Raw genomic sequence first — 57,671 nt, 5'->3', positions numbered from 1 at the left:
TATGGCATCTGGATTGTGACTCAACGTAATCCCCTCTCTGCTTTTACTGTTATTGTTTCAGATTATGTACTAACTTATCAAATGCTGGTACGTAGAAATAAAGAGTTTAGGGAATGGAAGAAAATTTTGCAACTAGCTGTAAGCGAGTTGATTAGGTTACGCTAAAGCTAATCCAGGCTCAAGTTTCAGAATAGTTCCTTTATAAGGAAAATGCTTATGACTGCTGTATCCCCCGTTGTTAAACCTGTTAGCCAAATGCGGTTAGCGCCTGGTAGTACAGTCAGTATCCAGGATATGAGTTGGGAGGAATTTGAGTCTATTTTGCAAGAACTGGGCGAAAAGCGATCGCTACGAGTTGCTTACAGCAAGTCTACGTTAGAAATTATGGTTCCTCTACCCGAACACGAAAAATCAAAGGACTTAATTTCGGATATTGTCAAAATCTTGCTGAAGATCGCCGGGAAAAGTTATGAACCCTTCGGTTCAACCACCTTCAAGCGGGAAAATATAGCCGGGGTAGAACCAGATGCTTGTTTCTACATCCAAAATTATCAAAGAATGATCGGTCGTCGCAAACTGGAACCGAACGATCCGCCTCCTGATTTGGCAATTGAAACAAATGTAACATCAAAAACAACTCTTGATGCTTACGTTGCGATCGCAGTTCCAGAACTATGGATTTACGATAGTAAAAAGCTAAGGATTTATTTACTCAGCGATGAACATTACATCGAATCTGATAACAGTCCTAACTTTCCAAATATCCCTGTAACTCAAATCATTGCCGCTACAGTTGAACGAGCTTGGCAAGTAGGAACCGTACAAGCTTTGAAAGAGTTTGAAGGGGCATTAGATAAAAGTCGTTTTTGATAGAGAGTACGTAAGCGTAGACCGCCGCAGGTATAGCTTTTGCTAATTGATCCTTGTATGGCAATAAATGGCATAAACTGCCATAAAATAATATTATGAAGGAAAAATTAGGGAAGTTGTGCCAGTGAAAAGTATAAATATATCTCTTCCTGATGCGATGCGGACTTATATAGAAGAGAAAGTGGCGACTGGTGGCTATAGTAGTGTCAGTGAATATTTCCGCGAGTTAGTACGCCAAGACCAAAAGCGCCAAGCTGCTGAACATTTGGAAGCGATGCTTTTAGAAGGTCTAAATTCTGGGAATACAACTGAGATGACTCCTGACGATTGGGAAGATATACGCCAAGCTGTGCGGGAAAGAATCACCAAGCATAAAGGGTCAAACGAAGGTTAATGAGCGACGTAAGCAAACGGCCGCAAGTCATCCGCGACTTGATAGAATTAGCGACTTATATTGCAGAAGATAACTTGGAAGCTTCAGATAGGTTTCTTGCAGCAGCAGAAACAACTTTCAAACAACTGGGTAAAATGCCAGAAATGGGAAAATCTTGTCAATTCTCTCATCCCAATTTAGCTGGTGTTCGACAGCAAGCAATAAAAGGATTTAAAAAGTATCTTGTTTTTTATCTTCCTTCGGATTCTGGTGTAGAGATTCTTAGAGTCATTTATGGCGGACGAGATATTGAAACAATCTTGGATGAAGATTTAGGAGAGAATGACTTGGTATAATAATTACGAGTATTTTACTATGTCAGTTTTAGGATAAGCGATCGCAGTTCCAGAACTATGGATTTACGATAGTAAAAAGCTAAGGATTTATTTACTCAGGGATGGACATTGCATCGAATCCGATAACAGTCCTAACTTTCCAAATATCCCTGTAACTCAAATTATTGCCGCTACAGTTGAACGAGCTTGGCAAGTAGGAACGGTACAGGCTATGTTTGGAGGAGTTTGAAGAGGAAATTAACAAAAGTATTTCTTGATTAATTTCTAATATTGCATCAAGTATGTTTGACCCGATAGAGTACGCTGATGAACGAATGGACTCAAAACAGGAAAATGAGCTACTGAAGTGGCTTCGTCAACTTGATGACGAGCAGAAATTTACCTTTGTTTGGCGCGTGCTAAGTGCAAATGCTTGGAAAGGATGCGAATTAGCCAAGCGATCGCAACTCAAGCCCATTTTTTTAGAAGTGATTCTCGAAAAAGGACTTGTTTACGGTGATGCAAGTTCAGTGGAGTGGTGGATTAAAGCAGTTTTACCCGGTTTAGGTCAGAGACGAGTACTTGAGATTATCAAAGCTCATATAGACATTGCTCCATTGTCTGTATATAAAACGCTGTATTGGCTACCTTGGTTATACCATAACCAATCGAAACAAATTAAAAATGAGATCCTGGTGCTTCAAATAGAATTCAGTAAAAAATATCCAAACTATCGACCCCTTAGAAGTATAGGTACTCATGTTTAACAGTTGATTGTACAATTGCTAGCTGCGTGCGATCGCTTGTTAAAATTCGTTGCTGCAATTTGATACTGATATGTCAATAAATGGCAATTTTTGCCATGATATGCTCTAGTAAAAATTAGAAAAGTAATACTAGTGAAAAGCATCAATATAATATCTATACCTGACGCTATGTGAGCTTATATAAAGAAAAAGTTTGCAAATGCAGGCAGAAGTTCGCGGATTACAAACAGAAAATCATCGCATTTTGGATATCTTGCAAAATCCCAATACCGAAGATGATTCTTCGACATAATTAAAGAGACATTGCATTGCAACGTCTCTATATCAGCGATTAATTGTTAACTAAATTGTTCAATAATTCCGCCACCTAACACTTTTTCTCCGTCGTACCACACCGCCGCTTGTCCGGGGGTGATGCTGATTTGGGGTTCATCAAACACCAAACGCACACGGGAGTTTTCCAACGGAATCACCGTCACTGGTGTAGCCGTTGAACGATAGCGAATTTGCACTTCGGCATGAATTGGGGTGGATGGTTCAGCAATGGAAACCCAATTTACCCGATTTACTGTGCATTCTGGTTGAGTTACCTTAGTGCGATCGCCTACTACTACTTTATTATTTTCCGCATCTAGTTCAATCACATACAATGGTTCGGCAGCAGCAATTCCCAAGCCTTTGCGTTGGCCAATAGTATAGTGATGGACACCATCATGCTGTCCCAAAACTTTGCCTGTAACATCGACAATATCGCCTGTTTTGGGAGCTAAATATTTATCCAAAAATGCCCGCATGGAACCGTTACTTTCCACTAAGCATAAGTCTTGACTTTCTGGTTTATCAGCAGTCTTGAGTCCGTATTCAGTCGCAATCCGGCGCGTCTCAGTTTTTTCTAGTTCACCCAGAGGAAATATGGTTGCTGCAAGTAAATCTTGAGACAAATCATAGAGGAAGTATGACTGGTCTTTGTTGCGGTCAATAGCTCTTAATAATTGGTAACGTCCAGTTGCTTCGTCATAGCTAATTCGGGCATAATGACCAGTGGCGATGCGATCGCATCCCAATTCTTCACGAGCATACTGCACCATTGGCCCAAACTTCACTGTTTTATTGCACTGGGAGCAAGGCAAAGGTGTAATCCCAGCACTGTAACCAGTCACTAGGTAATCGACAATATGCGTCTGAAACAGATCCCGAATATCTACAACCTGATGGGGAACGCCCAGTTGTTCACAGAGATCGGCCGCGTCGATCATACCTTCAGAGCAACATTGACCTTTGCCTTTCATTAGCCAAAGAGTCAAACCAATCACTTCATAGCCCTGATGGTGCAGGATAGCTGCGGCGGTGGAACTGTCAACGCCACCAGAAAGACCAACGACGACTTTTTTCATACAAAGCACGACACGATAGCTGCGTGGTTGTCCAATTGTAGCACATACTCTTCAAAGCCTTGCTACTAAAGCGCTTCAGTTATAAAGTCTCGGGATTAGCGTTGGCGTAGCCCATCCTAGACATCGCCATTCACTCTTTCATCTAAGATTAATTACAGATGTATTTTTTGCCACGCAGATGAGCTAACTTTACGTTAACGCTATATAGTTGCTACAACGGTGAACTAATAAGTTCCTGATGGAAATTACCTAAAAATACTGTGACTACTTTCTAACTATTATGTCGAGAGGAATATCAAGTCAATTTATCCCATTTCAGATGCTGCGCCGAAGTTCTAAGGGTTGGAAGCCTACTATGAGACTTCTCTTTTTGTTAGTGGGAGGATGGTTAGTACTGATTCCCGACTCTACCCCAGCAAAAGCACAAATTTCCAACAGCAACGTATTACTAGCTCAACAAACTGCTGAGATTTTACCGCCAACGCCAATTCCCTTTGGTCAACAGCCATCACCACAGTTACAACCAATTCAAGCAGAGGACTTCAATCAACCGGAAGTGAACTTTCAGCCCACCCAACCAGTACAAGACACTCAATTGGAGCAGAATTTTCAGCCTTCCCAACCATTACCGAACACTCAATTGGAGCAGAACTTTCAGCCTCCTCAACCATTACAGAACAATCAATTTGAGCAAAATTTTCAGCCCTCTCAACCTTCACAGTTTAGTCAATATAACCAGAACTTTGAGCGCTATTTAGTTTACGTTGATGGCAGTGATTTTCAGACATTACAAGCCATACGTCAGATTGAACCCAGTGCTTACATCCGCCAGTTCCAAGGCCGGACTGTAATTCAGTCAGGAGTTTTTAACAGAGTCGCCAACGCGCAACAACGGGTGAATGAGCTACAGTCACGAGGCATATATAACGCCCGAATTATCAGCTTTGGTAACGGACAGGAAATAAATGCAGACAATGGCAACTATAACTATAGAGACGATCGCAATAATATAAATGCTAATAGGCAAGCCTCTAGATATTATGTCGCCATTCCCACCACTTCTGAACAGTTACCTGCGATCGCAGCACAAGTTAGGCAGAATCTAGGCGGATTAACACAAGATTTAGGACGATCTGGCGGAGTCCTCGAAAGGACGCAACCACGAGGACCACACGTAGCGGTAGGGCCTTTCCCCAATCGATTCCAAGCTGAGGAATGGAACAGGTATATGCGAAAGCTCGGATACGGTAATGCCAGAGTTTACTACGGAAAGTGAATAAGTGAGGAGTTAGGAGTTAGATAGGAAGTACACCAACGGCAAGCGCTTCAATGTAAGTATCATAGAATTTTAGGCAAATCAGTTGTAAATCATGCTACAGCTATAAGCCAAAATTTTTATAGAGACTCACACAAGTACAGTCAAAATGGATATAAAGAATGGCTTCGTTGGCGCTGTTGGCAATACCCCTTTAATTCGTTTAAACAGTTTTAGCGAAGAAACAGGGTGTGAAATCCTTGCGAAAGCAGAATTTCTCAATCCTGGGGGTTCTGTCAAAGACCGCGCCGCACTTTACATCATCGAAGATGCGGAAAAGAAAGGTCTGCTTAAACCTGGTGGCACGGTTGTAGAAGGAACCGCTGGTAATACTGGCATTGGACTAGCACATATTTGCAACGCCAAAGGCTACAAATGTCTAATTATTATTCCCGATACCCAGTCACAAGAAAAGATAGATGCACTGATAGCACTAGGAGCAGAAGTTCGTCCCATCCCCGCCGTACCCTACAAAGACCCGAACAACTACGTCAAGCTATCTGGTAGAGTAGCTGCTGAGTTGGAAAATGCCATTTGGGCAAATCAGTTTGATAATTTAGCCAACCGCCTCGCCCACTACGAAACCACAGGGCCGGAAATTTGGACGCAGACAGATGGTAAAATAGATGTATGGACAACTGCAACTGGTACTGGTGGTACTTATGCTGGTGTAGCATTGTACTTAAAAGAGCAAAATCCAGCAATTAAATGTGTTGTAGCCGATCCGCTGGGTAGTGGACTTTATAGTTATGTCAAAACTGGCGAAATCAAGATAGAAGGAAATTCCATCACTGAAGGCATTGGTAACGCTCGTGTCACAGCCAATATGGAAGGCGCACCTGCTGATGATGCCATCCAAATCGATGACCAGGAAGCTTTGCAAGTAGTTTACCAACTGCTGCGGAAAGATGGTTTGTTAATGGGCGGCTCAACGGGTATTAATGTTGGGGCAGCTGTTGCTTTGGCGAAGCAATTGGGGCCAGGACATACCATTGTTACCATCTTGTGTGATAGTGGTTCCCGGTATCAGTCGCGGATATTCAACCCGGAATGGCTAGCCTCAAAAGGACTTTCAATAGATTAGTCATTAGTCATTGGTCATTGGTCATTGGTCATTGGTCACTTGTACTGAGTTTCGACTGCGCTCAACTACCGCTTGTCGTTGGTGTGGTCCCTGAGCGTAGTCGTACCCCTCCGGGGAAGCAAGCTACGCGCAGCGTCTCGTAGAGAAGTGCAGCCTCTCCAAGAGTTGTATTGGTCATTAGCTTCCGACTTTTGACAAATGACAAATGACAAATGAGAAAGGACAAATGACCAACACCACTCAACCATCAGACTTCCCAAAAATAGATCGAGATTCTGCTCCTAAATGTGTGCGAGTTTGTCAAAATCGTACTTGTAAAAAGCAAGGTTCAGCAAAGGTTTTAGCAGCTTTTACAGCTTTGCCAATCCCTGGTGTAACTGTAACGGCTAGCAGCTGTTTAGGACAATGTGGCAATGGGCCGATGGTGCTGATATTACCCGATATGGTTTGGTATAGCAGCGTTCACCCTGAGGAAGTATCTCTACTGATAGAAAATCATTTGCTAGCTGGTCAAAGAGTCAAGCAGATGCTCTATTATCGGTTTCATCCCCAGAAATCAAGCTAATTAAAAATATCAAGGTCTGCAATCTTGTTGACTGAAGTGAGGCATCCAATGAATATCCAGCAGCTGCGTCAATCCTTAAAACAAAAGTGGCTTATTTACTACAAGCAAAATACTTCCTGGCTGGTCAAAATGCGAATTTGGGCCACTTACGATGGTCTACGCCGTCCTTTGTCCGGTTTTATTTTGGCAACACTGTCTGTTTTAGAACCCCAGTTTGATGAAATACTTGCTTTTATGATGGATCTGAATAACGATCCAGATAAAATAGTCGCCGCTTTAGGTCTTAACTTCAATCCTGATGAAGAGTTACGTTTAATCAAATCAGAGCATTCTATGGCTATAAGCCAAGCTGAAAGCGAGTCGCCAGATGAGAAGCATTTTGAGGATAAACATTTATCATCGGCTGTAACTGCTAGCAAGATTGCCTCTCATTCTCTTGCCAATACTCTAGATTCCAACTTGCCACGCGCCGATCGAGTTGTCCGATCATTTACAGCTACTACTGAGGTAAGTCGCACACGCGAACCTGAGTTGGTAGTAGCAGCAACTAAAATTGCTCCAGATACTCCGGTAAAAACGCCATCCTCCGGTTTGCTAAGGGAATATCAACTAGTACGCTGGCACTCTGGTCAGTTACCTTCAGGAGCATCGGCGACAATGACCAGTGAGGTCAACAGCAAAGCCAAAACTATGCCATCTGTGGCGTTAGCTACCGAAGTTAAGAGCAACGCGCCATCTAGCCGAATCCCTGTGGATGCATCGTTGGCAATTACCACTGAGATTTATAGTAACGGCAAACCAGTGCGATCGCTAGCACTTACTACTGAGGTTAATAGCAACGGCAAAGATCCGAATATTCAACCACAAGAGGTTAAGAGCAAAGTGGATTTACCAACCACAAATGCCCGTAGTATAGCTTCTTGGGTAGATGAATTTTGTTACGGCGCTAGGAATAAAGAAGACATTTTGACTTGAATTACTTATGGGTACTCGTGAGAAACAAACGGAATTTCTATGACTTCACCCTCAGTTTCTCCCACTTGGACTTTTAAGCCGACGCCACCAGCTTTGGTGCGAATGTAACCTAGTCCAAAGTAACCATCAGCCGTTTCTGTGTAACTAGTCAGTTTACCGACCTTTTCATCTCCAACTGCGATCGCACTTCCAACTTCCACAGGGGCACTGAAACGAATTCCTAAGAGGTGTTGTTTTACACCTTTATATGTATTTAACCGAGCAATAGTTTCTTGCCCAATATAGCAACCTTTAGTAAAAGAAATTGTTTGCCACAAGCCAACTTCCAGAGGATTGTAATCATCTGTGAGTTCCGCATCTGGGGCGGGGCGGCCTTGTAAGATTCGCAAGGCATCCCAGGCGCGATCGCTCATTTCTACCGCCCCAGCCTCTAACAGTTTGTTCCACACCGTTGCTTTGTCAGTATAGGGCAAAGTAAAGGTGTATCCAGGCGCAGCTAACCCGCTACCCACAGCAATTCGCACGCCCTCAGCCGGAGCGATCGTGTATACTTGGTGATTACCGTAAGGTTGTCCAATGAGTTCGCCAATACCCAACTTTTGTAAAACAGCATCGCTTCCTGGACCAATGAGGCTGAAGGTGTTGGTATATCGGGTAATATCAGATAATTCCACCTTATCTGCATAGAAAATATATTTATCCAGCCATTCCATCAGATATTGACGGCGGTTGGGTGAAACTAGCAGGATTACCGCATCTTCTCTAACGTATGCGGTTACTAAATCAATTGTTCTGGCTGTAGAAGTGACAAAAACCGTATCACAACCTTGTCCTGGCTTGAGTATTTGGAAATTGTTAGTACTTTGGTTGTGTAAGAAATTGAGGCGATCGTCGCCAGCTACTTTGATGCGTCCCCAGGCGGTGCGATCGCATATTGCAACCCCAACTCTGGCAGCTTCGATAGCTGCTGCGTCTTTATCGTCAAGTGTAGATGTTGGCATGGTGATGAGAAGTTGCCCTGTTTCAATGTTGTCGCACTGGAAATCTTAGCAAATAAGCCTTTGCCGCTTCAATGCACCTCCTGTTTTTTTCTAGCGTATAATCAAATCAACAGAAAGTGCCGAACAACAAAAACTTATGAAACGAACTTTTACTGCAAGTGTATGGCAGGAAGGTAACTGGTTTGTGGCACAGTGCTTGGAGATTGATATTGCGAGCCAGGGTCAGACTGAAACTGAGACATTGGCTAATCTTGAGGAAGCTTTGTCACTGCATTTTGAACCACCAGTAGCTACTATTATTCCTCAAATTAAGACACTTCAGGTAGAAATAGGTGCCGCTTAAACCATTACCTTATCGTGAGGTTAAGCGTAGATTAGAGGCAGCAGGCTTTGAGGAAGTTAGCCAAAAGGGTAGTCACGTAAAGTTTGCCAAATCTACCGAAGAAGGAACCCGTACTGCGATCGCGCCTCGTCATCGAGAAATTACTATTGGTACGCTGGGGAGTATTTTACGACAAGCTGGGATAAGTGTAGAAGAGTTTGAGGTTTTGTAAGGGCGGCGTAGTGGTGAAAGGGGCGAGGCGATGCCTAGGTTGGGCTGCGCCTACTTCTTTTTCAAGATTCCATTGAAATTAGCGATTGCCATAATGGTATCGCGCCTGAATAAACTCAACTCGGTCATCACTTACTACGTAAACAATCCGGTCAGTTTGAGTGATTCGGCGCGACCATATATTTGCATCATAGTATCTCAATCTTTCAGGGTTGCCTCTTCCTTCAAAGGGATTCCGCCTAATCTCTTCAACTAAAGATAAGACGGAATAAATATGCTGTCTCCATGATGCCATTAAGTTCCGAAGTAGGTATGACAGATACACTTTCTGCACCTTCACGATTAACAACTACAGGTTCACGAGTGTTAATTGCCTCTTCGTAAATTTTTTAAAAATTATTGCAAGCTTCGTGTAGTTTGTTTTATTAGACATTTTTGTTCCTTAATTTATCTATTACTCTTTGCTGGCAGGTAACTAAAGAGTTGCTTCAGCTTGAATTTCTTGAATGATAGTTAAAATTTCCTCTTTTGATTCGATGTGCCTTGCTAGAACTTCAGCGGTTGATTCCAGTACTCGCTCAGAAAAGAATTTAGCTAAATCTTGCCGCAAACTCTGCCCAATGTAAAACTTGAGTAATGCTTCAAGTGTCATATCTCGATTAGCTGCAACTTTTTTGAGCTTGAGAAATAGAGCCTTTAACTTGTCTCTTAAAGCATGATCGCCTGGAAATTCGCTTTTAATACCAAAATCCTTATATACATTTGAGATTTGCTTGCGTACAGTTCCTTCCGCACGTCCTCTAGACTGAGCAATCTCATCATTAGTGTATCCAGCCAGCAACAATTTCAACACCTCTACCTTACAAGGTGCTTTCTTGAGCATTTCTAGAGCTTCATTAAACTGTGGACTATTCATACTTTTCAGAATACCGCATTTTCTTTAATCTGCGTACTTTGCGTATTGCGCGTATTCAGATTTGCTTTATGGGTGTCCATTGCTTTGCGTATCTGCGTAATGAGCATGATATACACAGAAGCGTTTGAGTGAACGTATGAAAAATGATTCTAGATTTGTTCAATTAGAAATACCAGGAATGGAGCAATTTCTTATCCAAAATAAAACTGTCTTAGAAACAACCAAGATGACTCTACAAACTATTACAGATATTTCGACTAAGAATCCAGATACAGCACTTCCGGCAGCTATGAGGTACGTCCTAAAAGCTGAAAGCGATGATAGGAGAGGGGCGAGAATAAAACTATATTGCATAATAGCCGGAAGCGCTGTAATCAAATCACATTCGATCAATTAGAAATACCAGGGATGGAAGAATTTATCGCCAAATTGAAAACACAGTCAGAATCTAACAACTCAATTGACTACAACCGTATGAGTGAAGATTTTGCAGCTTGAGGAAAGAGCGATCGCCTTACTCAATAAGCCCACGCAAGTGGGCTTTGTTCGTGTATTCTATTTTCAGGGCTTCAACTCTCTGGCAATTTAGCAAACGCCTGCTCAACTAACTCTTTTGACTTAGCATCTAAACGCAGCCAATCCACTTCACCGAATTCATCGATTAAACTAGTATCAATATCAGCAACTTCCTTCTGTGGTGTGTATTCAAAAAAACACACTTCATAACACAGTTCCCACAAATCGATACTCGCTTCTTGCTGTTGACGCTGCAAACGTAGATGATATCCTGGATGGGGCATCGGCAGACGAGCCAGAGTTCCTCTGATTTCATCTGCTTCTTGGGGTGTTGCAGTTTCCATTGCTTGCAACAGTTCAGTCACTAATGCTTTGATTTCATCAGTGGTGCTAGGCGGCCAAATCAGGACATCATGGTAAGTTCCTGTCCAGGAAGATTCATCAAGCTGCTTGCGGATATTATCGATAACGCGAATGAAAGCAGGTTGCATGAGGATTTCAGCCTGCTGCCATGCAACTGGATTTGTTATTTTAGGTGGCATTGGTAATAAACAGGGGCACTAAAAGAAAAATAAATAGTCTGCGTTTATTAAAAAGCTGCGTTTTTAATCTAAATCTTTTCTCAAGATAGCGGATTTCATTGAAGAAAATTTGGAGATATTTATTACCAGCTGGAAAATTAGGTAATAACTCTGGGGAGGGAATATGATAGGCAAGCTACTAGACCATCGTTACCAAGTAATTCGAGTCCTCGCGATGGGAGGATTTGGTCAAACCTACATTGCCCAAGATACAAGGCGGCCCGGCAATCCCATCTGCGTTGTCAAGCACCTTAAGCCCGGAACTGACCCCAGAGTTTTTGATACTGCTAAACGTCTGTTCAGCAGCGAAGCCGAAACTTTAGAAAAATTGGGCAACCATGACCAAATACCCAGGTTGCTAGCGTATTTTGACGAAAACCAAGAATTTTATTTAGTACAAGAATATATTGAAGGACATACCTTAGCTGAGGAACTTATACCTGGTAAGCGCTGGAGTGAAAGCCAAGTAGTTCAACTGTTGCAGGAAGTTCTGGAGATTCTGGAATTTGTCCATCGCCAAGGCGTGATTCACCGCGATATCAAACCGGATAATATCATCCGTCGCGCCTCAGATAATAAGTTAGTTTTAGTTGATTTTGGGGCAGTGAAACAACTGCGTACACAACTGGTAACAGTGGGCGGACAAGCCTCTGCCACAGTGGTTATTGGCACTCCTGGCTATATGCCCACAGAACAAGGGCAAGGTAAACCTCGTCCCAACAGCGATATCTATTCCCTTGGCATTATTGCCATTCAAGCATTAACAGGATTACAGCCAACAGAATTGCAAGAAGACCCAGAAACGGGGGAAATTATCTGGCGGCATTCAGTAACCGTGAACCATCGACTGGCGGCAGTGTTGTCCAAGATGGTGCGTTATCACTTCAAAGACCGCTACCAAAACGCTACGGAAGCACTACAAGCATGTAAAGACGCGATTAATCCAGTACCTGCACTTTCCGCACCTCAAGAAGTCGCCAACAATTCCAGTTACCAAGCAGCCAAATCCCAGCCTCAAGTATCTCGGCTGCAAACTATTGCAGTTGCACCAGCAAATCCTGTCCCTGCCAAACCTGTGCGTAAAGACTCTAGTAAATCCGACCCCTGGCCGATATTAATTGGCATATTACTGGCGGGTGGTGCAGCTGCCTTGGTAGCAAATGTATATCCAAATGTGAAAAATTTAGCTTTAAATGTTACAGGTAAGGATACCGCCTTAGCAAATAAATGCTCGGCTGTTGTTGTCGGAAATTCTAATATCCGTTCTGAACCTAGTTCGATAAATTCTAATAATATTTTGCAAACTGTTGCAAATAACACTAATTTCGAAGTGACTGGCAAACAGACAAAAGCCGGTTGGATAGAAGTTAAGCTTAAATCAGGTCGTTTGGCTTGGGCACACCCGGCTGTGATAGACAATAAAGATGAATGGGCTTCTTGCCTACGTGACAAAGGTATTGCAACTAGGATTGTAGATGATAGTAGCTTGATTGCAACTCGAACAATTCCCAAGGCAAAACCAAAATCTAAGGATGTAGTAAGTCCACTACCAGAAAAGGCGAAGGGGTCAACTGACGATGCTGGGAAATCAGAGCGATCGCAACCTAATGATAACAGTGCCAATATTGTAGAACAAGCGAAAAAGAAGTATGATTCAGGGGATATAATTGGAGCGATCGCACTTTTAAGATCGGTTCCAGCAAATGCTGCTTCTGGTATCCAAGAAACAGGCAAAATGATTGCCCAATGGCAGGAAGATTGGGCAAAGGCGGAGGCGTTATCTAATGAGATTAATAAAGCAATAGATGATGGAAAATGGGATCAAGTTTTAGATTATAGAAACCATCCAGAAAAATTGCCTAATACTAAATACTGGCGAAATAGAATAGAACCATTATTTAAACAAGCAGCCGAAAATCTGGCAAAACAGGCACTAACTCAGCTAGAAAATCAAGGTAATCAGAAAAATACCCAACAGAAACTTCCCGATACTAAGCAACCTGAAACCACAGAGAGTCCCAATACTACACAAACTCCTAAAACTGACCTTTAACAGTTATCAGTAAACACAGTTCTCCTCGTTTCCAGCTTCTTCTGACTGGGAATGACTAAAGGAGGGCTGCCACCGCCCGGATTCGCAGTATTGTCCCAATAAATCTCGTTCCCAAATTATACCTGGAAACGAGATTTTAAATAGGTATTTATCTGTGGTTTTATTTTCCCTATCCGTGCATTTCGTCGTATTCTTGGGCTTCAACTCGTCTTGCTTCCATCCGCGAAGCAGGTAGAAACTCAGCACGACGGACTGGAACCAAGGGCGGCGTATTGCCTTGGTAAGGGTGAATGACTTGTACAGTACGGGCTGGACGCTGCCGTGGTGAGAACAAAGCCAATACCCCAGCTACAACAACACCACCACCAATAGTGAGAGTTGCGCCTCCCACAGCCCAAAGAACGGGTGAAGACCACCAAGCATTTTGCGGCTGGAATGTTGCTGCTGTTTTTGGTTGGTTATTCTGCTGGGCTAATTGCCACTGCTGCTGAGTATTGAAATTTTGGACTTGACCCTGGAGTTGTTGATTTTGCAACTTTAGCTGTTCATTGTCGTTTTTTAAACGCTCCATCTGCATCTGCGTGTTCAACTTCTCCATCTCTAGGCGCTGGTCAGTACTGGTACCAGTCGGTGGCTGAACCTGATTGGGATACATTGGTTGACCATAAGGCCCGTAAGGATACATTTGTGGCTGCATTCCTGGGGGCGCTACTACACCTGGCATTTGCGGAGCAACAGCAAAGTTAGGTTGTAGAGGGGTATTCGTTCCTTTGAGCAAGACGAGAGCCGCCAGCCCAGCTACGGCAACCCCACCAATAAACGCCATACTCTCACTCATCGCCTTTGCTCCTCGATTGCGACGTAACTATAATCATTTGTGACTGACTCACTCTCACACTCATAAATTATGCCTACTTAATTTCACATAATACTCAAACTATAAGCGACTCTATCAGCTAGTTTTTTTACACGATCATATCTGATGTTAATATTCAAGACCATAATGGTCAAATTGTCTACCAAGGAAGGATAGAAAAACTACACTGTTATAGTTTTTTAATCTACTTTCTCCATCTAATCAAGAAAAGTATTTGTGCTGGTGTTGGTCATCTTGATGGCTGCCTTGAGACTTTGGCAAAATTGGGCGATCGCCGAAAGTCCCTGCTCTGGTGTGCCTTCTGCTAACCGTTTGACAACAGCGCTACCCACGATCGCACCATCTGCACCCCATTCCATTACCTGACGGGCTTGTTCAGCTTCAGATATGCCAAAGCCGACTGCGATGGGTTTATCAGTAACACTACGAATTTGTTTGAGTAAATCCGACACCCGGTTTTCCAGTTGCGATCGCACCCCTGTAACCCCAGTGACGCTGACTAAATAAATAAATCCAAGGGATGAACGAGCGATCGCTTCGATCCGTTCAGCAGAACTGGTGGGAGCAACCAACAAGATTACGTCAATTCCCATCTCACTAGCTGCTTGGAGCAATCCTGCTGCTTCCTCTAAGGGCAAATCAGGTATTACCAATCCTGCGACCCCAGCCGCGGCAATTTGCTGAAGAAATTTTTCAATTCCCCGGTGCAAAATTGAGTTGTAATAGATTAACAGAATAATCGGCGATCGCAATTTGGGAGTAATACCTTGCAGCATTTCTAGCACCTGCTCCAACTTCGTACCCTTTTGCAAGGCGCGAGTAGCAGCAGCTTGAATAACTGGCCCATCAGCCAGAGGATCGGAGTAGGGTATACCCACTTCTATAATGTCGGCTCCACTACGATCTAGAACCTGCAAGGCTTTTGCTGTGGTTTCTAAATCTGGATCGCCAGCAGTGATAAACGGAATCAGAGCGCACTCACGATTGTGCCCAAGGGTTTTAAAGCAATCAGAAATCGCACTCATTTAGTCAAGTGTCAATAGTCAGTGGTCATTGGTCAGTGGTCATTACCTTTAGGCAAGTTACAAAGGACAAATGAGACAACTGACCAATGATAACTCTACACCTGAGATTGCTCTTCTTGCTCTATTTCGGCTTGAATTCGTGCTAGTTCTTCGGGAGTAAGCTCGTCTAGCCGCTTTTGCAGAAAGTCTTGCTCATACTGTTCCCGCTGTTGGTGGTAGGTCATTTTTTGTCCCACCGCACGGAAAAAATAGGTGGACAGCCAGCCAAGTAAGGCACTGACTAGCAAGACTTGGCTCCATATACCAGCTTTCTGATTATCCAAACCAACTAGCTGCAATCCTAAGTATGCCAAGCCGCCGGCAATAAAAACACCCAAGCCAATTCCAATCGCGTCAATCCGTCGCATGAGAGTTATGACCTACCAATGTCGTTAAACTTGAACTTGTCGCCGTTGGGGTCGGAAATTTACAAACGGCGATAGAACCAACAGACCCGGAAAGAAGAAAAACACCAAAAAGTACATAAAGACACGCTCAATGGAGCTACATACATACCAACGCTGCTTCAGGTACAGCAAAACAGCAATGGGGATTACTAGAAGGTAAGCTCCAGCCAAAACCAGATATAGCAGGGCGACAATCATAACTTTCAAGTCTTAAGCATCTGTTTTCCATCATAGGCTGAAGAGACAGACAAGAGAGAAGTATAGTCATAATGCTTTTAACATAACTGCGCCAAAATTCCTCTAAACCGCTAATAGGGAGGCGAAATCGCAGCTTTGGCTGGCTGGAGTACTTTTACAATGGGCGATTCAACGGATTTTATGACAAAAGCTAATATCATGCTATTATGTGAATCCACTAGCAAACAAATGCTCTAGTCAGACAAGATCGAAAACTCATCCAGATTATTACGAGAAAACTAAGAAGACTTCCAAATCTATGAAGCGATCGCAAAATCTGGAAAAAATATTTTCAATCTAGTTGGACAAAAGACACAATTAATGGTGGAATAGATAAGGAGGTATTTGCTACCTCTAAAAAATAACTAGTTATACTAGTTGCTAAACACCTGCGGGGGTGTGGCGGAATGGTAGACGCTACGGACTTAAATAATTGAGCCTTGAAGGAGAAATCCCTCAAGTGGAAGCTCTCAAACTCAGGGAAACCTAAATCTGGTGACAGACATGGCAATCCTGAGCCAAGCCCAGAAATTTTAGATTTGTGATTTTAGATTTACGATTAGTCTTTAATCCAAGATTCAAAATCTAAAATCCAAAATTGAGGGAAGGTGCAGAGACCCGACGGGAGCTACCCTAACGTTAAGTCGAGGGTAAAGGGAGAGTCCAATTCTCAAAATCCGAGTTGGCTATTGTCATCAGGTAGCAGTGAAAACTGCGGGAGAATGAAAATCCGTTGACCGTAAAAGGTCGTGTGGGTTCAAGTCCCTCCACCCCCACTAAAAATTTAATACCGAAAGGCTTCGATAGAAGTTATGGGCGGGTTAAATCTAAATTATAGATTAACTCGCCCATATAGTTGTTTATTTATGGTCTTTTCTGGTTATAAGTAAGTAATTTCACTGAACTATTTGATGAAGTATTAAACAATTTGTCTTTAATACTTTATTTATAGTCTTAGTTCATCAAATTTGTGTAAAAAGATTACTGAATCTCTGACGAATGGATTGATGCTACTGTTCACCAAGGTTAAGCTGGTAATAATATGAACAGGAAGCCTTTTTGTCCTGATAACTGAAATGACCCCTAATCGTTTATCAATTACTCAGGAAAATCCCCATTGTGCTACGTCTAACTCTAGTCAACTAGATGTGCAAACTGCCCAAGAGGAGGTTTATAGCTTCTTTGTGGAAATTGTCAAGAAATTGCCACCAGAGGATGTTTTACGTGAATTCAAAGGTTTATTTATAGACGGTCTTGATTCCGAATATTCTGATTATATACCTGGAATATATAGTGTTTTTCTATATGAGCATGAACAGGAACTATATAATACACTGAAGCGGTGCTGTTACATCATAGTTAATAATTGGAAAAGTAATCGAAAAGACAAATATATCCAAGATTTAGTTAATTTATTTGTTAAGGAAAATCTGAAAATTAAGGACGATAATCCTCCAGTAGTAAAAACTTGTAAAATTTGGTTAGAGAATTTTGTCAAGAGTAAAGATTACAAGGAACTGAAATTATTTGCTACTAAATATGAAGAATCATCTAAAGGTCATTGGGCTAATCGCTACACTTCCTATTTATTGATCGATCAATCTGTTAATAATAAGAACCCTAAAGAACAACAAGAGGCTGCTAGGAGGCTTTCTAAACAGATAAAAGAGAAATTTAAGTTTGAACTTGCAATGTATATTGCTCGTTCTCAATCTGCCGTCTCAAGCACAACACGCTATAAAAATCCTAGTATTTTAGGAGACCAAGCTCTGCGCTTAATAAAAGCAATTGTCTTAAAAAGAGGCGTATTTAGTCATGATAATATTGCCCATATATTTATTAAGCAAACTGAAAATCAAACTCTGAAAGAATTTAAAATAAACATAGAAAAATATCTATTTTTTTCTGTAGAAAACCAAACATCAGTCGAGACTTGGCGGCAGCAGTTTGCACATAGTTTATCCTTATGGAAGACGGATTATAATCAAGAAATTATCACTAAAGAATTTTTCTTGAGAACCTGTAATCGGGTGATTGATTACTTTACAACAGAAAATGCTAAAGAGCCTTCAGACTTATTTCTATTATTAATTAACCAAGGTCATGCTCTAACCTTGGTAATTATCTTATTAAAGATTATTTTGATTTCGAGAAATTCCCGGAGACACTTAGAAACTCGGATTGCTCATTTGATTCGTTTTTACGAAAACTATTCCGAAGAGGAATGCAAAGGGGTAATAAATTTTATCGAGATTTTTAATATCACGTTTGCCATTTATGCAGAAAATGTAGAATATAACTTGATTAAGATGGAAGAAGAGGAACAAAGCAGTAATCAGCAATTAAATCTGGATGGTTATCGTGTGTTTTCACAGATGAAGGTAGATAGACAAAAATGAGTTTTATTTGATTCATGATTTCGCAAGACGTTCGTCTAACCAAGCCAGAGCAGCACCCGCAGTTTCAGCTAAAATACTAATGAGGCGATATAGAGCGATCGCACTAAATACTAAGGCAGCTGGAAAGTGGTGTCGTAAAAGCTCATACGCAGTCGCTTCAAACACACCTAATCCCCCAGGGGCACCCGGTATAACGAATCCCAACAACCAAGCGCAACTAAAAGCCCCTAACAACAAAGGAATTTGATTCGCATTCAACGAACCCAAGGCGAACATAGTTAATATAAACCCAGTGGCGCGTAGTCCCATAAAGCCCACTTCTCCTAACAAAGGGCGTAAAGGGTAGCTTTTAAGACTGAAGGAAACAGTTGGTTGAGTAGTAGCAGCAGACTTTTTTGCTTTTAATTTGTATAAAAAGCGAATAACTGGGTTCAAAAACCAGGGATGAATCGTACCAAGGACTACAGCTAAACTCAGGAATTGTAGTATTTGTATAACAAGGGTGGTATTCGCTGCTGCAAACTGGCTACTGCATAGGACAATGATGATTAAAGCAGCCGCTAGCATGAGTAGGGGTTCTAGTAAAACGCTTAAGGTAGCTGCACCTGTAGGAATATTGGCATTTTTGGCGGCGACAATTCGTCCGTAGTGATGCCAGATATTACCTGGTAAATATTTCGCGATGTTTGTTTTTAGGTAAACCTGGATGAATTGGGGAGATGATACAGGTTGATTTAACTCTTGGAGAATCCAAGTCCAGATCCAGCCCGCCCAAGTATGAGCTAGTAAAGTTACCCCTGTAGCGATCGCCATAATTGCCCATCCTACCCCATCAATGCGGATAGCTGTCACCCCAATCCAATTATCCTTCAGAGCTTTTCCTAAAAAAAACAGCGTCCCTCCCAAAATTATCCAGCGTAAAAATTGCTTCATGAATTTAGTCATTTAATGGTAGAGCAACAAAGGCTAAATACTCAAATATTATGGAACATCAGCTATATATCCAAAGCTTTGGAAGTATCAAACAGGTTGATGTAGCTCTTTTGACAACAATCATATTATTTTAGTTTATATCTCTCTAGAGTTAGATAAAATTATTCCTTTTGTGCTAATTAAAATGTGACTTGCGCTAGAGGTAAAACTTATTTAATTATTAATATCATTAAATAAAGTTATTATTCTTTCTGAATGCTTGGGATACACAAGTAATTCCAAATGCTATCTTGGTTGAAGTTTAACTAGTCACAAAAATGCAAGGAGTGAAAACTATGAAAAAAGCAACGACTTGGCTGAAAAATATTCGTCCTTTGAAAGTTTTAACTGTTCTTTTAGCAGGGATATTCCTATTTTTGACTCAGGCTTGTGGTGCTCCAGGAGTAGCGTCACAGCCACCACAGCCCGGTTATCAAGCACCTAATGTCGAGCGATCTGATTCCACTAAAGATTATCCTCTGAATTCTCCTGCTGGTGGGATGAATAACTTCAGTGATGTAGATCCTAGAGCGATAGATGAAAAGGCAGCTAATGACAGAGCTGAGGCGTTAGTGAAAAATGCTCAAAAGAATATTGATCGGAAGGGAGTTGACAGTCGAGAGCAATATGGCCGGAATTTTCAGCAAGGGACACCTCTTGGTGAAAGAGTAAAAAACCTGGGTGAAGATATCGGCAGTTCCGCTGATGAATTGCGCGAAGGTCTTGTAAAGGGGACTCAGCGAGGAATTGAAAATATCAAGGGTAATACCCAGAATGCTACCGAAGACGTGACAAAAAATGTGAAGCGTGGGGCTGACGATGCTGGTAAAAACGTTAAGCGTACAGCTGAAGATGCAGGCGATGCAGTGAAGGGAGCAGTCAGAAACGTTGATTGAAATTAGTCTTTCAATCTTTTGCAAAAATATCAAAGCGTCCACAGACTTATAGTCTGGCGTTACCAAACAAAGCCTGTCTACGCAGGCTTTGTTTGCGTTTGAGATGGAGTTTAATTCAATACGGTTCACTTAAGGGAGCGATCGCTATTGCTCTAGTCTAAGAAAGTGCGATCGCTCTTGCATTACTAACCTTGAGTTTGCGCTAACCAAGCTTCTAAATCGGTTAAACCCGAAAAATCAAGTAAAGCCTCTGCTAAATCATCCAACTGTGTTGAGTCTAAAGCTTGAATTTTCAATAGCTGTGCAGGTGGAACAGTTCCGAGCTTACGGCGAAGTTGTCGTATAATAATCGATAAAGCTTTTTCCTGCTGGATATCCTGATAAATTACAGACTCGCGCATAGCATCACTCCGTAATAATCTTTTAATCAGTTCCTTATTTAATACTAGCGTTGAGGCTCTGACGCGAAGAGATTTTAGTAATGAGCGATCGCCCAAACTTAAAACAAAGCGATCGCTTTTGCTGTAATCTTAAGTCTACAAATACTTCTGCAACAATAACCCTAACTTTTCCTTCGTCGCTGCTGGTGCTTTATCCAATTGAGTCAAAATCGCATACTGCAACGCCGAATGCGCCTCACTGGTTGGCGGATTTTCACTCAAGCGCCGCACAGTTTCTTGAATCACCTTTTGAGCATTCACAGCATTCCGCAGCAAATTGCCAATCACCAATTCTACCGTCACACTATCATGGTCTGGATGCCAACAATCATAATCTGTCACCAGTGCTAAGGTTGCATAAGCAATTTCCGCTTCCCTTGCCAACTTCGCCTCTGGTAAATTCGTCATCCCAATGATTGTTGCACCCCAACTGCGGTAAAGATTTGATTCAGCCTTAGTGGAAAAAGCTGGCCCTTCCATGCACACATAAGTACCGCCGCGATGGAGATTAACTTCTGGTAAATTGAGAGATGCGATCGCATCTGCCAATACAGCAGCCAAGTTCTTACAAATCGGATCGCCAAAGGCAATGTGAGCAACAATTCCCTCACCGAAAAATGTTGAAATCCGATTTTTCGTTCTGTCAATAAACTGATCTGGCACTACCATATCCAGTGGTTTCGCCTCTTCCTTCAAGGAACCCACAGCACTAGCTGAAATTAAATACTTTACACCCAATTGCTTCATCGCATAGATATTAGCGCGAAACGGTAACTCAGAAGGTAACAGCGTGTGATTGCGGCCATGACGTGCCAAAAAAGCTACTCGTGTACCATCCAAAGTCCCCAGAATCAAAGCATCAGATGGTGAACCAAAAGGAGTCTCAATTCGCACCTCTTCAACATCTTTGAGGGCATCCATTTTGTAAAGACCGCTACCACCTATAATCCCAATACTAGCTTGAGCCATGATTCTGAACCTGTTCCTTGCCGATCTACTCAGTTATTTTATCGAAAAGGGGAGTAGCAGAAAACAAAGTGATATCTAGGATGAGATATGCGATCGCATTTCATGCCGCTAACACTATTGAATTATTACCCATTCATTATTTATTCAGGTATAAATATAGATAGCAGCGATCGCCCACTTATTCGAGTATTAATTAATAATTTTTAGCAATCAAATTTCTGATAATTTTTGGAGATTAAATGCTTATGATTAACTCTTAAGTCAATTGTCAGCATAGTGTATAGTCGATGCTTTATGTATACAAATGTTAACTAGACGCACTCCTACGCAGGGAAACAAAGCAAGCGTTATACTTTTGGGAAAAGGCTTATTTTAACCTTTGCTTTTAACATTTTCATAAATCAATGACTCTCAATTTTCGCTTTGCGGTAGTCAGCGACTTACACCTAGCACTTCCTCACACAATCTGGGATCATCCGAGCCGGTTTCATCTGGTAGAAGTAAGTATCTCAGCATTTAAAAGTGTCCTAGAACATTTAACACAACTCGATTTAGATTTCTTGTTGTTGCCAGGAGATTTAACTCAGCACGGCGAACCAGAGAACCACGCTTGGTTGCAACAATGTTTAGCCCAGCTACCTTTTCCCGTCTATGTTGTCCCTGGCAATCATGACGTTCCTGTGCTGTTGGCCGATCGGCAATCGATTGCTTTTGCAGATTTTCCCTACTATTACACGAAGTTTGGCTATGACGACCCCCAGCAAATGTACTACATTCGTCAGTTGCTGCCTGGAGTTAAGCTGATTGGACTGAATTCTAACTCCTTTAATGACCAGGGAGAGCAGGTAGGATCTTTGGATGCCAAACAGCTACGGTGGCTAGAAGAGGTGCTGGCGGCATCTGGTGATGAATTAGTTTTGGTGATGGTGCATCATAATGTGGTGGAGCATTTGCCCAATCAATCGAACCATCCACTAGCAAATCGTTATATGTTGTCCAATTCAGCAGAACTATTGCAGCTGCTGAGGCGCTACGGAGTCAAGCTAGTATTTACCGGGCATTTGCACGTTCAGGATATTGCTTACTCAGATGGAGTATATGATATTACCACTGGCTCTTTAGTGAGCTATCCTCACCCTTACCGAGTGCTAGAGTTTCATCGGGATAACCAAGGTAAAGAATCGTTGCAAATTTTATCCCATCGCGTAGAGTCAGTGCCTGAGTTCCCTGACTTGCAACAGTTATCACGGCAGTGGATGGGCGATCGCTCTTTCCCTTTCCTAATCAAGCTACTAACTCAGTCTCCATTAAACTTACCGTTATCACAGGCAAAAAAATTAGCTCCTGGTTTGCGCGACTTCTGGGCAACCATTGCTGATGGGGATGCAGTGTTAGATTATCCTCATTTTCCCCCAGAAGTGCGGCGCTACATTCAAACATATAGTGCATCACAGTCTAACTCAGCGATCGCCACTGCTGGAAATTTAACAATGATTGATAATAACAGCACCCTGTTGCTGAATAAGAGTTAGGAGTTAGAAGGTGATTCAATACTCAACACTCAGCACTCATTACTGATTTTGGCGACAAATTCCAAATGCTGAAGTATAGGCGTGTAAGAAGGTTCTGCCACCTACAGGGCCGATTTCACCGCCACAGAAAAAGCCACCTACAGGAATATCGTTAAGGTAGCGCTGAAATAGTTCAGAATCAAAGTTGGGTTTTCCATAGAGTCCTTCACCTCGCCCTAGACAGGAAAACATTAAAGCAGCTACAGCCGAGGGTTCAGATTCTCGTTGATGTTGATAACTTTGGAGGAGTAATTCGAGGTCTTCAGCAGAGGCTTGGGCATCGCGGAGGTGGAATTGCAGCCTTTGACCAGGACGGACGCGATCGCCAATTGCGATCGCCCCAGCATTTGGATCGACCCCAAGAATACCACGAATTAAAAAGTCTCCTTGCTGCAAAGCCAGCTTGAATTCATCCATTGCCACACCAACAAACAAAGAATGCTGTGCTAAAATCCTTTCTTGTTCGCTGAGACTAGCAATCAAATCTCGCAATACTACCAGAGGCACTTTCTCATCTAACTCTAGAATGATGTTGCGATCGGCTTTTGTAACTTGTAATGGCTGGCCAATTGGTCGGCATCCTTGGGCGACAATCGTTTCTAAAACAATATTGCCAGTCAAAGCTATACCAACAGTGCCCTCCCGATACAAGTTTTGCTGTTCTTCACCGTTAGTATCATTACAAAAAAGGGCAACACGACCACCCATACCTCCACCACTAGCCTGTCCCCCCACGATCGTCGATCCTGGATAAGCAAAATCCAGCCCCTGCAACAAATTGTTGATTCCAGAGGCGAAAGAACTAGACAGCAAAATAAACTGCGGTGTCGGTGATGGTGGCACACCGATCAAATCAAGCCAAGTATCTGGTGAACTGTCTAAGTCAGGTAATTCTTCAGCAACAACATGAAAAACTTGAATCTTCACTCCTGGAAGGTGTGCTAAAGTCAAGCTAATAGCTGGTTCAGCTTCCAATTCTTGGGTTTCTCCGCTAACTGTTGTCCCAATTACACCACCACCACTACAGCCAATTAACACAGGCACAGAAAGTTTTTCAGCTAACAAGGGTAACAGTCGGGAATACTCACTCGCAAAAGCAGACGAAATGAATACCAGTCCTAGATCCGCAGGTGCTGTTAACGATGAAACAGCTCGTTCCACTACATCTGTAACAGCGGCTTCCAGAGAATGACGGGTTGATAGGGCATTTGCCCACTGCATTTGGTCTGCCATGAGTTTTGAGCTTCTTTCTCTTTTTAGGCTAGTAGATTTTGACTTTTTATTTTGGGAAGAATTGCATCTTTACAAGAATTGATGCCAGCCCTTTGTCTCCTCGATCCCAAGAAGCTGGGGTTGTCATTCCCTAATATAGGCATCTAAATATATTGTATGATTATTTATCTATGCTACTAATTCCATAAAATCTTAAAAAATAAAGGTAAATGCATTATAGATGCGGTAGCTTGCTGTATTGGTTATAAATCAATGGGCTAAAACACTAACTTACCATCTGCTAAATAGTTAGAATGGTTAGTAATCAAGCGAAAAACTGCCATTTCTGAACATTTTCTATACTAGTATTAACAACACACAACGAGATTAAAGCAATGACCAACATCCAAGAAACAGCAAAAGGCGACATCCAAGAGAAAATCCAAGAAGAAGTGGAACAAGCGCGTACTGTCTGTGATATTAGCGGTAGCAACTCACCAGAGTGTGCTGCTGCTTGGGATGCAGTAGAAGAATTGCAAGCCGAAGCTTCCCACAAGCGCCAAAGCAAGCCAAAAAACTCTCTAGAACAGTATTGTGATGACAACCCAGATGCAATTGAATGCCGGGTTTACGACGACTAGAAATTCAGGCAACTGGATTTTCTGTTGTTTGATGGGCAAATAACCAGCATTGACTAAAGAAGACGCCGAGAGTGGAGGACGTGGAAACTCACCAATGTCCTCCACTCCCAAGCGTTTTATTTAAAACTAGCGATTTTAGTCGTGAAAACAAAAAATAAATTCCTTATTTGACATCAATAGGCTTCTTCCAAAGGGATAAGTTGCGATTTTCATAAATTAAACAACCAATTAATTGGCACTAGGGGCGTACAGATGTACGCCCCTATAAATTTTTTGTAATACTCGTGACTTCTAGTCATACGAGGTTCAATAAACTATTATCAAGAAGAATTCAGGATGAACTGGAGTCTAACTGACTCCTGAATAAAGGGGTTTAATATCCCTCCCTTATTTAGCAGTCTACAATCAGGTAGTGGTATTTTATACCAATAGATTTATTCAGACTCCTGACTTCTTTTTTATCTATTGTTTGAGAAAAAATATGGACTATAATATTTCGTTTCGACCTTTCGTCTGGATTGATTACCGACTGGCAGTATTATTCCTGGTAATTATTCCGCTAATTCTTCTGATTTGGGCATTTGTACAAAAAGCAGAAGGTATACAACGCTTATTGGCTATATACTGGCGAGTATCAAGCTTGGTAGCAATCACGATTTACTTAATGATTGCCCAGTATCCAGTTAGCTTTATTTCTGGGTTGATAGCTCAGATTTTGATCCCGATTTCGCTGTGGTTCTGGGTGGATATCAACGATGAAATTGAGTATCAAACCAGTGGAGCTTTGAAATTTATTTTTACCTCTTGGCGCTGGGCGACAACTGTTTATTGCTTTTTGGGCGCACTAGCATTTATCCCTTTTTTGGGTTGTGCTTTTTCTGGAAGTGTACTGAAGACTCCCTATTGTCGCGTCTGGTTCGAGGCTCCGTTACTATTCAAAGAATATTTTCATGCTAACAGCAAGGCTGAGTTCTTAGGTTTTCTTGGTATAACTAGTTTAGTCATTTATGTGGTTTACTTAAGCTATTTTGTTCTGATTAAGCTGGGCAAGCAAGGACGTTCAGCTACACCACAGTAACTGTCGCTACGTCACATACGCCTACTGAAAAAAAATGAATTCCATTGGTAAGCGACTAGAACAATACACCGCTAAACGCCCCAAAGAAGTCTTGATTGTAATAGTGGAAATTGCCGATGAGGAAGATACAATTGCTATTTTCAAAGGCTTTTCCAGTTCTTTGATGCGCCCAACGGCATTTGATGCAGATGTACCAGTCCTACCAGATGAGGCAAACATCCTCAACATTGACCGAGTAGCGAGTCCTTACAATCCTGAAGCACCCCGTTATATTCAACAAGGACTTTCTTGGGAAGCTATGGAAGCTTTATTATCAGAAGTGGGAATCTAACTAATTTGTAATTCGTAATTCCAAACATAGAGCAGTATGGCGATCGCAGTTAAGACAGGCTGGTTACACTGTTAGCTTTATTGGATGGGCTTAGATGCAACAGTCACACGATGCGAACACGCCAAAACAATTCAATCGAGAACAACGTTGGGAAATTATACGAACCTTACTACAACGTAGCAACTTGAACAGCCAGGCAAAACAGGCATTCCGTCAAGCTTATCCCAATGCACCAGAGGAAATGCTGAAAACTGCTGTTTTTCACACTTACGTTGATGGAATTGAAGCAGCAATAGACTGGTTAGTTGATTTAGAGTTATTTCTACGTGAACCTAGTCATCAACTAGATATCGCTGTTACGTATCACCTGCTCTATCACCTCTACAATTGGTATCAGTTTAATGCATTGCTGCCAGATGGGAAAGCAGGAGTGTTGGAACGTCTCAAAGAGATTAAAGAGTTGGCTTCAGATGGAGATATAAAGGCAATTATTGCAACTGTTGAGGAGCTAGAATCGATGTTGAAAGGCGATCGGAACTATCCTAGTTTTTAGTAAGCGACTACATAACCAATCACAGTTGCAGTCCGTTGGTTGTCCATTCAAGGCTCACTGCTGCTGATTTAGGTATTCCCCTGAAGCAAGCTACAGATGGGTCTAAATTACTATCTGTAGCTTGCTTCTCTACGAGACGCTGCGCGAACAATTTTGAAGAATTATTTAGACATCATAATTTTCAATCCAACAGGGTGGGTTTATGTGAGGTTTCAGCAAAGTGGATAGAACTCAACATCAGTCTTACATACCTTGCCAGATAGGAGCTTTCCCAAAAAAACGTCGTGATGTGCAATTGCTTAAAGATAGTGACGATGGTCTGGAAATAGACCTCATTTTTTACGATCCAAATCAAACTATCACAGTGAAGTTCACATATACAGAAGTGTATCGGGTTATAGACGAAGGACGCAGGCTCAAGCAACTCCAGCACTTGCCTCTACCAATGGAGGAAACAGTATATGTGGTGTCCAACTCAGATATTGTAGAGGAGTTAGTAGATGAATCTTGCGGAATGTTGGAAACTAGGGATGTGGTTCATTACTTTATTGTTACAGACAATGATTGTATTGACGTTATTACCAAGGCTAATATCAAACCACAATTGGGGAAAAAATGCTAGGTTCAGTGATATAAAATGTCCCGTTCTGGATACACACTTCCCGTCTTTGCCTGCGCTGCTGCTGTTGCAGCTTTACACTGGTTACACGATCGCAAACCTCTAACTTTAGCATCAGTAGATTTGATTGAACCCGCTCAAATCGCCGAAATCCCCATTGAACAGGTAGCAGGACTATCTGAGAATACAGCTTTAGCGATCGCTCGCAGCGATCCTGGTGATAATCTCGATTTGACCAAAGATACACCGATTTGGGCATTGGTAGAATGGCGAGAACAGGGTGAAGATGCAGTAATTATTAAAGGCGGGGAAGGAATTGGCAAACAGGCGAATGCTGATGACAAGCCAGCAATTTATGCTTATGCTCAAAGGCTCCTAAAAGAAAACTTGCAACGGATACTAGCACCTGGGGAAAAAATCACGGTGACGATTATTTTACCTGAAGGGCGATCGCTTGCTGTTCGGACTTCCAATTCTGCCTTTGGTGTGGTTGAAGGACTTTCGCTTTTAGGTACAACCGGTATTTCTCAACCCTTAAGTACACCAGATCAGCTTGCCGTTTTTCGGGCGGAATTACAAAATAAAGCCAGTCGTTTTGAGAGTTTAGTATTCTGCATTGGGGAGAATGGCCTAGATTTGGCGCGTAAACTAGGGATTAATCCCGATCAATTAGTCAAAACTGCTAACTGGCTCGGCCCAATGTTAGTAGAAGCTGATGTGCTGGGTGTCAAAGAAATCTTATTATTTGGCTATCACGGTAAGCTGATGAAACTGGCTGGGGGGATTTTTCACACCCATCACTACTTGGCTGATGGACGGCGGGAAATTTTAGCAGCCCACTGTGCGATCGCAGGTTTAAAATCACCAGATATCCAAGCTGTATTTAACAGTGCAACTGCTGAAGCAGCACTAACGTACCTAAAATCTCTAGATGCTGCAACCGGCAGTGATTGGGTAAATAAAGTTTACAGTGCGATCGCCCAAACTATCGATGTTCGTGCCCAAGAATACATCCAAAGTCATAGCGAAAGCGGCACAAAAGTAACAGTCTGTGGCTCTATTCTCTTTGATCGCGATCGCAAAATTATCGTGAAGAGTAAAACTGCTGGTCTGCTGATGGGAAAATTATGTTAATTTATTATGAATAATCGTAAACAATCCAAAAAAATAATCCTTTAAGTAACCACTCTAGGGTAGATTTATCGTTTTAATACCATCTCCAACTCCCGGGTTTGACAAATGCACGTAAACTAGCTTTTGTCAAGGCTTTCTATACCGTTATCAGCCTATCCAGGTTGAATAATAGCATCACCATAGACCACAAAGCATCTATTTATCCTTAACAGATATAACACTTCCGTCATGAATACAGCGGTGACTCTACCAACAGAACAAGCGCCCCAAACATTAGAAACTTTTGGGCGGCTCGATCGCCAATTAATTGTAATTCTGGATTTTGGCTCTCAATATTCTGAGTTGATTGCCCGTCGCATCCGCGAGACTCAAGTATACTCCGAAGTTTTATCCTATCGCACTACTTCTGAACATTTGCGCCAACTCAATCCCAAGGGAATCATCCTCTCAGGTGGCCCAAGTTCAGTTTATGGTGATAACTCTCCCCATTGTGACCCAGAAATCTGGAATTTGGGAATACCCATTTTGGGTGTTTGCTATGGGATGCAGCTGATGGTAAACCAACTCGGCGGGGAAGTGGCAAAGGCCGATCGAGGTGAATACGGCAAAGCCTCATTATATATTGACGATCCCACAGATTTGCTTACTAATGTCGAAGATGGCACTACCATGTGGATGAGTCATGGAGACTCAGTGACTCAAATGCCATCGGGGTTTGAATTGCTGGCACATACAGAAAATACTCCCTGTGCTGCGATCGCCGACCACGAAAGGAAACTTTACGGCGTTCAGTTCCATCCAGAGGTGGTGCATTCTGTTGGTGGTATAGCATTAATCCGTAATTTTGTCTACCATATCTGCGATTGCGAACCCACTTGGACAACAGCAGCTTTTGTCGAAGAAGCAATTCGAGAAATTCGGGCCAGAGTTGGTGAAAAACGGGTGCTGTTGGCGCTGTCTGGGGGAGTGGATTCTTCTACCCTGGCTTTCTTGCTGTATAAAGCAATTGGCGAGCAACTGACTTGCGTGTTTATCGATCAAGGCTTTATGCGAAAGTATGAGCCAGAGCGATTGGTAAAGCTGTTTCAAGAACAGTTTCACATTCCTGTTGAATATGTTAATGCCCGCGATCGCTTTTTAGCTAGAGTTGCTGGGATCACCGATCCTGAAGAAAAACGCCGCCGCATCGGACACGAATTTATCAGTGTATTTGAGGAAACATCCAAGCGCCTCGGTCACTTTGACTATCTAGCTCAAGGAACTCTTTATCCAGATGTCATCGAATCTGCTGACACCAACGTTGATCCCCAAAGTGGTGAGCGGGTAGCGGTGAAAATTAAGAGTCATCACAATGTTGGCGGTTTGCCCAAAGACCTAAGATTTAAATTGGTCGAACCACTGCGGAAACTATTTAAAGATGAAGTCCGCAAACTTGGACGTTCCATTGGTTTACCAGAAGAAATTGTTCAACGGCAACCTTTTCCTGGACCTGGTTTAGCAATTAGGATTCTGGGGGAAGTTACATCTGAGCGGTTAAATATTTTGCGCGATGCCGATTTGATTGTACGGCAAGAAATTAACCAACGCGGTATGTATCATGATTTCTGGCAAGCATTTGCTGTATTGCTGCCAATTCGTAGTGTTGGCGTTATGGGAGATCAACGTACTTACGCTTACCCCATTGTTTTGCGGATTGTCACCAGTGAAGATGGCATGACTGCTGATTGGGCGAGAGTGCCTTATGATGTCCTGGAAGTGATTTCTACTCGAATTGTGAATGAGGTAAAAGGGGTGAATCGAGTCGTTTATGACATCACCTCTAAGCCACCTGGAACCATCGAATGGGAGTAATCAAGTTTTAATTGGACTTAAAGCTCATTACTTTTTGCTATGGTTCAGATTGCTTCCAGGAGTTTAGATTTGTATACAGCAGTTTGCAAGTTAATAGGCAAGTATATTACTTCTGACTCCTAATTCCTGACTGGATCTGGAGCGTCTTCGGCTCCGTTTCAATGAGCTTTAGTTAAGGGTTATGGGTGTAGATAATTGGTCTTTCAAGACGCGATAAATCGCTCTCTACATTTGGGTTTTGTGCTTATCTGAACTGTATTAATTTAAAAATGACAATGCCGACCTGACTCGTTTTAAGACTCGGTATTGTCTATTTTTTTGACTTTTTTCAAGCTCCATCAAAATTCAAACCTGTTCGTAATAAAGCAGTCAGTAGTTAGTAAAATTATTCTTGAACTTAAACTAATTGTTAAAGTTAATTTTTAAATATAAATAAATTCAAACACTAACATAATTTTATCCAGTCGATAATTATAAATGCCAGTGAATAATTAACCATCAATTAGATGATGGCAAGACAAATTGAGTTATTTTCTAGGAAAATCGGCGCGATCGCAGTAAAATTACGAATGGTATGGTGATAGAAAAAAAACAAGCACATCAAAATTAGAAATACATTTCATTCGATCAACATTAATGGAGATGTTATGGAACCTGCTCTTCCCCTTGCTGGCTTAAACATCCTCGTAGTTGATGATGATGATGATAGCCGCTTTTACATTACTACTGTGTTGGAAGCTGATGGAGCCACCATTATGGCAGTCGCATCGGCAGCGGTAGCATTGAAAGTATTACCTGAGTTGCAACCAGATATCTTGATTTGTGATATTGCGATGCCTGATGAAGATGGCTACACCCTCATCCGCAAGATCCGAGCATTGAAACCCGATCTTTATGGAAAACTTCCCGCGATCGCTTTAACTGCTTATGGCGATATCGAGTATCGTAGCCGTGCTTTGGAAGCGGGTTTTCAGACTCATGTACCTAAACCAGTCGATCCCGGAGAACTAGTTGCGATCGTCTCAGAATTGGTTGCTTCTTATAAGAGTTAATACCAAGATACAGTTATTTGGCAGTCATTATTTGTTATTTTCTTGAGTATATTTTTAAATGAAGAAATCAAGGTTACAGAACACGACTTTTGGTAAGGTATTGGGTTGGAAAAAAATGTTGGCAACAACACAATATACTTAGGTGCCGACTTGCTCCCCTATAACTCTCCTTTTTAATGAGGGAATTAAAGCAAGCCTTTTTAAGGGGAAGCAGCATAGTATCGGACATGATTTAGAATTTCTGAGATTACTTTGCTCCAGCTTCAAAGCTAATTTGCTCAGATTTATACGCTGGTGGCTCGACGTGAATTAAAATTCTCACTGGACAAAATCGTTCTTCTAATCGGCTTTCTACTTCTTCGGTGATGTGGTGGGCGGTTTCTACGTCTGATGCATCCACTATTAAATGCATTTCAATAAATACTTGACGACCAAGAACACCACGAGAAGCGATCGCATGACAGTTAATTACACCTGGAACAGAAGTAGCAATTGCGTGTATTGCTTCTGGTGCGATCGCCATTTGATCCACAAGCCAAGGCAAATTCTCTTTTAAAACTGACCAGCCACTCCAAAATACCAACAAGGCGACAGGAAAAGCTAACACCAAATCTATCCATTGATAACCTAGCCAAACTCCTATCAAGCCGCCAATTACAGAGATTGTTACCCAAATATCGCTCATGGTATGTGTCGCATCAGCTATGAGAATTGAGCTACCTACCCGCCTACCCACAGCACGTTCATAAAACGCCACAAAAATATTCACACCCAGCACAATTAGTAATAACCACAATTCCGGTGGCGATATTTTTATCGGTTCACCACCACCTTTGAGAATTCGCTCGATTGCTCCTTGCAGAATTTCAAAACAGGCTATTCCTAAAAATGAGGCAATTCCTAGAGCGCCTACAGCTTCAAACTTGCTGTGTCCGTAGGGATGCTCGCGATCGGGTTGTGGAGAAGAAAATTTACTCGCAACTAATCCTAAAACGTTGTTGGCGCTATCTGTCACACTATGCAAGGCATCAGCTAATAAACTTAAGGAACCTGTCCAGTAGCCCACAAGTGCTTTCAATCCCATTACAAACAGGTTGAGCAATAGGGTAATAATTAAAACCTTTCGCACTTCAGCGCGATTATCGTAAATCATAGATAATTTATCATATCAAGTTCTATGACTTCTAATGTAGACCTCAAAATAGAAATAAACACAAATAAAGTGTATCAAAGTCTTACACAGTAAGAGTTAAGTCTCTCTATAGTCTCTATGTTTTAGATCAATTTGTTGAGATTCTTTTTAACTAACAACAGCTACAAGTTGGATAGGCATTAGTAATGGCTTTATAAATAACTGCGTATATTTGGCATTAATTTCAGTAATATTTTAATTAACTTTGTTATTAATACATCAACTGAGATCGTATTGAATTGTATTCAAAGAGATTATGACGACCATCAGTGGTCTGTATTTACTCTAAATAAGCGATTGGCTTAATGAGTGTTATTTACTGCCTGATAAGGACAAGTAAGCTCATGGTTTATTCAGAAAATTGTCAAAATTTAAGGAGCGAAATCTGACAGTTTCCACGTCAGATGTCCATCTGATACTAAATAGTGACATGAATGTACCCGCCTAGACTACCTATTCAGGTAATATAAGTACTTATCAAGAAGTTTTAATAATAAAAATATGTCTTCAATTCCTCTAACATTGAACTTAATTGAAGGTTCAGTCTCCTTCAGTTTTTCAGCCCAAGCAGCACAAGAATTAAAGACAGCAACGGATCAACTGATGGAACGCCTAAAAGCGATCGCTGCTAAACCCACTCCTGGCGGTGGTAGAGTCACTCCCCAGCCTCCCTTGGAATATCGTTATACGGGTGAAGTATTTTTAGAAATTTTTTGTAATCCTAATATCTGGCCAACGCCCTTCGCAGCCAAAGTTTTGCTGACTGTCCGCAATGTCAACATCCGCTTGACTACTGAAGCTGAACTTACTCGCATCATTGAAGACATTAATCAATATTTAGAGCAAGTAGGATAATAGTCAAGTCAAGGATGCAGGTGGTCACTGAGCGTAGTCGTTCGCGCAGCGTCTCCGACAGGAGAAGTGAGGCAGGAGGCAGGAGAGGGAGCTATCTATGAAGGGTGAGGCTTGAACCTTCCCCCAAAAATATCAAGATGATTTTTTTATGCTTGCCGAGATTTTTTCTGAAAAAATACTATAAAAATTTTGGATTTTGCGAAAGTTGAGCCAGTTGCTTGCAGAGGTTCCCTGTATTGTCGCAACTGGTGACGGTTAGCCTGTACTTAGCAAACTTTTCAAGGCTGATTTTGGCTTTTAACAGCAAGCAGACAATCGCTTCCCTCAAGTAACAAATGCAATAAATTGCGAGTCAAATGTGAAGTTCCTACACTTCTATCGGATCGGTGTAGGAACTTCACAGAATTTACATACTAAACTCAAGCGGTGACACCAGATGTACAGAACAAATGGTTTTGATGCCTTCTTTAACTTGAAAAGTTGTATAAGTTCAGACTCAAATGCTTCTGTATTAATCAAAAACCCAAGATTCTGTATAGGGCAATGCTCATTTAAAACTAGAGATTATCCCCCAGATTGAGCGTTGAATCGTTGATGGTGACATCCACACATCAAAAACAAACTCCCAATCCCAAACCCGAAATCAAACATTGATTAGTCGTTGTCCCACTGTTCGCGACCAATTAGGTCGCCAATGCGATCGCGTAACAAAAAGTCACATTTCTCTAATTCACATTCAACGCAAACCCACTCTCTAGCTGGAATGTATTGGCAGAGGCTATATATTGGCTGTTGCCGGCTAACCATTCCCTTTTGCACCAGTCGGCGTGCTTCGTCTTGAATCACATCTAGAGAGTAGTAATTGATAGAAGGCACCGTATTCACACTCATGTTTTTTACTCACAAATTAACACTTACGATAGTGTTCCCGTTAATAATTAGGAACAAACATTACAGAAATTAGACTTGTGGCTAGGATTTTGTAGTTTGCTATACGGAACTATTTTTATTTTGACGCTACATCTCCTGAAATTATCTCAAGAAATGTTAAGAAAGTCAACGAATCCTGACATTTATCGAAAATCCGCTTTACAAAAAAAATTCCGAGTAGTGAACTTAACCTGCTTATGTAGCTGTATAACTTTGATGCCACAAGTCTGAAAGTCTTGCCATTACTGTATTTAGGCAAGATTTAGTGGGTGGGAAAGGTTTATATCGCTATCGCTTACATATCAAATAATCACCTTAAAAGCTGGATCTATAACTGCGGGTATTCATCTAAGGTAAACAACACAATAATATTTGTCAGTTACTGGGGTATAAACTGTTGCAAAACATAACGGGCAAAGTATACTACGAACGCTTTAACCATAGCATCTGTTAACAATTTCTTAAGTAAGCCTGTAATTTATTAGTTAATTTCAGCACTAACACCATCCAGTTTTGTTTTGAAAAACATCTGTAAAAGGGTCGAGTAATACTCTAATTCGTAATCAGGACACACATAAACAGGAGTCAGAATTTCAGAATTAGTGAATATTCCACCCATAAAGGAATGGAGTTTTAGCAAGGAAGAATGTTTAAACCTTGTTTCGCCTACAAGAAGAGAAGTATCTTGCTGAATTGGATTATGTTCACATTAAAACAGACGCGATCTAGTCACGTCTGTAAACTGTTTGGCGGATTTGCTGAGATTAATTGTTCTGAAGTTACATTGTTGTTTTAGTTACTTATTCGGAGAATTCTTCATCATTTTGAACACTGCTGTCTTCTACTGCTACCAGATTTTCTGGCGGGCGATCGTGGTTAAGTTGGTTTAGTAGTGCCAATACTTTATTACCGCGTTCTATAGAGCGATCTTCGAGAAATATCACCTCTGGTGTACGACGTAGCCGTACCCGCGCCCCAAGTTCGCTGCGGACGTAACCGGTGGCCGACTTTAAGCCTGCCATTGTTTCTACCTTAGCTTCATCTGTTCCATAGATGCTGACGTAGATTTTGGCGTGTTGGAGATCGCCGGAAACATCAACATCAGTCACACTGACCATTCCAGTACCCACACGGTCATCCTTAATTCCGTTAAGCAGCATTTGGCTAACTTCCCGTTTGATCAGTTCAGCAACGCGGGAAACCCGACGATTTGTAGCCATAAAAATTTCGCCTCATCACAGAGGTTATACGACAAAAATAGATGCAGGTTGGGTAGACAGTACTTAGCGCGAGCAACGCCAAGAGCAACCGTCTGTGGGGCATAGCCCCGATATAACACTAGTCTAGATTGCACTCAAGCCCAGCATTGCCCGTAGAGTGAAAGTCAGAAAGACTAGACTGCTCACCAATAAACCCAAGATAGCGATCGAGGTGATAGGGCGTTTCAACAACGGCATTAATGGCGCAAAGGTGTTCAGAAACAAGCCTAAGACGATCGTAATTAAGTATCGGGGGTAGCGAAAGACGTTATCCCAAAATCCGTCAAACATCTGAATGTAAACTGCCTTGTTATATACTTACGTTTGTTTTGATATGCTTTATCTACTCAATTGTAATATATGCGGCTGGAAAATTAGCCAGTTAATCTAAAATTTGGTTCGTCGGTTATATTGGCTTTATTTAGTCATAATTATTTTCAGTTAAATTGTAAGTAAATGGTAATTCAAGTCTCGAAGGAAACTAGCCCACGTCCATTTTTGAAGTGGGCGGGGGGTAAAAGTCGGTTGATACAGCAATATATTCCTTATTTTCCCAAGAGTTATAAAAATTACTATGAGCCATTTTTAGGTGGTGGTGCTGTTTTTTTCTATCTCCAACCAAGTGCAGCTATTTTAACTGATATTAATGCTGAGTTAATTAACACTTATTGTTGTGTTAGAGATCGTGTTGAGGATTTAATTTATCTATTGAAAGAGCATAAAATCCGACATAATAAAGATTATTATTATAGTGTCAGAAACAACTCCAGCGGTACTGATATAGAAAAAGCTGCTCGTCTAATTTATCTTAATAAGACTTGTTTTAATGGTCTTTATCGAGTTAATTCACAGGGTAAATTCAATGTACCTTTAGGCAGATATGACAATCCCAATATTTGTCATGAAAATTTGCTGAGAGTAGCCTCCGAAGCACTTTCCTATGCAGAAATCCAACAGGCAGATTTTACAGAAGTCCTAAATCATGCGACTAGTAGTGATGATTTTGTATTTTTTGATCCGCCCTATCATCCTATCAGTGACACTAGCTATTTCACTGCTTATAGTCAAAATTGTTTTAGTAAAAAAGACCAAGAAATTTTAAGAGATACTTGTGCAAAGTTAGCAAGTCGTGGTGTCAAAGTTATGGTATGCAATTCTGATAGTGAATTTATTAGACAAATTTATACTGATATCAATTTTGAAACCTATAAAATTAAAGCAGCGCGTTCAATTAACTCAAACATAAAAAATAGAGGTTTTATTAACGAACTATTAATTACATCTTTCTTTTAAAGATTTTTATTTGCCCAAGCAATGAATCTATCTAAACTATAAACTGCTAATAAATTATGGTTATCATTAACTCTTGCTTTCAGCCATTGGCTTGCGCCTTCTCGCATACCTTCACCGCCTAAAATTACGATAGTTGGTGCTGGGTAATAGTGCTGAATATTCATGTTCAAATAAGGAAACTTTTCATCAACTGAACCGGGGCTTTCTTGCCATTTGCACTCGAAAATTAAACCAGATGGCATTGCAGATGAGCCAACAACATAAAAATCAACCTTCAGATAGGTATGATAAATTCCAGTTCCAATATAGACTTCTTTTCCATAACGTTTTGGCAATAAAGTAGCATTTATTATAAATTCTTTTTGGACATAGTTCCCTACTTGGAAATAATTATGCCCATGCAAGATTGCTTCTACATTTGCTTCTAAAATATTCCCAGACTTATTTGCCCGTCCGCCTTGAGTCAGAGCCATCTTCAATCCCTCTGCCAAAAGTCCTGCTTATTATAGGATTTCACAGAAGCAGTAAAAAAAGTTCAGTTGCTTAATATGAATTTTTGATTTTGGCTAAACGTAGTTGGATTAATAGGTAAAAAATCAGAATTTATTGGTATTTTTGTACTAAACAAATACAAATGTATTAATAATTTGGATCGAGAACGAGTTACTAATTCAGGTAATAGTTAAAATAATGGATTTATCTTTAGTCTCAAAGAGCAACTGTTGCAAGCGACTACGCCATTTTTCTCGGTCTTGGGAACATTAGAAAACAGCGTAGATAATAATCTCCTGTTCATTAACTCGTACAAAACGACGTAGGGAAAATGCCTAATTGTAGCGCGGCGATAGGTTTCATGAGCAATCTGGTATGTGTTGGGGTAACGCTGAATTAAATTCAGGCAGGCATCAATACATCGTAGGAACTCAGCGCCTAACCAAAATTCGCGCCCCTTGTACCAGTCATAAGCCTCAATAATGTCTAGTTCTGCGCCTATAAGGATAGTTAACTTGTCTAGCCATGACGTTGAGAAATTCTAGCTTTTACGCCTTCAACAACCTCTTTAATAACTAGAATTTAGCTTGGATAAATTTTAGTGATTTCGCCTTGACTTCAACCTGTCTGGGCTTCAGTATGACCGTTGCGGATAGACCATGCGATTTCTAAAAGTTGAGTCCAGCGCTTTTGTAGCTGTTTGGGGGTGCATTTGATGGTTTTGGCGATCGCAACGTCGTTTTCCCGTGCAGTTTTTAACTGTAATATTTGCTGTTGTTGTTCTGTGAGTTGATTCACAAAGATTTCCCACTGCTGAGAAGATAAACCCAACTTTTGCTCTAAACCCGCGCCTAACCATTGATGTACCAATTGCCAATGGTGTTGTTTGGCAAACTTTTCTACGTGGTATTTAAACCGTTGTTGGAGATAATCGCGCTGACGGCTGGTTAAACCGAGAATTTGGTCAATTTCTGGGGCTGAAAGGTCTTGAAGTTTCAAGCTGAGGTAGTTCATACAATCAGATTGACCTTGAGACTCCAGGTATTTCATCAATTCAGCGATCACGCGATCGCGTTCTGATTCTTCAGATGGATCGAAATTAGTTTGGGCAATCATTTGCGATCGCAGCTGTTGCACCGCCGAGTTGCGCTGGTAAGATTCTGCTTCTTCACCCTTAGCAGACTCTACCGCCATTTCAATATCCACGGTAGTTTCTTGAGGCTGACGACGAGCAAAACCTTGGGCGCGCAAGATAATCAATTGCTGATTTGCACCACCAGGTAAATTGATCCGGCGTTTGGCATACTGTTCTGTAAAAGCCATGTATTCAGCTAATTGCAGCTGAGTACGCGGCGTGTGATTCTCTGGTAGTTCGTTTTCTCTACGGAAAGCTTTAATCGCTTCGATATAAAATGCTTGTAAAAAATCTTCAATCAGGCTGTAACGAGCATCAAAGCCCAACTCCGAGCCGGACAGAGTTACATGGCGGTAAACCATAGCACCCAAATTGCTATGTAATTCCACCCGCCCTTGCTTGGAACCTAGTTGGTAGTAACGTAAGCATTTTTGCATCCGATGCCTTCCCAAGGTCATCTGCCAGGACTTGATTTCCCCAGATGTTTGAATGCGGGAGCTTTTATCGCAAATGCGTTCTACTTCTACGGCTATGCGCTTTGCTAAAGCTTCTACACACTTGGGTGTTGCTTTCACTTGCGCTTGCATTTCCTCAGACAGCAATTGAATCAAGCGATCGCTATTGCTATCTGAAAATTCTTCAGTCGAAACGTGGTTTTCAAAAATGGGTGTAGAGTTTGGTAGATTGACGACGTTAGCTTTCATAACTTTTCCAGTAGTATTGCACCGTAATTACAACGCAGACACAGCAATCAAAGCTGTCCAAGGCTTGTGAATTTTTAGGCATTCATCCATCAAGACTTGCCGTATATAATGCTCACATTTAAAGCTCATATATCAAAACTATAGGAAATACGAAAGAGTTAAAGTTATGGCAATGTGTCGGTTTTCTTCACAAGCCACCATCTCAACGCTGGTACACGAGTACCCGCCATTTTCTTAAAGTTGTCAAATACCTTACTGTGTCAAGTTTTGCCACCATCCTCTTATATCCACTGTTTCACCGAACAGCCCATCCTAGACATCGCTTTTAAATATGACAATTTTAAAACTGGAGTTATTTTTATCACAATTTCCGAAACGGAGAGGTGCGCCTGTGAAGTGGAATTTTTATACCCATGCTGCTGCTGCTTCCCAACCTAAACCCCTCCGTATAATTGCTGCTTCGTCTCCAGTCATATCCAAGATGGTAGATACTTCATAAGTAGGTTCCTCGCCAGTGTCTACAATTATGTCTACCAACTTGTCCAAACGATCGAATAGCTCTACCCGCGACTGAATCGTTTCAGGATCTATCGGAATCATGCCGTTATCTGCTTCATCTGCTGGCAGATGTGCTGAAGTTGAAATAATCGGATTGCCCAAGGCTGCCAGCAGCTCCAAACATACAGTATGGTTTGGTACTCTAATTCCAGTAGTTTTTCGCTTGGGGCTTTGCACCAATCGCGGTACTAACTTCGTAGCTGGGAGCAAAAACGTGTATGGCCCTGGAATCAGGCGTTTCATAATCCGATAGGCTGTGTCACTTACGAAGGCATAAGTTGCCACATTTGAAAGCGAGGGACATAAAAATGTCAATGGTTTATCGTTTGCTAGCTGTTTAATTTGCCGCACTCGTTCTACCGCCGACTTAGCATTCAAATCACAACCGATGGCATAGACTGTATCAGTAGGGTAAAGCATGACTGCGCCACTAGAGAGCGCCGACTTTATTTCCTCTATTCGGCGAGTTTGAGGATTATCCGGATGAACGGGGAAAATTTTTGCCATAACTCAGTGAGTGGGGATTGGGGAGGGCAGTAGGGGAGTAGGGGAGTAGGGGAGTAGGGGAAGAAGAACTATTAATTATTGATCAATTCCCCATTCTCAATGCCTAATGCCCTATAACTAATGACAAATAACTAATGACTAATGACAAATTTATTATGAATAAAATTGCTTATCTTCAATGTCCGACAGGAATTTCTGGTGATATGTGCCTGGGTGCTTTGGTAAGTTTGGGTGTTCCTGTGGAGTATTTAATTGAAAAACTTAATGGGTTGGGTATTGAACAGGAATATCAGTTAAAAGCAGAACTTGTCCAGCGGAATGGTCAACAGGCGACTAAAGTCCATGTGGATTTAGTACACGATCATCACCATCACCACGATGGCGAACCCAATCACCATCACACACGCCACTTGCCAGAAATAGAGCAGATGATTCTCAAAGCGGAGTTGCCGTCACGGGCAGAAGCTTGGAGTTTGGCGGTATTCCGACAGCTAGCGGTGGCAGAAGGGGCGGTGCATGGCATTTCGCCTGAAAAAGTTCATTTTCATGAGGTTGGTGCTATAGATGCGATCGTAGATATTGTGGGTACTTGCCTGGGGTTGGATTGGTTAGGGATTGAAAGCAATAACGAAGGATTGCCCCTACTTTACTGCTCGGCGTTTCCGACTGGTGGCGGCACTGTTCGGGCTGCACATGGTCAGATGGCAGTACCAGTACCAGCGGTATTAAAGCTGTGGGAAATGCGGGGTTGTCCAGTTTATAGCAATGGCATTGATAGGGAATTAGTAACACCAACAGGAGCCGCGATCGCCACTACTTTGGCAAGAGATTTTGGTTCACCACCTGCGATCGCTATCAAGCAGATAGGACTAGGAGCAGGAACCATCAATTTACCCATTCCCAATATTTTACGCCTCTGGTTGGGTGAAAGCGCAAGTTTACAGTCAAATTTCAGTGATTCTGAAGATACTAGCTCAAATTTGGAAACCATCTCAGTACTAGAAACCCAAATTGATGATTTAAATCCACAAGCGATTGGCTATGTGTTTGAGGCGCTGTTTGCAGCTGGTGCGCTGGATGTTTTTACCCAAGCGATCGGTATGAAAAAGTCCCGTCCGGGGATTTTGCTGACTGTGATTTGTCATCCAGAAAATTTACTCAGTTGTGAAGCCGTAATCTTCCGCGAAACTACAACTTTAGGCATTCGCCGAACAACTCAGCAACGTGCCATTTTACAACGGGAAATTCAACAAGTGGAAACGGAATATGGCAAGGTGCGTGTAAAGATAGCATGGAAGGGACAATCGCCAGAAAAAGTTATTGCAAATGTGCAGCCAGAATATGAAGATTGTGCAGACTTAGCCCGAAAACATAATATTCCCTGGCGCGAAATTCAGCGGTTGGCGCTACAGCATTGGTATTTGGTAAATCCCCGATCCTAATTCCCTCGTTCCCAGTTTCCGACTGGAAGGCCATCTTAAAGGCTCCGCCTTCCCTCACACATCAATCAACTCTACCTATAATAAATAAAACTAAGCTGTGATATAAACTACGACATAACGCTGTTACTGACAAAGACCAGGGAACAGCTAATTGAAAGTCTAATCTTAAGGCTAGTGGTTCATCTCGCTGAATGACTCCCGAATCCGATTTTGCCATCAGCGTATTGGGTATTTTTGACCGCTCAGGGAGATAAATATAGTCTGAAGGCTAAGGGACATCTTCCAAAGGTATCTCGATGGATTGTGGTTTGGAAAGATTTAGTTCAGCATTAGCGGCTTCCACCATTACTCTGATGACTGGTTCTGTGGTTCTATATCAGAGGTGCGAACCTAGCAATCTTGCCATCCTAAACGGCGATGTTTAATCGATCTTCAATAAACTTTCTCTCTCCTTTCTTGAATAATGTATGTTTTAAAAACTCTGTACTTTATTGCTCTATAAATATGCATTGTAACTTTGCTAATTTTAAATACAATTTTCCAAAAAATAGAGTGTTTAGGATATGCAATTATTCTGTGTTCTTCAAAATATGTCAACATTTCATCCATGTTTGACTCTCCCTTTTGAATTTTAATCAGTTCGGTTTTGTTGTTGAAAAAGGAAATACCTGACATCTGGCTCCATCTCACTGGCAACCCTGCTTTATAGGCAGCTAGACCTATGGCATTACCTTCGACTTCATAAACTCCATTTAGCTCAAAATATTTGGCAAGGATTGCCCATGTTTCTAAAAATTCAATTTCTTTTCCTGTTGACTTAGTAACAGAAAACAAATATTCATGCACAAACATAACATTTTCACATTCTGGCTCTAAATTTAAAAATTGTGCTGCTTTTTTAATTACTTCAATCTCTCTAGTAAATTTTTTGTTAGTTGTTCCCAAAGCTTTGGCAAATTTTTTCGGCATATCCATACAAGCCCTAGCACTTATCCCTGGCTCTAAAAGCCATTCCATATCTTCTGGTACTGGTGCCAAGATTCGCATATCTGCATCAATGAATATACATGAATTAAATAGAGATAATGCCTTAACAATGGCAAATCTTTTATCGTGGTAACACTTGACACCCTGCTGCTGATGCTGAAATGCTAAAATTTGAGAAGAGTTACTAAAATCTTGAGGGTAATCAGTAAGAATTATAAAAGCAGTGTTAGGTGAATATAGTTTTAGGTCTTTTGCTAATAAACCAGCTAGCGTCCGATACACTTTTCCTAATGCTAAAGTACAAAAACAGAATTGTTGTTGACTCATATTTATAATATTTTAGAGCGAAAAATTGAGAAGTGAAAAGGCTCAATTATTTAATACAGCAGATTACTTTTTAGTGAGGTACCAATACTTTGTAGATCAACCTAACAATCCTAGTTGACTAACAAAAGTCTGATAAAAAAATAAGCAAGAGGTAAAGATGAATTAAAATCCTTTTTATTTCCGTCTTCACCAATAAATATTTAGTGAGGTAAAGGGTTTTAGTCTATAAGTAAGACAAAAAGTATTTTTTACTCCTGACCGGAGTCTGATTTGAAAAAAACCTCATAGGGCAAGAAAAACCGCCAAAGGAAACCAGGAGGAAGTACAGCACTTGATTCAGCGTCTATAGGTAAATATTGAGAACGATAGGTTTCAATAGCCTGCTTTTTCTGAGATTGAACTTGATGAATTGCAACTCGATGAGCGCCTACCAATTCATCAAACTTCAGACTGCTAAACAATAAAGACTTCCAAAGCAACCAGATAGCATATTGCCACAGTTCTACTGTCACTTCTGCTTTAGCAATAGCAGCTTTAACCAATTCATAAGTAATTTCATGATCTGAACTGCGATCCTGTTTGTGAGTAACGTACACCTCTTGTGGTTGAAAACTACCTAATAATTGGGCTATTTCTTCAATGGTTTGCTGTTGTTCAGTTTCTGTCATTTGGGATAATGCGCCATCACATTTATCAAGAAAGTGAATATCTTTTGATTCCACCCCTAAAATTTTCAAAGCTGCTAGCGCTTCTTCTCTACGAATTTGAACAATTTCTGAACGGGTAATGTTGGTATTACCTTGATGAGAACCTCCTCCATCTGTAACAAAAACAACTTTAATCGGTATCCCTTGTTCTCGTTTGAGTGCAATCATACCCCCACAACCTAGTGCTTCATCATCTTGGTGAGGAGAAAATACAATTACCGATTTATGGTTAATATTTATTAGTTGACTACCTTGATACAGAAGCCAGTAGAACTGTAGTTGAATCAGTCGTTCTCGAAATTTGTAATTCAAAAGCCACCACTTATTGTGCAGACCTAACTTTAAACGGTGAAAAAGATATTTTATTGTCATAGCACCATATATGATTGTAAATTCCGGTAGTTTCTTACTAGAATGGTATTAATATTTGCTAGGATAAACATCGCCAAGCTCCTCTCTAACATCTAGATTTAATGAAAGAGAGATTAATTGAGATTTTATTTCAGCTTCTATCTTATTTGGATATTTAATAAAATGTATGTCAGGAATATGCGATTTGTATGTCACTTAAATAACAGACTAGGGCTACTGATGAAAGAAACGGTAGTTAGCATTCTGTAGATTCGCCTTTGGGGGCCGCAGTTCGATGGATATGACGCACCCATTCATCGAAATCCTAACAACGTAAAATCAATAATCGGAAATGTCTTTTACACCTATTAGCCCTAACGTGTAACTACAGCCACGACTGCATAACTTTCTTGTTCTCTGATTTTTTTGTTGGGAAATAGAGGATGCACTTGATATCAACAATAAAGGGCAAAAAGGCCTATTTACTGACATCCTTATCGGCTCTAATATCAGTTCCAGAACCGCGAACTATCATGAGCTTATTGACTTTTGCTACTTTTTGTGTAGCTTTGCATTGCAAATAAAAGCAGCAACAAAAAAATGCCACCAAAGCTTAAGTTGTTAACTTAAGCTTTGGTGGCATCGATGCAGGTACTGTGATGTGTGCGAAGCTCTCACTGATGTAGTACGTGGTAGCGGCTGCGTCCCATGATGTTATTTGAATTAGAGGCGGAGCCTCTAGGATGGTTTTCCCAGTCGGAAATTGGAAACGAGGAATTTGACTAAGTTAGAGCTTTTAGCAAATATTGTGTCAATGTAAATGCATCTACACCTAATTCGGTACGCTCTTGGGCTGCTAAAATACCTGCTTGCGAATGCCACCAGGCGGCAGTTGCCACAATATCTTCTACCGGAATCTGTTTAGTTGCTGCTTGCGCCAACAGTCCGCCCACTAGACCAGTTAACACGTCACCGCTACCGCCACGGGCTAAGGCGGGTGTGCTTTCAGGAACAATCCAAACGTCACCTTGAGGGTTTGCGATCGCAGTTCTTGCCCCTTTCAACAACACTATCGCCCCACTTTGCGCGGCAGCTTCTTGTACTGCTTTCACTTTGTCATGTTTGGCATCGGCGACATCAGGAAACAATCGCTCAAATTCGCCAGTGTGGGGTGTGAGTACGGTTACTGCTTGGCGTTTTTTTAATGTGGCGATCGCTCCCATTTGTGCCAAGATATTCAAACCATCGGCATCGAGAAGCAAAGGGCGTTCGCCCTTGGCGTTGGCGGAGCCATCGCTGCTGATTACTTCTTGCACAATGGGCGTCGCATCTCGTGTTAAACCGGGGCCACAAGCGATCGCATTAAAGGAACTCAGATCGGTGTTTTCTGGTAGTTGTAGGTGGGCGATGGCTCCACTTTCCGTCTCTGGACAACCGACAATTAGTGCTTCTGGCAAGTGTGACACCAAAAGAGATTTCAAGGATTCGGGTACGGCAATGGAAAGCATCCCGACACCACTAGCCCTAGCACCCAAACCAGTTAAAATTGCTCCACCTGCATAGCGCCGCGAACCGCAAATCAGCAGTAAATGTCCTTCCTTATATTTGTGAGTAACTGCTGGACGGGGTAAAGGTAAAGTAGCAAGTGCCTTTGCTCGTGTAATACGTTTAATTTTAGGTGCATCTTTGAGAACAGCTTCCACATCAGCTAAAGGAATATCAAAATCGATTAACTCAGCTTTACCAAGATATTCCAACGCTCGATCTTGGAAGAAAGCGAGTTTCCATAAACCTAAGCAAAATGTGTGAGTGGCGCGAATGGCAGTTCCCAATACTTCGCCTGTGTCGGTGTGTAAACCTGAAGGTAAATCGATACTATAAATCGGTATAGATAATTCATTTAGCTGATTAATTGCAGAGGCGATGGGATCGGTCAGGTTTCTTTCTAAACCAAACCCAAACAAGCCATCAATCAACAAATCAGAATCTGGCAGTTGTTCAATTGTTTGATAAATTGGAATGCCCAAACTCTGGGCATATTGCAAGTGCTGCGAAGTTAATTCTTTAAGCTTAGAAAAAGGAGAATAAACCCAAACCTCATATTCGCGAAAGTATAATTCACGGGCTACGACTAAAGCATCGCCACCATTATGACCGGGGCCGACAAGAATTCCTACACGAGATCCCCTTAACAAAGGGGTATTTGAAGGAATCTCTGGAATGCGACGAGCAATTAATCCCGCTACCTTTTCCATCAAAGCAACTACAGGCATTCCCGCTGCAAAGATCCGCTTTTCAATATCGCGCATCTGCCCAGCAGTCACTACCACTTGCGAAATTTGTTCTTGCCTATCTTGCATCAGTCCTGAGTGGTGAGTTATGAGTTTCAGGGTAACTGAAAGTTTACCAAAATTGACTCATATTTCACTCAAAAAAGTTACAAACCGATTTCCACATCTTCAAGGATGCCGAGTGCGTCAGGGATGAGGACGGCTGCGGAATAGTAGGCGGTGACAAGGTAGGAGATGATCGCCTTTTCGCTGATGCCCATGAATCGGACGGACAAACTGGGTTGGTATTCGTCCGGGATACCAGTTTGATGTAAGCCAATCACGCCCTGATCTTTCTCACCAGTGCGGAGTATAAGGATAGAACTGGTCTGGTTCTTGGTAATCGGGATCTTGTTACAGGGAAGAATCGGTACATTGCGCCACGTGATTATTTTGCTCCCATCCATGTCTATGGTGTCTGGATAGATGCCTCGACGGTTGCACTGGCGACCGAAGGCTGCAATAGTGCGGGGATGAGCTAGGAAGAACCTCGACTTCCGCCGACGGGTGACTAATTCATCAAGGTCATCGGGAGTGGGGGGGCCGCTACGGGTGTAAATGCGCTGTTTGAGGTCGGCGTTGTGCAACAATCCAAATTCGCGGTTGTTGATCAACTCGTATTCTTGACGTTCCCGCAATGCCTCAATCGTCAACCGCAATTGTTCTTCCGTTTGGTTGTACGGTTGATTGTACAGATCCGCAACACGAGTATTCACTCGCAACATAGTCTGAGCAATGCTTAACTGATATTCGCGGGGTGAAAGTTCGTAGTCAACAAATGTTCCCGGTAATGTCGTCTCTGTACTATGACTGGTTGACAACGCGATCGCAGCTTCCCCATACTTGTTTTGTGGAAGTTCGGCGCGAGTCCGAAATTGCTCAACCTGAGCCTGCAACGCCTGCGACTGGTTGAGCTGTTCTCGAAATGCCTGTTGTGATAGCACCAATACCGTGCATCGGGTCACAGCTTTGACCGTGAACTTCCAATTGCTTTCTGACACCAACAGATCGCCAAAATAATCACCGTCAGCTAGCGTATCCAACAAAGGCTGCTCGTCATACTTGCCAATACCAATCTTGTTTACCTTGCCATGTGCGATCAAGAAAAGCTGATTGGCTGGCTGACCTGACTGGACTATGATATCACCAGGTGCGAACTCCTGCTGAACAAACCGACTTGCCAACGCTCTCAACACCTCGGTATCGTCAAACCCTCGCAGCAAGGGCAACTCACCAAGTTCTTGGGGAATCACCTGCACCTCAGCTCCGGTGTTGGAGAAACTCAAGCGTCCATCACCTACGGTATAGGTCAACCGACGGTTCACCCGATAAGTGCCACCCTTCGTTTGCACCCACGGCAACATCTTCAACAACCACCGCGAGGTAATTTCCTGTGTTTGCGGTGCAGATTTGGTGGTGGTGGACAAATTACGCGCAGCATCTTTACTCAAACTCAGTTGAGGTTGTCCACTCTCAACATTTAAATTTGATTCAATAAAATCCGTCATCACCTCATCCTCTAGTTATTAATAAAAGTGCCATTCAGTGCTGAGTGCTGAGTTCCAAGTGCTGAGTTAAAAGACCGCCTACTTTCTTGCAGCGTATCAACAGTCAGCCCTAATTTTTACTCACTCAACACTCAACACTCAACACTCAGCACTCCTGATATTTAGCGCCCAATTTCAACATCTTCGAGGATGCCAAGTGCGTCAGGAGTAAGGACGGCTGCGGAGTAGTAGGCGGTGACAAGGTAGGAGATGATCGCCTTTTCGCTGATGCCCATGAATCGAACAGACAAGCTGGGTTGGTATTCATCGGGGATACCAGTTTGATGTAAGCCGATTACCCCTTGTTTTTCTACACCAGTGCGGAGCAAAAGGATAGAACTGGTGCGGTTATTGGTGATGGGGATCTTGTTGGAAGGAAAGATAGGTACGCCGCGCCAAGATGTTACCTGAACGCCATTCACATCTACGCTTTGTGGATAGAGACCCAAGCGGTTGGCCTCACGACCGAAGGCAGCGATCGTGCGGGGGTGAGCCAGGAAGAATCCCGGCTCCTTCCATACGGTTGCCAACAGCTCGTCCAAGTCGTCGGGGGTCGGTGCGCCGCTAGTGCTGTAGATACGCTGTTTGAGGTCGGCGTTATGGAGCAACCCGAATTCGCGGTTGTTGAGCAACTCGTGTTCTTGACGTTCTCGCAATGCCTCGATAGTCAGACGCAGTTGTTCTTCTGTCTGGTTGTACGGTTCGTTGTACAGATCGGCTACCCGCGTACTTACTCGCAACACCGTTTGAGCAATGCTCAACTCATATTCTCTGGGTGTGAGTTCGTAATCAGCAAAGGTTCCCGGCAACTCAGCCTCTTGGGGATGATTAGCCGCCAGCTCGATAGCAGCTTCACCTTGGGGAGTCTGTGGCTGGTTCAGGCGGGTGCGGAACTGTTCAACATGAGTTCCCAACGCCTCAGATTGAGCGATCGCCCTTTCAAACGCCGCTTGGGGTAGCGACAAAACGATGGTTCTGGTAATCGCCTTGAGGGTGTACTGCCAAGTATCCTCAGATTGCACTACAGTTTCATCGCCGAAATGGTCGCCGTCAGCTAGCACATCGTACACAATCTGCTCGCCATACTTGCCAACACCAATTTTGTTGACCTTACCACGAGCAATCAGAATCACGCGATCGGCAGGTTGGCCAAGTTCAACAATTACATCATCTGGGGCATACTCTTGCTGAACAAACTGGTTTGCCAACCCGATCAACACGTCAAGGTTGTTAAACCCTCGCAGCAAGGGCAACTCAGTAAGTTCCAGAGGAATCACCTGCACCGTTGCTCCAGTGTTGGTGAAAGTCACCCGCCCATCACCTACAGAATAACTCAACCGACGGTTGACTCGATAGGCGCCACCTTTTGTCTGCACCCACGGCAACAACTTCAATAACCACCGTGATGTAATTTCCTGAGTCTGCGGTGCAGATTTGGCCGTTGTCGCCAAATTACGTGCCGCTGCTGTACTTAAAGTTAAATGGGGCTGCTGATCTTCTACCAAATTGGGATCGTTAGAATACGTCACAACTTAATCCTCCACTTTTTAGTTACTAAAAAAATTGATCTCACGCGATCGCATACTGACCTTGAACTAACTCACCGACAAAAAAACCTGACTTTACGAGTAATGACCTTAAACTCGCCTCACCGATCCAATGCGCCTAGCTGAAGTACCCAGCCCTCTGGGCCCGCTAAGTAGCCGCCCTGCTAACGAATTACGCAATTCAAATTCCTTATAGCGGTCTACTGTTATATGCCACTTGAGGACGCCGCACATCCACTGCTCTAGTTTCTTGACGTATCCGAGCAGTTTCTCGCGGGTACTTGCATCCAGGTCGAAATCATCGAAAAGGGCTGGCAGCTCGGTGGCGACGATGTGTTGAAACTGGAGCGCCCGAGCGGTCATCAGGTTGTTGACAACTTCAACAGCCTGTGGTTTACCGCAGTTGAGGAAATTCTGAACGACCAGCACGCAGTTATGGATTTCACCCTCGAATTCGATTTCTTTCTGATAGGAGAAGATATCGTTGGTAAAACAGGCGAAGTCGGCGGCGGAATTATCGAGCGATCGCATCGTTCGAGTGCGGTAAATCTCCTGCGGGATCTCGCTGCCCTGAGCCAGTCGCGACAGGCTCATCGTCAGATCCGAGCCAAAAGTCTTACGGCGCATCTCAATATAATCTATCGGGTCGGGAATCCGATTTTGGATCTGGTTGGCGAGTTCCCACACCCAGCTGTCAGTCATATCCTGAATCGCACGGCGGAACTGAGTCCGCGCGTTTGCGGACATGGGGCCAGCTGTGCGAGACCAAATATCTGCCAAGCCGGCTTCCACCGGATTGGTTGGAACCTCGCTGGGGGTGGAGTCATCCAGAGGCATAAACGCCGATAGTCGGGCATTGAACACTTTCGCACCAGCCATGTTGCGGTTATTGCCGTAGAGTGCCGGGAAGTAATCATCGGCGTATGTTCCCCAAACAAGCCAGCACGCGGTCAGATTCAGTTCAGGACCAGACCCATTCGGATGGATCAACGCACCGCAAAGGGCTACGTCAGCAACATCAAACTTGTGGTCATCCCAGATGACGGCATCAGGAATCCCAGGTAGTGATTCCAGCATCCCCATCTCACGCGCCCATTCCTTGGAATGCTTCCGCGCAGCATTCAGATGGGGATTCAAGCTTGTAGTGAATGGCATATAAAACTTCGGCAGTGTCACCGGTCCCACAGCCTGGTATGGAACGTGAGTAAAGCTCTTGAACCTTCCCAAACCCAAGGCGGCGTATAACGATCCAATCCGCGCAGCCGATGTGCCTAGCCCTGTTGGTGCCCCTAGAAGTGTGGATGTCGAAGAATTGTCTCCTCCCTTGTTCATGTAACGGCTCGATCGCATATGCCACTCGTGACCGCCCGATTGCCAGTCCTGGAGTCCTTTGATATAAAGGAGAACGTTCACACGAGCCTCTGGGTCTAGCCCGTACTCCTCAAAGAGGGGTGGCAACTCGGTGATGGCAGTGTTATCAAACTGGTATAACCGCGAGGTCAGCAGTTCGTTGGTGAGGTTAGCCGCCTCCTGGGTACTGACATTTAAAAAGCGCTCCAAGACCAGTACGCAGTTGGCGTTCTCACCTTCATCTTCTACTTCTCTCTGGTAGGAGAATAAATCGTTGCGAAGATGCACTCCATCGGCAAACGTATCTTTGAGGATACGCATTGGCCGAGTCGAGGCGATTTGGGCTGGAATCTCTATAAACACGGCGTGTTCGATGAGATCCGCTGACCACGGAGCGCCGCCAACTTTGCGGCGCATCTCGATGTATTCGATGGGGTTAGCAACTCGATCTTGGTTGATATTGGCGAGTTCCCACAGTGACTCTTCTAGGAGGTTCTTGGTACTTTCAAAGAATCGAAGTCGCCAATCCACAGATTTAGTAAAGGCGGTGCGAGACCACAGATCAGCCAAGCCGCGCTCTACTGGGTTGGTTGGAACCGAAGGGGTATCAGTGGGATGCACTGGCATAAACGCTGGCAATCGATCAAGGTACTCCTTTGCCCCCACCATGTCTTGGGTGCGCTTATAGATTTCCAGGAAGTGATCGTCGAAGAAGAACACCCAAACATACCAGTCGGTTACTAGGTCAAGCTCCGCTGCCGGCGCATCTGGATGGGTATAGGAGCAAAGCAAGGCGTAGTCGTGCGAATCAAATGTATGTTCATCCCAGATAACCGAGCTTTGCGCTTCCTCTTCTGAGCCAAGTATCCCCATCTCGTAGGCCCACGCTTTGGAATGCACTCGTGCCGCTTCCAGGTTTGGGTTCAGCCGTGCGGGCCAAGGCGTGTAAAATTCTGGCAGTTCAAAGGGTTGCATGATCTGCGCTAAACCTCCTCTGGGGTCTTCTTGCTATCTTTGTTTCGTGTCCGATCTGAGCATCGTTGCAGTTCACAAGTATCATCACTATCTAGCTAGATCCCCACATCTCGTTTGCTCATGGTGGCTCGTTTCAAGGCGATAATATTAAGATGCTCCTAATCTAAAGAATGAGTTATGTATGTTTTATCTGAAGTTTCCCATAGCGAAAGATCAAGCATTTGAAAAAGCTGTTTAAGTCATTACTTATTTCTGATGTTGGCAGATAAATTTTTAATACTGGATCGTCGTGTTCTCATAATTTTTCATAGTTGTAAATAAAAAGCAATCCGTACATTAAAGCCGTTAAGCAGATAGTTAAATCAAAAATTGAAGAATTAGGAGACAGTTAAGACAGTTAAGCAGATAGTTAAATCAAAAATTGAAGAATTAGGAGACAGTTAAGACAGTTAAGCAGATAGTTAAAAGATTTAAGATATTTATTAAAGAATAATTACTAATTATTAATTTTTGCAACTATCTCCATTAAGGTATCACCGTGCCAAAACCGGAAAATTACGCGTTCACCTGAAACCACATCAGGATAAGCATTTGTGGCTTATAGCAATTCAAAAATATTTGCGTATCCTGCGCACCCTCCCTGATATCTTGGCTACGGTGTACACACAAGTCGAATTACCCCCTTTAATCCCCCCTTGGAAAGGAGGGAAACCAGAAAATCTAGTTCCCTCCCCAATACATACCTATCCATTATCCGGATATTTCCTAACATTTGTGAGAGTATTGACTCAGATTGACTCAGGTTTTTATAACCGGATATTTTTTATTTGAAATGTGACCAATATGCCTGTGAAATGCTTATAAGGTTTTAAGACGAATGGCACGAAGAAAAGCCTAAAGGCTTGTGTCGTCTTGTTGCTAGCCTGGAGGCTAGGAATATATTTAAAAGAGGCTCTGCCTCTTGTCAAGCTACTGGAGGCGGAACCTCCCAGAATGGATTCCCTGCCTGTAGTGCTTCACCACACAAACTTTGCGTGGTGGCAAGCAAAGCGGCAGAGGTGCGGAGGGGCAGGGGTGAAAGAACTTGTACAAATCTCTCCTCTGCTCCCCTGCTCCTCTGCCGACCTCCACCCAGCAATTTTGGGTTGGCGAACTACTAGGCAGGGAACCAGTCAGAGCAAGGGCTGTATTTTTTCTTAGTGCCATTCGGTTTTAAGACAGCTAATCATCGGAAAATCTTGAAAGGGCTGAAAAAGTTTTCTTCTCCTACTCCTCACTTGCTTTCTTAGTAAGCACTGAGGCTAATACCTACATTCGTCCGGTCAAGTCTACATACGGATTTCTTTTAATGTCCGATCTTGGTTTTACTCACATTGCACTTGCAGTTAGTGATGTTGATGCAAGTATCTCATTCTTCATCGTTACTACCACTGTGAGGACGGGAATTGCTAGGGTTGCAGCCCTCAGAACCATTACCAATTCCTTGGTTGCAATGGCGACGCGGTTTGATGCGCGCCCTTGAAGTTTCAGTCTGCTGCTCTACTGCAACTTGTTGCTGTCCAACGACGTACTGCGAGGAGATGTTTGCTACCTGTCCAGTGCTAGATAGGGCTTGGTATACCAAAGCAGACACTTCAGACCTGGTTGCTACCCGTTCAGCATTTAGCAAGTTCACGTTGGGATAGTTGACGACTATACCGCGTTGTGTCAAAGCAGCAATCAGACTGCGATATTCACTACGAATAGTGTTTGCATCGCTGTAAACAGATAAGATTGTATCCGTGGAACCACTGCTTTGATAATTTAATCCCCGTGCTAATGCTACTAAAATATCAAGGCGAGAAAGCCTTTGAGTGGGGTTGAAATCCTTGCCAATAACAGCGTTTAAAAAGCCCATTTGATAAACTTCGCTGATGGCATTGTAAGCCCAATATCGATTTGAGATATCCTTAAATGCGTAGACGCGCAGCGGCTTGTCGTTAGACATGGCTTGGCGAATTTTCCCCTTGGCAAAAGCTTTTCGCAGCATTGCCGCAAATTGGGCACGAGTTACTGGTGCATCAGGGCGGAAAGTCCCATCAGGAAAACCTTCGAGAATTTCCATCGAGGCCAATTCGGCAATAAAATCTTTAGCCCAGTAGTCTGTAGAAATATCAGAAAACTCAACTTGGAAAGGGCGAGACAGTCTAACTTGGCGATAATTCATTAGCATTTGGCTAATGTCGTAGCTAGAGTTATCGCTGACTTCAATCACTTGTACCAAGCTGCCAGGAGTAGTTTGCAAAACCTTTGCCAAGTCGGAATTAAAGATATTCACGAAGGACTGACGCACTAAAGCATAATCACCCTGAGTGAAAGAGACGGGATAGACGCTGGTTCCGGCAATTTTTGACAAACCTTCTACTTGGAACTGACTACCTTGAAAAGTTTGGGAACTGCTCAGGAAAATAACACGTTGGTTCCTGACTTGAGTGAAGTAGTCGTAAGTGGTAGTACCTGCGTCAATAGTGCCGTTTTGGTCAGCATCAACACCATAAACAGTACGAACGACTTGGTATTCTCTAGGTTTGGCTGACAAAATCAGATTAACTGTGGTATTTGCCGACAAACATTCAAATTCGCTGTAGCCAATAAAACGGTTTTGAACATCATACAATCGCACGACGATGCGATTGCTACCTTTTAACCCCTTAACAAATTTTGCTTTTTGCTTAATCTTGTACTTGTAATCACCCAAAAACTGCTCTTTTAAATAGCCCTGGCCACTTTTACTTTTAACGGAAATGCGAGCAATCACTTCTGAAAAGTTACCAGATGGTTGCCAAATGGCAAGGCTAAAACCTGTTTTTTTCGCTTTTACCGAAACGTTACGGCTTTCTGTAGTCACAGTTTGCCGTTGGATAGTGGTGTGATTCCTTGTTTCTACTTTCTTATGGGCTAAAAGTTGTTGTTCTGTGGAATTATCTGTTATTTGAGCGACGATGGTAGAGAACCCTAAAGCTGCATAGGCAGAAGATATTGGCGAAAATATTGCTACAAAGGTTGCAGCAAGAACAAATTTGCTCATTTGAGCAAAGTTACTTTGAGTTATGTATTTCATCCCACACTACCATTCGTCTAAAAAGTCACAGGGCGATTTGGTATCCCTCGACTTATTAATCCCTTGGGGTAGATGGAACTAACATCTCATCAGTGCTGAACGCCCCGCTATCCCTAACAGCACTATTTCGGCCAGAGAACATTACTATATTTGAAGAAACACTTTATGAATCTTATTAATGACTGTAACTACACAACAGCTTCCAACTCAAGACGCTTTTGAAAAATTCATTTGGACTTGGCAGGGTTACAAAATTCAGTACACTGTCATGGGTACAGGACGCCCTTTGGTATTGGTTCACGGTTTTGGGGCTTCCATTGGACACTGGCGCAAAAATATCCCAGTTTTAGCTGATGCTGGCTACCAGGTATTTGCCATAGACCTTTTGGGTTTTGGCGGTTCCGATAAAGCGCCCATTGATTACAGTGTAGAAGTTTGGGTGGAACTGCTGAAAGATTTTTGCACAGCACACATCCAAGAACCTGCTGTATTTATTGGCAACTCCATCGGCGCACTTTTGAGCTTAATAGTACTGGTAGAACATCCAGAAATTGCTGCTGGTGGTATTTTAATTAACTCTGCGGGTGGTTTGAGCCATCGTCCCCACGAATTGAACCCGCCGCTACGGATGGTGATGGCAGCTTTTAATCGGTTTGTGCGATCGCCAATTACAGGTAAATTTGTCTATAACCGCATCCGTCAAAAAGCTCAAATCCGCCGCACCCTCTACCAAGTTTACCGCGATCGCCAAGCCGTCACCGATGAATTAGTCGATTTACTTTATACTCCCTCTTGCGACCCAGGAGCGCAACAAGTCTTCGCATCTATACTCACAGCCCCTCCTGGCCCTAGCCCAGAGGAACTTTTGCCCAAAGTAGAACGTCCTTTATTAGTAATTTGGGGTGCTGACGATCCCTGGACACCAATTACCGGGGCCAAGATTTACGAAAAGGCGCGGGAGAATGGCAAAGATATCAAAATTGTTCCCATTCCCAATGCCGGTCATTGTCCTCATGATGAGGTTCCAGATGTTGTCAATGCCCAGATTGTCGATTGGCTAGCGCAAAGGTGATAATTTCGCCTTTCTGCCAATATGTATTAGCCCAAGCAACGTAAAAATGGGGCTAACAATCTGGGTGAGTGGATCTTAATCTTTGAATTGCGCCTTGACAGAATCAAACTCGTATGGTGTGTAAAATGGAGCTTGATGTGCGTAATGGAGATAAAAGGGTAATTCCCTTAAATCACCATCCAGATTTTTCAGAACTTGGCTATCAAGTCATCAGCGAACTAGGACGCAACCGAGAAGGGGGAAGGATTACTTATCTAGCTAATATCCTCAACTCTAATCAACAGGTAGTAATTAAAGAGTTTTGTTTTGCTCGTGCAGGTGCTGATTTATCAGGTGTGAAAGCATATCAGCGCGAAATTGAAATCTTGCAGCAACTAAATCATTCCCGCATTCCTCGCTATATAGATTCCTTTGAAATGCCAGGGGCTTTTTATTTGGTACAGGAATATAAAAATGCCCCATCCTTGGGATTAAAACGCAGCTTTAATCCTGAAGAAATTAAGCAAATTGCTCTGTCAATATTAGAAATTTTGGTTTATCTGCAAAAGCAAGTTTCCCCAATTATTCATCGGGATATTAAGCCAGAGAATATTTTGGTTGATGAAGAACTAAATGCTTACTTGGTTGATTTTGGATTGGCTAGAATACAGGGTGCGAAAGTAGCTCTGAGCAGCTTTATCGCTGGAACTCCAGGTTTTATGCCACCAGAAGAACAGTTTGGTCATTCTCTGACAGAGGCATCAGATTTATATAGTTTAGGAGCAACACTAATTTGCTTACTTACTAATACCCGTTCTGTTGAGATTGGCAAATTAATTGATGATAACTATCGCTTTAATTTCCAGCAATTAGTTCCTCAAATCAGTCCGCGTTTCCGGTGGTGGTTGATGAAAATGGTGGAACGCAATCGGAAACGTCGCTATGCTAATGCGGCTATTGCTTTAAAAGCACTTGAGCCAATTGAGATTGTTGGTAGTGCCACTGGAATAGATAATTTCATCAGTACAATCAAACCTAGAAAACGAGCCACTTTGTTGGGACTAGCTACTGTTGTTACACTAGCTGCGGTTGCGGGAACTTTGATGACTTGTCAGCCTAGTAATACAGTTAGGCAATTGCTGGAAGCTAGAGAATGTCAAAGCTTTGATTTAAACGCAAGTTGCCGAGAAAATACTGGACATTAAGGTTAATTAGGTTGTTTCTAGCTTAGGATTACAGCAGTTTTCAATTGAATAGACTACACACGTAGGGGCGCAATATATTGTGCCCCTACAATTATGTATATTCCACGCTTGTGAAAATTGCTGGAATTTGCATACCCCTCTTCTGTCACTCTCCGAGTTAAGCAAGTAATAAATAAGTGAAATTATCCAGAAGCATAACAGGGTTTAAATTGATTCATTGCAGCAA

The 57,671-nt window shown here is 42.5% G+C and carries 57 protein-coding genes (1 of these 57 running past the window's edge); 29 read left to right on the top strand and 28 right to left on the bottom strand.

Annotation, left to right across the window (positions count from 1 at the left end; genetic code table 11):
• Positions 1-24: the beginning of a sulfate adenylyltransferase gene (gene sat / locus V7K44_RS01360; RefSeq protein WP_334927910.1), read on the bottom strand. The gene continues 1,155 nt to the left of window position 1, outside the view; only the first 24 of its 1,179 coding nucleotides appear in the window; it begins with the start codon at positions 22-24; its stop codon lies beyond the left edge, outside the window.
• 192 nt (positions 25-216) lie between these two features.
• Between sat and V7K44_RS01355 the strand changes: the two genes are divergently transcribed.
• From V7K44_RS01355 to V7K44_RS01340, 4 genes are all read left to right on the top strand, one after another.
• A complete protein-coding gene (locus tag V7K44_RS01355; protein ID WP_334927908.1) occupies positions 217-870 on the top strand; it encodes a Uma2 family endonuclease in 654 nt (217 codons plus the stop codon).
• A gap of 124 nt (positions 871-994) precedes the next feature.
• A complete protein-coding gene (locus V7K44_RS01350) occupies positions 995-1,264 on the top strand; it encodes a type II toxin-antitoxin system ParD family antitoxin (protein WP_334927906.1) in 270 nt (89 codons plus the stop codon).
• A complete protein-coding gene (locus V7K44_RS01345) occupies positions 1,264-1,599 on the top strand; it encodes a type II toxin-antitoxin system RelE/ParE family toxin (protein ID WP_334927904.1) in 336 nt (111 codons plus the stop codon). Before V7K44_RS01350 ends, V7K44_RS01345 begins: the two co-directional genes overlap by 1 nt.
• Before the next feature lie 281 nt (positions 1,600-1,880).
• Positions 1,881-2,345, top strand: coding sequence for a hypothetical protein (locus V7K44_RS01340; protein ID WP_334927902.1), 465 nt, complete (start codon positions 1,881-1,883; stop codon positions 2,343-2,345).
• Positions 2,346-2,683: 338 nt separating this feature from the next.
• Here the strand turns inward: V7K44_RS01340 and mnmA are convergent, their stop codons facing one another.
• The gene (gene mnmA / locus V7K44_RS01335) at positions 2,684-3,739 is read right to left on the bottom strand and encodes a tRNA 2-thiouridine(34) synthase MnmA (protein WP_334927900.1); all 1,056 of its coding nucleotides are present in this window, start codon (positions 3,737-3,739) and stop codon (positions 2,684-2,686) included.
• A gap of 355 nt (positions 3,740-4,094) precedes the next feature.
• Between mnmA and V7K44_RS01330 the strand changes: the two genes are divergently transcribed.
• The 4 genes from V7K44_RS01330 (at position 4,095) to V7K44_RS01315 (ending at position 7,678) form a co-directional block, all read left to right on the top strand.
• A complete protein-coding gene (locus tag V7K44_RS01330) occupies positions 4,095-5,015 on the top strand; it encodes a hypothetical protein (RefSeq protein WP_334927898.1) in 921 nt (306 codons plus the stop codon).
• Between the two features lie 148 nt (positions 5,016-5,163).
• Positions 5,164-6,138 (top strand): cysteine synthase A, encoded by a 975-nt coding sequence (locus V7K44_RS01325; protein ID WP_334927896.1) that lies wholly within the window; start codon positions 5,164-5,166, stop codon positions 6,136-6,138.
• 226 nt (positions 6,139-6,364) lie between these two features.
• Complete coding sequence (locus V7K44_RS01320) at positions 6,365-6,703, top strand: (2Fe-2S) ferredoxin domain-containing protein (RefSeq protein WP_334927943.1); 339 nt, start codon at positions 6,365-6,367, stop codon at positions 6,701-6,703.
• 48 nt (positions 6,704-6,751) lie between these two features.
• Positions 6,752-7,678: a DUF5331 domain-containing protein gene (locus V7K44_RS01315; protein WP_334927894.1), complete on the top strand. Its 927-nt coding sequence runs from the start codon at positions 6,752-6,754 to the stop codon at positions 7,676-7,678.
• A 5-nt stretch (positions 7,679-7,683) separates the two neighbouring features.
• On the opposite strand, the gene ygfZ is transcribed toward V7K44_RS01315, so the two are convergent.
• Entirely contained in the window at positions 7,684-8,679 is a 996-nt protein-coding gene (gene ygfZ / locus V7K44_RS01310; protein ID WP_334927892.1) for a CAF17-like 4Fe-4S cluster assembly/insertion protein YgfZ, read from the bottom strand.
• A gap of 136 nt (positions 8,680-8,815) precedes the next feature.
• Here ygfZ and V7K44_RS01305 point away from each other — a divergent pair, with 136 nt between their 5' ends.
• Positions 8,816-9,022 carry a type II toxin-antitoxin system HicB family antitoxin gene (locus tag V7K44_RS01305; protein WP_292771677.1) on the top strand — a complete coding sequence of 69 codons (207 nt, stop codon included), beginning with the start codon at positions 8,816-8,818 and terminating at the stop codon, positions 9,020-9,022.
• The gene (locus V7K44_RS01300) at positions 9,012-9,233 is read left to right on the top strand and encodes a type II toxin-antitoxin system HicA family toxin (RefSeq protein ID WP_334927889.1); all 222 of its coding nucleotides are present in this window, start codon (positions 9,012-9,014) and stop codon (positions 9,231-9,233) included. Before V7K44_RS01305 ends, V7K44_RS01300 begins: the two co-directional genes overlap by 11 nt.
• 78 nt (positions 9,234-9,311) lie before the next feature.
• Here the strand turns inward: V7K44_RS01300 and V7K44_RS01295 are convergent, their stop codons facing one another.
• Both V7K44_RS01295 and V7K44_RS01290 read right to left on the bottom strand, forming a co-directional pair.
• Positions 9,312-9,527, bottom strand: coding sequence for a Txe/YoeB family addiction module toxin (locus V7K44_RS01295; protein WP_334927887.1), 216 nt, complete (start codon positions 9,525-9,527; stop codon positions 9,312-9,314).
• A 180-nt stretch (positions 9,528-9,707) separates the two neighbouring features.
• Complete coding sequence (locus V7K44_RS01290) at positions 9,708-10,148, bottom strand: helix-turn-helix domain-containing protein (RefSeq protein ID WP_334927885.1); 441 nt, start codon at positions 10,146-10,148, stop codon at positions 9,708-9,710.
• 136 nt (positions 10,149-10,284) lie between these two features.
• On the opposite strand from V7K44_RS01290, the gene V7K44_RS01285 reads away from it, so the two are divergent.
• On the top strand, positions 10,285-10,545 hold the full coding sequence (locus V7K44_RS01285; RefSeq protein ID WP_334927883.1) for a hypothetical protein: 261 nt from the start codon (positions 10,285-10,287) through the stop codon (positions 10,543-10,545).
• Positions 10,546-10,717: 172 nt separating this feature from the next.
• On the opposite strand, the gene V7K44_RS01280 is transcribed toward V7K44_RS01285, so the two are convergent.
• The gene (locus tag V7K44_RS01280) at positions 10,718-11,206 is read right to left on the bottom strand and encodes a hypothetical protein (RefSeq protein ID WP_334927881.1); all 489 of its coding nucleotides are present in this window, start codon (positions 11,204-11,206) and stop codon (positions 10,718-10,720) included.
• Between the two features lie 163 nt (positions 11,207-11,369).
• On the opposite strand from V7K44_RS01280, the gene V7K44_RS01275 reads away from it, so the two are divergent.
• Positions 11,370-13,298, top strand: a complete 1,929-nt coding sequence (locus V7K44_RS01275) for a serine/threonine protein kinase (RefSeq protein ID WP_334927879.1) — start codon at positions 11,370-11,372, stop codon at positions 13,296-13,298.
• 169 nt (positions 13,299-13,467) lie between these two features.
• On the opposite strand, the gene V7K44_RS01270 is transcribed toward V7K44_RS01275, so the two are convergent.
• The 4 genes from V7K44_RS01270 to ndhL form a co-directional block, all read right to left on the bottom strand.
• Positions 13,468-14,136, bottom strand: coding sequence for a heterocyst differentiation related protein (locus V7K44_RS01270; protein ID WP_334927877.1), 669 nt, complete (start codon positions 14,134-14,136; stop codon positions 13,468-13,470).
• Between the two features lie 236 nt (positions 14,137-14,372).
• Positions 14,373-15,200, bottom strand: a complete 828-nt coding sequence (trpA, locus tag V7K44_RS01265; RefSeq protein ID WP_334927875.1) for a tryptophan synthase subunit alpha — start codon at positions 15,198-15,200, stop codon at positions 14,373-14,375.
• Between the two features lie 95 nt (positions 15,201-15,295).
• Entirely contained in the window at positions 15,296-15,607 is a 312-nt protein-coding gene (locus V7K44_RS01260) for a DUF3007 family protein (RefSeq protein ID WP_334927873.1), read from the bottom strand.
• Positions 15,608-15,631: 24 nt separating this feature from the next.
• Complete coding sequence (gene ndhL, locus V7K44_RS01255; RefSeq protein WP_334927871.1) at positions 15,632-15,844, bottom strand: NAD(P)H-quinone oxidoreductase subunit L; 213 nt, start codon at positions 15,842-15,844, stop codon at positions 15,632-15,634.
• Between the two features lie 1,115 nt (positions 15,845-16,959).
• Here ndhL and V7K44_RS01250 point away from each other — a divergent pair.
• Complete coding sequence (locus V7K44_RS01250; RefSeq protein WP_334927869.1) at positions 16,960-18,282, top strand: hypothetical protein; 1,323 nt, start codon at positions 16,960-16,962, stop codon at positions 18,280-18,282.
• A 12-nt stretch (positions 18,283-18,294) separates the two neighbouring features.
• Here the strand turns inward: V7K44_RS01250 and V7K44_RS01245 are convergent, their stop codons facing one another.
• Complete coding sequence (locus tag V7K44_RS01245; RefSeq protein ID WP_334927867.1) at positions 18,295-19,215, bottom strand: lysylphosphatidylglycerol synthase domain-containing protein; 921 nt, start codon at positions 19,213-19,215, stop codon at positions 18,295-18,297.
• A gap of 335 nt (positions 19,216-19,550) precedes the next feature.
• Between V7K44_RS01245 and V7K44_RS01240 the strand changes: the two genes are divergently transcribed.
• On the top strand, positions 19,551-20,150 hold the full coding sequence (locus V7K44_RS01240; RefSeq protein ID WP_334927865.1) for a hypothetical protein: 600 nt from the start codon (positions 19,551-19,553) through the stop codon (positions 20,148-20,150).
• A gap of 185 nt (positions 20,151-20,335) precedes the next feature.
• On the opposite strand, the gene V7K44_RS01235 is transcribed toward V7K44_RS01240, so the two are convergent.
• Positions 20,336-20,551 carry a DUF4351 domain-containing protein gene (locus V7K44_RS01235; RefSeq protein ID WP_334927864.1) on the bottom strand — a complete coding sequence of 72 codons (216 nt, stop codon included), beginning with the start codon at positions 20,549-20,551 and terminating at the stop codon, positions 20,336-20,338.
• Between the two features lie 135 nt (positions 20,552-20,686).
• Positions 20,687-21,559: an S-methyl-5'-thioadenosine phosphorylase gene (locus V7K44_RS01230; RefSeq protein WP_334927862.1), complete on the bottom strand. Its 873-nt coding sequence runs from the start codon at positions 21,557-21,559 to the stop codon at positions 20,687-20,689.
• Between the two features lie 404 nt (positions 21,560-21,963).
• Between V7K44_RS01230 and V7K44_RS01225 the strand changes: the two genes are divergently transcribed.
• A complete protein-coding gene (locus tag V7K44_RS01225) occupies positions 21,964-23,091 on the top strand; it encodes a metallophosphoesterase family protein (RefSeq protein WP_334927860.1) in 1,128 nt (375 codons plus the stop codon).
• Between the two features lie 39 nt (positions 23,092-23,130).
• Here V7K44_RS01225 and V7K44_RS01220 read toward each other — a convergent pair whose 3' ends face one another.
• The gene (locus V7K44_RS01220; protein WP_334927858.1) at positions 23,131-24,363 is read right to left on the bottom strand and encodes an FIST signal transduction protein; all 1,233 of its coding nucleotides are present in this window, start codon (positions 24,361-24,363) and stop codon (positions 23,131-23,133) included.
• 374 nt (positions 24,364-24,737) lie between these two features.
• Here V7K44_RS01220 and V7K44_RS01215 point away from each other — a divergent pair, with 374 nt between their 5' ends.
• The 8 genes from V7K44_RS01215 to V7K44_RS01180 all read left to right on the top strand — a co-directional run bounded on the left by V7K44_RS01215 (position 24,738) and on the right by V7K44_RS01180 (position 31,601).
• A complete protein-coding gene (locus V7K44_RS01215; protein ID WP_292849294.1) occupies positions 24,738-24,983 on the top strand; it encodes a Calvin cycle protein CP12 in 246 nt (81 codons plus the stop codon).
• A gap of 481 nt (positions 24,984-25,464) precedes the next feature.
• Entirely contained in the window at positions 25,465-26,061 is a 597-nt protein-coding gene (locus V7K44_RS01210) for a DUF3177 family protein (RefSeq protein WP_334927855.1), read from the top strand.
• A 34-nt stretch (positions 26,062-26,095) separates the two neighbouring features.
• Positions 26,096-26,392: a DUF7734 family protein gene (locus V7K44_RS01205; RefSeq protein ID WP_334927853.1), complete on the top strand. Its 297-nt coding sequence runs from the start codon at positions 26,096-26,098 to the stop codon at positions 26,390-26,392.
• Between the two features lie 94 nt (positions 26,393-26,486).
• On the top strand, positions 26,487-26,945 hold the full coding sequence (locus tag V7K44_RS01200; protein WP_334927851.1) for a hypothetical protein: 459 nt from the start codon (positions 26,487-26,489) through the stop codon (positions 26,943-26,945).
• A gap of 220 nt (positions 26,946-27,165) precedes the next feature.
• The gene (locus V7K44_RS01195; RefSeq protein WP_334927849.1) at positions 27,166-27,567 is read left to right on the top strand and encodes a hypothetical protein; all 402 of its coding nucleotides are present in this window, start codon (positions 27,166-27,168) and stop codon (positions 27,565-27,567) included.
• A 15-nt stretch (positions 27,568-27,582) separates the two neighbouring features.
• The gene (cbiD, locus tag V7K44_RS01190) at positions 27,583-28,698 is read left to right on the top strand and encodes a cobalt-precorrin-5B (C(1))-methyltransferase CbiD (protein WP_334927847.1); all 1,116 of its coding nucleotides are present in this window, start codon (positions 27,583-27,585) and stop codon (positions 28,696-28,698) included.
• A 228-nt stretch (positions 28,699-28,926) separates the two neighbouring features.
• Positions 28,927-30,549 carry a glutamine-hydrolyzing GMP synthase gene (gene guaA, locus V7K44_RS01185; RefSeq protein ID WP_334927845.1) on the top strand — a complete coding sequence of 541 codons (1,623 nt, stop codon included), beginning with the start codon at positions 28,927-28,929 and terminating at the stop codon, positions 30,547-30,549.
• Between the two features lie 647 nt (positions 30,550-31,196).
• Entirely contained in the window at positions 31,197-31,601 is a 405-nt protein-coding gene (locus V7K44_RS01180; protein ID WP_334927843.1) for a response regulator, read from the top strand.
• 247 nt (positions 31,602-31,848) lie between these two features.
• On the opposite strand, the gene V7K44_RS01175 is transcribed toward V7K44_RS01180, so the two are convergent.
• A complete protein-coding gene (locus V7K44_RS01175) occupies positions 31,849-32,754 on the bottom strand; it encodes a cation diffusion facilitator family transporter (protein WP_334927841.1) in 906 nt (301 codons plus the stop codon).
• Positions 32,755-33,294: 540 nt separating this feature from the next.
• Here V7K44_RS01175 and V7K44_RS01170 point away from each other — a divergent pair.
• Positions 33,295-33,648 carry a hypothetical protein gene (locus V7K44_RS01170; RefSeq protein ID WP_334927839.1) on the top strand — a complete coding sequence of 118 codons (354 nt, stop codon included), beginning with the start codon at positions 33,295-33,297 and terminating at the stop codon, positions 33,646-33,648.
• Positions 33,649-34,302: 654 nt separating this feature from the next.
• Here V7K44_RS01170 and V7K44_RS01165 read toward each other — a convergent pair.
• From V7K44_RS01165 to V7K44_RS01155, 3 genes are all read right to left on the bottom strand, one after another.
• The gene (locus V7K44_RS01165; protein ID WP_094347157.1) at positions 34,303-34,539 is read right to left on the bottom strand and encodes a DUF4327 family protein; all 237 of its coding nucleotides are present in this window, start codon (positions 34,537-34,539) and stop codon (positions 34,303-34,305) included.
• 839 nt (positions 34,540-35,378) lie between these two features.
• On the bottom strand, positions 35,379-35,798 hold the full coding sequence (gene rbfA, locus V7K44_RS01160; protein WP_334927837.1) for a 30S ribosome-binding factor RbfA: 420 nt from the start codon (positions 35,796-35,798) through the stop codon (positions 35,379-35,381).
• Positions 35,799-35,921: 123 nt separating this feature from the next.
• Positions 35,922-36,128: a DUF751 family protein gene (locus V7K44_RS01155; protein WP_334927835.1), complete on the bottom strand. Its 207-nt coding sequence runs from the start codon at positions 36,126-36,128 to the stop codon at positions 35,922-35,924.
• Positions 36,129-36,293: 165 nt separating this feature from the next.
• On the opposite strand from V7K44_RS01155, the gene V7K44_RS01150 reads away from it, so the two are divergent.
• Complete coding sequence (locus V7K44_RS01150; protein WP_334927833.1) at positions 36,294-37,130, top strand: DNA adenine methylase; 837 nt, start codon at positions 36,294-36,296, stop codon at positions 37,128-37,130.
• Here V7K44_RS01150 and V7K44_RS01145 read toward each other — a convergent pair.
• From V7K44_RS01145 to V7K44_RS01135, 3 genes are all read right to left on the bottom strand, one after another.
• Positions 37,127-37,603 (bottom strand): PD-(D/E)XK nuclease superfamily protein, encoded by a 477-nt coding sequence (locus tag V7K44_RS01145; protein WP_334927831.1) that lies wholly within the window; start codon positions 37,601-37,603, stop codon positions 37,127-37,129. The two genes, V7K44_RS01150 and V7K44_RS01145, sit on opposite strands and share 4 nt — an antisense overlap.
• Positions 37,604-38,240: 637 nt before the next feature.
• A complete protein-coding gene (locus tag V7K44_RS01140; protein ID WP_334927829.1) occupies positions 38,241-39,461 on the bottom strand; it encodes a HetZ-related protein in 1,221 nt (406 codons plus the stop codon).
• A 405-nt stretch (positions 39,462-39,866) separates the two neighbouring features.
• Positions 39,867-40,526 (bottom strand): L-threonylcarbamoyladenylate synthase, encoded by a 660-nt coding sequence (locus tag V7K44_RS01135; RefSeq protein ID WP_334927827.1) that lies wholly within the window; start codon positions 40,524-40,526, stop codon positions 39,867-39,869.
• Between the two features lie 155 nt (positions 40,527-40,681).
• On the opposite strand from V7K44_RS01135, the gene larC reads away from it, so the two are divergent.
• Together larC and V7K44_RS01125 are read left to right on the top strand one after the other, a co-directional pair.
• The gene (larC, locus tag V7K44_RS01130) at positions 40,682-41,968 is read left to right on the top strand and encodes a nickel pincer cofactor biosynthesis protein LarC (RefSeq protein WP_334927942.1); all 1,287 of its coding nucleotides are present in this window, start codon (positions 40,682-40,684) and stop codon (positions 41,966-41,968) included.
• A 296-nt stretch (positions 41,969-42,264) separates the two neighbouring features.
• Positions 42,265-42,393 (top strand): hypothetical protein, encoded by a 129-nt coding sequence (locus V7K44_RS01125; protein WP_334927825.1) that lies wholly within the window; start codon positions 42,265-42,267, stop codon positions 42,391-42,393.
• Positions 42,394-42,400: 7 nt separating this feature from the next.
• Here V7K44_RS01125 and V7K44_RS01120 read toward each other — a convergent pair whose 3' ends face one another.
• From V7K44_RS01120 to V7K44_RS01090, 7 genes are all read right to left on the bottom strand, one after another.
• Positions 42,401-43,282 carry a hypothetical protein gene (locus tag V7K44_RS01120; protein ID WP_334927823.1) on the bottom strand — a complete coding sequence of 294 codons (882 nt, stop codon included), beginning with the start codon at positions 43,280-43,282 and terminating at the stop codon, positions 42,401-42,403.
• A 248-nt stretch (positions 43,283-43,530) separates the two neighbouring features.
• A complete protein-coding gene (locus V7K44_RS01115) occupies positions 43,531-44,301 on the bottom strand; it encodes a PIG-L deacetylase family protein (protein WP_334927821.1) in 771 nt (256 codons plus the stop codon).
• An 821-nt stretch (positions 44,302-45,122) separates the two neighbouring features.
• Complete coding sequence (locus tag V7K44_RS01110) at positions 45,123-46,700, bottom strand: NAD(P)H-hydrate dehydratase (RefSeq protein WP_334927819.1); 1,578 nt, start codon at positions 46,698-46,700, stop codon at positions 45,123-45,125.
• Between the two features lie 77 nt (positions 46,701-46,777).
• Positions 46,778-48,178, bottom strand: coding sequence for a family 2B encapsulin nanocompartment shell protein (locus V7K44_RS01105; protein WP_334927817.1), 1,401 nt, complete (start codon positions 48,176-48,178; stop codon positions 46,778-46,780).
• A gap of 161 nt (positions 48,179-48,339) precedes the next feature.
• Positions 48,340-49,746, bottom strand: coding sequence for a family 2B encapsulin nanocompartment shell protein (locus tag V7K44_RS01100; RefSeq protein WP_334927815.1), 1,407 nt, complete (start codon positions 49,744-49,746; stop codon positions 48,340-48,342).
• A 108-nt stretch (positions 49,747-49,854) separates the two neighbouring features.
• Positions 49,855-52,089: a family 2 encapsulin nanocompartment cargo protein terpene cyclase gene (locus V7K44_RS01095; RefSeq protein ID WP_334927813.1), complete on the bottom strand. Its 2,235-nt coding sequence runs from the start codon at positions 52,087-52,089 to the stop codon at positions 49,855-49,857.
• Positions 52,090-53,497: 1,408 nt separating this feature from the next.
• Positions 53,498-55,189, bottom strand: coding sequence for an S-layer homology domain-containing protein (locus V7K44_RS01090; RefSeq protein WP_334927811.1), 1,692 nt, complete (start codon positions 55,187-55,189; stop codon positions 53,498-53,500).
• A 178-nt stretch (positions 55,190-55,367) separates the two neighbouring features.
• Between V7K44_RS01090 and V7K44_RS01085 the strand changes: the two genes are divergently transcribed.
• Both V7K44_RS01085 and V7K44_RS01080 read left to right on the top strand, forming a co-directional pair.
• Positions 55,368-56,261 (top strand): alpha/beta fold hydrolase, encoded by an 894-nt coding sequence (locus V7K44_RS01085; RefSeq protein ID WP_334927809.1) that lies wholly within the window; start codon positions 55,368-55,370, stop codon positions 56,259-56,261.
• Positions 56,262-56,386: 125 nt separating this feature from the next.
• Complete coding sequence (locus V7K44_RS01080) at positions 56,387-57,445, top strand: serine/threonine protein kinase (RefSeq protein WP_334927807.1); 1,059 nt, start codon at positions 56,387-56,389, stop codon at positions 57,443-57,445.
• Positions 57,446-57,671: the final 226 nt, after the last annotated feature.

Source organism: Nostoc sp. (assembly GCF_036917235.1).
Lineage (GTDB): Bacteria > Cyanobacteriota > Cyanobacteriia > Cyanobacteriales > Nostocaceae > Nostoc.
This window is presented reverse-complemented; position numbering and strand designations above follow the sequence as displayed.

Excerpts from the sequence above, each read along its gene's own strand:
- V7K44_RS01235 (WP_334927864.1), bottom strand. The coding sequence starts at position 20,551 with ATGCGCGAGTCTGTAATTTATCAGGATATCCAGCAGGAAAAAGCTTTA.
- V7K44_RS01165 (WP_094347157.1), bottom strand. The coding sequence starts at position 34,539 with ATGAGTGTGAATACGGTGCCTTCTATCAATTACTACTCTCTAGATGTG.
- V7K44_RS01145 (WP_334927831.1), bottom strand. The coding sequence starts at position 37,603 with ATGGCTCTGACTCAAGGCGGACGGGCAAATAAGTCTGGGAATATTTTA.
- V7K44_RS01240 (WP_334927865.1), top strand. The coding sequence starts at position 19,551 with ATGAAAAAAGCAACGACTTGGCTGAAAAATATTCGTCCTTTGAAAGTT.
- V7K44_RS01155 (WP_334927835.1), bottom strand. The coding sequence starts at position 36,128 with ATGTTTGACGGATTTTGGGATAACGTCTTTCGCTACCCCCGATACTTA.
- V7K44_RS01345 (WP_334927904.1), top strand. The coding sequence starts at position 1,264 with ATGAGCGACGTAAGCAAACGGCCGCAAGTCATCCGCGACTTGATAGAA.
- V7K44_RS01320 (WP_334927943.1), top strand. The coding sequence starts at position 6,365 with ATGACCAACACCACTCAACCATCAGACTTCCCAAAAATAGATCGAGAT.
- V7K44_RS01260 (WP_334927873.1), bottom strand. The coding sequence starts at position 15,607 with ATGCGACGGATTGACGCGATTGGAATTGGCTTGGGTGTTTTTATTGCC.
- V7K44_RS01085 (WP_334927809.1), top strand. The coding sequence starts at position 55,368 with ATGACTGTAACTACACAACAGCTTCCAACTCAAGACGCTTTTGAAAAA.
- V7K44_RS01280 (WP_334927881.1), bottom strand. The coding sequence starts at position 11,206 with ATGCCACCTAAAATAACAAATCCAGTTGCATGGCAGCAGGCTGAAATC.
- V7K44_RS01180 (WP_334927843.1), top strand. The coding sequence starts at position 31,197 with ATGGAACCTGCTCTTCCCCTTGCTGGCTTAAACATCCTCGTAGTTGAT.
- V7K44_RS01170 (WP_334927839.1), top strand. The coding sequence starts at position 33,295 with ATGTCTTCAATTCCTCTAACATTGAACTTAATTGAAGGTTCAGTCTCC.
- ygfZ (WP_334927892.1), bottom strand. The coding sequence starts at position 8,679 with ATGCCAACATCTACACTTGACGATAAAGACGCAGCAGCTATCGAAGCT.
- V7K44_RS01250 (WP_334927869.1), top strand. The coding sequence starts at position 16,960 with ATGACCCCTAATCGTTTATCAATTACTCAGGAAAATCCCCATTGTGCT.
- mnmA (WP_334927900.1), bottom strand. The coding sequence starts at position 3,739 with ATGAAAAAAGTCGTCGTTGGTCTTTCTGGTGGCGTTGACAGTTCCACC.
- V7K44_RS01355 (WP_334927908.1), top strand. The coding sequence starts at position 217 with ATGACTGCTGTATCCCCCGTTGTTAAACCTGTTAGCCAAATGCGGTTA.
- V7K44_RS01095 (WP_334927813.1), bottom strand. The coding sequence starts at position 52,089 with ATGCAACCCTTTGAACTGCCAGAATTTTACACGCCTTGGCCCGCACGG.
- V7K44_RS01220 (WP_334927858.1), bottom strand. The coding sequence starts at position 24,363 with ATGGCAGACCAAATGCAGTGGGCAAATGCCCTATCAACCCGTCATTCT.
- V7K44_RS01080 (WP_334927807.1), top strand. The coding sequence starts at position 56,387 with ATGGAGCTTGATGTGCGTAATGGAGATAAAAGGGTAATTCCCTTAAAT.
- V7K44_RS01275 (WP_334927879.1), top strand. The coding sequence starts at position 11,370 with ATGATAGGCAAGCTACTAGACCATCGTTACCAAGTAATTCGAGTCCTC.
- V7K44_RS01125 (WP_334927825.1), top strand. The coding sequence starts at position 42,265 with ATGGATTGTGGTTTGGAAAGATTTAGTTCAGCATTAGCGGCTTCCACC.
- V7K44_RS01295 (WP_334927887.1), bottom strand. The coding sequence starts at position 9,527 with ATGGCATCATGGAGACAGCATATTTATTCCGTCTTATCTTTAGTTGAA.
- V7K44_RS01120 (WP_334927823.1), bottom strand. The coding sequence starts at position 43,282 with ATGAGTCAACAACAATTCTGTTTTTGTACTTTAGCATTAGGAAAAGTG.
- V7K44_RS01315 (WP_334927894.1), top strand. The coding sequence starts at position 6,752 with ATGAATATCCAGCAGCTGCGTCAATCCTTAAAACAAAAGTGGCTTATT.
- V7K44_RS01200 (WP_334927851.1), top strand. The coding sequence starts at position 26,487 with ATGCAACAGTCACACGATGCGAACACGCCAAAACAATTCAATCGAGAA.
- V7K44_RS01110 (WP_334927819.1), bottom strand. The coding sequence starts at position 46,700 with ATGCAAGATAGGCAAGAACAAATTTCGCAAGTGGTAGTGACTGCTGGG.
- V7K44_RS01270 (WP_334927877.1), bottom strand. The coding sequence starts at position 14,136 with ATGAGTGAGAGTATGGCGTTTATTGGTGGGGTTGCCGTAGCTGGGCTG.
- V7K44_RS01325 (WP_334927896.1), top strand. The coding sequence starts at position 5,164 with ATGGATATAAAGAATGGCTTCGTTGGCGCTGTTGGCAATACCCCTTTA.
- guaA (WP_334927845.1), top strand. The coding sequence starts at position 28,927 with ATGAATACAGCGGTGACTCTACCAACAGAACAAGCGCCCCAAACATTA.
- cbiD (WP_334927847.1), top strand. The coding sequence starts at position 27,583 with ATGTCCCGTTCTGGATACACACTTCCCGTCTTTGCCTGCGCTGCTGCT.
- V7K44_RS01230 (WP_334927862.1), bottom strand. The coding sequence starts at position 21,559 with ATGGCTCAAGCTAGTATTGGGATTATAGGTGGTAGCGGTCTTTACAAA.
- larC (WP_334927942.1), top strand. The coding sequence starts at position 40,682 with ATGAATAAAATTGCTTATCTTCAATGTCCGACAGGAATTTCTGGTGAT.
- V7K44_RS01205 (WP_334927853.1), top strand. The coding sequence starts at position 26,096 with ATGAATTCCATTGGTAAGCGACTAGAACAATACACCGCTAAACGCCCC.
- V7K44_RS01105 (WP_334927817.1), bottom strand. The coding sequence starts at position 48,178 with ATGACGGATTTTATTGAATCAAATTTAAATGTTGAGAGTGGACAACCT.
- V7K44_RS01175 (WP_334927841.1), bottom strand. The coding sequence starts at position 32,754 with ATGATTTACGATAATCGCGCTGAAGTGCGAAAGGTTTTAATTATTACC.
- V7K44_RS01225 (WP_334927860.1), top strand. The coding sequence starts at position 21,964 with ATGACTCTCAATTTTCGCTTTGCGGTAGTCAGCGACTTACACCTAGCA.
- V7K44_RS01150 (WP_334927833.1), top strand. The coding sequence starts at position 36,294 with ATGGTAATTCAAGTCTCGAAGGAAACTAGCCCACGTCCATTTTTGAAG.
- V7K44_RS01290 (WP_334927885.1), bottom strand. The coding sequence starts at position 10,148 with ATGAATAGTCCACAGTTTAATGAAGCTCTAGAAATGCTCAAGAAAGCA.
- V7K44_RS01340 (WP_334927902.1), top strand. The coding sequence starts at position 1,881 with ATGTTTGACCCGATAGAGTACGCTGATGAACGAATGGACTCAAAACAG.
- V7K44_RS01140 (WP_334927829.1), bottom strand. The coding sequence starts at position 39,461 with ATGAAAGCTAACGTCGTCAATCTACCAAACTCTACACCCATTTTTGAA.
- V7K44_RS01135 (WP_334927827.1), bottom strand. The coding sequence starts at position 40,526 with ATGGCAAAAATTTTCCCCGTTCATCCGGATAATCCTCAAACTCGCCGA.
- V7K44_RS01090 (WP_334927811.1), bottom strand. The coding sequence starts at position 55,189 with ATGAAATACATAACTCAAAGTAACTTTGCTCAAATGAGCAAATTTGTT.
- V7K44_RS01285 (WP_334927883.1), top strand. The coding sequence starts at position 10,285 with ATGAAAAATGATTCTAGATTTGTTCAATTAGAAATACCAGGAATGGAG.
- rbfA (WP_334927837.1), bottom strand. The coding sequence starts at position 35,798 with ATGGCTACAAATCGTCGGGTTTCCCGCGTTGCTGAACTGATCAAACGG.
- V7K44_RS01210 (WP_334927855.1), top strand. The coding sequence starts at position 25,465 with ATGGACTATAATATTTCGTTTCGACCTTTCGTCTGGATTGATTACCGA.
- ndhL (WP_334927871.1), bottom strand. The coding sequence starts at position 15,844 with ATGATTGTCGCCCTGCTATATCTGGTTTTGGCTGGAGCTTACCTTCTA.
- V7K44_RS01330 (WP_334927898.1), top strand. The coding sequence starts at position 4,095 with ATGAGACTTCTCTTTTTGTTAGTGGGAGGATGGTTAGTACTGATTCCC.
- V7K44_RS01245 (WP_334927867.1), bottom strand. The coding sequence starts at position 19,215 with ATGAAGCAATTTTTACGCTGGATAATTTTGGGAGGGACGCTGTTTTTT.
- trpA (WP_334927875.1), bottom strand. The coding sequence starts at position 15,200 with ATGAGTGCGATTTCTGATTGCTTTAAAACCCTTGGGCACAATCGTGAG.
- V7K44_RS01305 (WP_292771677.1), top strand. The coding sequence starts at position 8,816 with ATGAAACGAACTTTTACTGCAAGTGTATGGCAGGAAGGTAACTGGTTT.
- V7K44_RS01215 (WP_292849294.1), top strand. The coding sequence starts at position 24,738 with ATGACCAACATCCAAGAAACAGCAAAAGGCGACATCCAAGAGAAAATC.